At 46.9% G+C, this 56,402-nt stretch carries 56 protein-coding genes (1 of these 56 running past the window's edge); 21 read left to right on the forward strand and 35 right to left on the reverse strand.

What is annotated here, in order from left to right:
- Nucleotides 1-280: 280 nt before the first annotated feature.
- Nucleotides 281-919: a Crp/Fnr family transcriptional regulator gene (locus Q0144_RS02675; RefSeq protein WP_005871915.1), complete on the forward strand. Its 639-nt coding sequence runs from the start codon at nucleotides 281-283 to the stop codon at nucleotides 917-919.
- 283 nt (nucleotides 920-1,202) lie between these two features.
- On the opposite strand, the gene Q0144_RS02680 is transcribed toward Q0144_RS02675, so the two are convergent.
- The 11 genes from Q0144_RS02680 to Q0144_RS02730 are packed head-to-tail and all read right to left on the reverse strand — an operon-like array spanning nucleotide 1,203 to nucleotide 11,604.
- Nucleotides 1,203-2,066 (reverse strand): formate/nitrite transporter family protein, encoded by an 864-nt coding sequence (locus Q0144_RS02680; protein ID WP_298061473.1) that lies wholly within the window; start codon nucleotides 2,064-2,066, stop codon nucleotides 1,203-1,205.
- A complete protein-coding gene (locus Q0144_RS02685; RefSeq protein ID WP_291936428.1) occupies nucleotides 2,067-2,519 on the reverse strand; it encodes a hydrogenase 3 maturation endopeptidase HyCI in 453 nt (150 codons plus the stop codon).
- Entirely contained in the window at nucleotides 2,519-2,863 is a 345-nt protein-coding gene (locus Q0144_RS02690) for a formate hydrogenlyase maturation HycH family protein (protein ID WP_291936431.1), read from the reverse strand. The genes Q0144_RS02685 and Q0144_RS02690 overlap by 1 nt, the downstream gene beginning before the upstream one ends.
- Complete coding sequence (locus Q0144_RS02695) at nucleotides 2,860-3,684, reverse strand: NADH-quinone oxidoreductase subunit B family protein (protein ID WP_177386901.1); 825 nt, start codon at nucleotides 3,682-3,684, stop codon at nucleotides 2,860-2,862. The genes Q0144_RS02690 and Q0144_RS02695 overlap by 4 nt, the downstream gene beginning before the upstream one ends.
- Entirely contained in the window at nucleotides 3,681-4,220 is a 540-nt protein-coding gene (locus tag Q0144_RS02700) for a formate hydrogenlyase complex iron-sulfur subunit (RefSeq protein WP_177386902.1), read from the reverse strand. Before Q0144_RS02700 ends, Q0144_RS02695 begins: the two co-directional genes overlap by 4 nt.
- On the reverse strand, nucleotides 4,217-5,953 hold the full coding sequence (locus Q0144_RS02705; protein ID WP_298061476.1) for an NADH-quinone oxidoreductase subunit C: 1,737 nt from the start codon (nucleotides 5,951-5,953) through the stop codon (nucleotides 4,217-4,219). The genes Q0144_RS02700 and Q0144_RS02705 overlap by 4 nt, the downstream gene beginning before the upstream one ends.
- A gap of 2 nt (nucleotides 5,954-5,955) precedes the next feature.
- Complete coding sequence (locus tag Q0144_RS02710) at nucleotides 5,956-7,437, reverse strand: hydrogenase 4 subunit F (RefSeq protein WP_297948247.1); 1,482 nt, start codon at nucleotides 7,435-7,437, stop codon at nucleotides 5,956-5,958.
- A gap of 2 nt (nucleotides 7,438-7,439) precedes the next feature.
- Nucleotides 7,440-8,084 carry a hydrogenase 4 membrane subunit gene (gene hyfE, locus Q0144_RS02715; RefSeq protein ID WP_291936441.1) on the reverse strand — a complete coding sequence of 215 codons (645 nt, stop codon included), beginning with the start codon at nucleotides 8,082-8,084 and terminating at the stop codon, nucleotides 7,440-7,442.
- A gap of 1 nt (nucleotide 8,085) precedes the next feature.
- Nucleotides 8,086-9,024, reverse strand: coding sequence for an NADH-quinone oxidoreductase subunit H (locus tag Q0144_RS02720; protein ID WP_291936444.1), 939 nt, complete (start codon nucleotides 9,022-9,024; stop codon nucleotides 8,086-8,088).
- A 10-nt stretch (nucleotides 9,025-9,034) separates the two neighbouring features.
- Nucleotides 9,035-11,008, reverse strand: a complete 1,974-nt coding sequence (locus Q0144_RS02725) for a proton-conducting transporter membrane subunit (RefSeq protein ID WP_298061480.1) — start codon at nucleotides 11,006-11,008, stop codon at nucleotides 9,035-9,037.
- On the reverse strand, nucleotides 11,005-11,604 hold the full coding sequence (locus Q0144_RS02730; protein WP_005871891.1) for a 4Fe-4S dicluster domain-containing protein: 600 nt from the start codon (nucleotides 11,602-11,604) through the stop codon (nucleotides 11,005-11,007). The genes Q0144_RS02725 and Q0144_RS02730 overlap by 4 nt, the downstream gene beginning before the upstream one ends.
- Before the next feature lie 394 nt (nucleotides 11,605-11,998).
- Here Q0144_RS02730 and Q0144_RS10570 point away from each other — a divergent pair, with 394 nt between their 5' ends.
- Nucleotides 11,999-14,266 carry a molybdopterin-dependent oxidoreductase gene (locus tag Q0144_RS10570; RefSeq protein ID WP_297960597.1) on the forward strand — a complete coding sequence of 756 codons (2,268 nt, stop codon included), beginning with the start codon at nucleotides 11,999-12,001 and terminating at the stop codon, nucleotides 14,264-14,266.
- Between the two features lie 936 nt (nucleotides 14,267-15,202).
- Here the strand turns inward: Q0144_RS10570 and dctP are convergent.
- From dctP to Q0144_RS02760, 4 genes are all read right to left on the reverse strand, one after another.
- Nucleotides 15,203-16,396: a TRAP transporter substrate-binding protein DctP gene (gene dctP / locus Q0144_RS02745; RefSeq protein WP_298042638.1), complete on the reverse strand. Its 1,194-nt coding sequence runs from the start codon at nucleotides 16,394-16,396 to the stop codon at nucleotides 15,203-15,205.
- 1,070 nt (nucleotides 16,397-17,466) lie between these two features.
- On the reverse strand, nucleotides 17,467-17,709 hold the full coding sequence (locus Q0144_RS02750; RefSeq protein ID WP_298061483.1) for a hypothetical protein: 243 nt from the start codon (nucleotides 17,707-17,709) through the stop codon (nucleotides 17,467-17,469).
- Complete coding sequence (locus tag Q0144_RS02755) at nucleotides 17,699-18,751, reverse strand: DHH family phosphoesterase (protein ID WP_298061485.1); 1,053 nt, start codon at nucleotides 18,749-18,751, stop codon at nucleotides 17,699-17,701. The genes Q0144_RS02750 and Q0144_RS02755 overlap by 11 nt, the downstream gene beginning before the upstream one ends.
- Nucleotides 18,748-19,161, reverse strand: a complete 414-nt coding sequence (locus tag Q0144_RS02760) for an Rrf2 family transcriptional regulator (protein ID WP_297882766.1) — start codon at nucleotides 19,159-19,161, stop codon at nucleotides 18,748-18,750. Before Q0144_RS02760 ends, Q0144_RS02755 begins: the two co-directional genes overlap by 4 nt.
- A gap of 104 nt (nucleotides 19,162-19,265) precedes the next feature.
- Between Q0144_RS02760 and rpsO the strand changes: the two genes are divergently transcribed.
- Nucleotides 19,266-19,538 (forward strand): 30S ribosomal protein S15, encoded by a 273-nt coding sequence (gene rpsO / locus Q0144_RS02765; RefSeq protein ID WP_298061488.1) that lies wholly within the window; start codon nucleotides 19,266-19,268, stop codon nucleotides 19,536-19,538.
- Nucleotides 19,539-19,687: 149 nt separating this feature from the next.
- Here rpsO and Q0144_RS02770 read toward each other — a convergent pair whose 3' ends face one another.
- Entirely contained in the window at nucleotides 19,688-19,948 is a 261-nt protein-coding gene (locus Q0144_RS02770) for a helix-turn-helix transcriptional regulator (RefSeq protein ID WP_298061571.1), read from the reverse strand.
- Between the two features lie 414 nt (nucleotides 19,949-20,362).
- On the opposite strand from Q0144_RS02770, the gene Q0144_RS02775 reads away from it, so the two are divergent.
- Both Q0144_RS02775 and Q0144_RS02780 read left to right on the forward strand, forming a co-directional pair.
- Nucleotides 20,363-20,917 carry a hypothetical protein gene (locus Q0144_RS02775; protein ID WP_297990334.1) on the forward strand — a complete coding sequence of 185 codons (555 nt, stop codon included), beginning with the start codon at nucleotides 20,363-20,365 and terminating at the stop codon, nucleotides 20,915-20,917.
- Between the two features lie 395 nt (nucleotides 20,918-21,312).
- Nucleotides 21,313-21,678 (forward strand): hypothetical protein, encoded by a 366-nt coding sequence (locus Q0144_RS02780; protein WP_298061490.1) that lies wholly within the window; start codon nucleotides 21,313-21,315, stop codon nucleotides 21,676-21,678.
- Nucleotides 21,679-21,745: 67 nt separating this feature from the next.
- On the opposite strand, the gene cmoA is transcribed toward Q0144_RS02780, so the two are convergent.
- The 13 genes from cmoA to nadE all read right to left on the reverse strand — a co-directional run bounded on the left by cmoA (nucleotide 21,746) and on the right by nadE (nucleotide 35,271).
- Nucleotides 21,746-22,450, reverse strand: a complete 705-nt coding sequence (gene cmoA / locus Q0144_RS02785; protein ID WP_298061491.1) for a carboxy-S-adenosyl-L-methionine synthase CmoA — start codon at nucleotides 22,448-22,450, stop codon at nucleotides 21,746-21,748.
- Between the two features lie 878 nt (nucleotides 22,451-23,328).
- On the reverse strand, nucleotides 23,329-24,711 hold the full coding sequence (locus tag Q0144_RS02790; RefSeq protein ID WP_298061494.1) for a riboflavin kinase: 1,383 nt from the start codon (nucleotides 24,709-24,711) through the stop codon (nucleotides 23,329-23,331).
- Nucleotides 24,711-25,223: a lipocalin family protein gene (locus Q0144_RS02795; protein WP_298051758.1), complete on the reverse strand. Its 513-nt coding sequence runs from the start codon at nucleotides 25,221-25,223 to the stop codon at nucleotides 24,711-24,713. Before Q0144_RS02795 ends, Q0144_RS02790 begins: the two co-directional genes overlap by 1 nt.
- Nucleotides 25,213-26,403 carry an SAM-dependent methyltransferase gene (locus Q0144_RS02800; protein WP_298061497.1) on the reverse strand — a complete coding sequence of 397 codons (1,191 nt, stop codon included), beginning with the start codon at nucleotides 26,401-26,403 and terminating at the stop codon, nucleotides 25,213-25,215. The genes Q0144_RS02795 and Q0144_RS02800 overlap by 11 nt, the downstream gene beginning before the upstream one ends.
- Nucleotides 26,400-26,777 (reverse strand): hypothetical protein, encoded by a 378-nt coding sequence (locus tag Q0144_RS02805; protein ID WP_298061499.1) that lies wholly within the window; start codon nucleotides 26,775-26,777, stop codon nucleotides 26,400-26,402. The genes Q0144_RS02800 and Q0144_RS02805 overlap by 4 nt, the downstream gene beginning before the upstream one ends.
- On the reverse strand, nucleotides 26,774-28,780 hold the full coding sequence (gene ligA, locus Q0144_RS02810; RefSeq protein WP_298061501.1) for an NAD-dependent DNA ligase LigA: 2,007 nt from the start codon (nucleotides 28,778-28,780) through the stop codon (nucleotides 26,774-26,776). The genes Q0144_RS02805 and ligA overlap by 4 nt, the downstream gene beginning before the upstream one ends.
- On the reverse strand, nucleotides 28,777-28,965 hold the full coding sequence (locus Q0144_RS02815; protein WP_298061504.1) for a hypothetical protein: 189 nt from the start codon (nucleotides 28,963-28,965) through the stop codon (nucleotides 28,777-28,779). Before Q0144_RS02815 ends, ligA begins: the two co-directional genes overlap by 4 nt.
- On the reverse strand, nucleotides 28,955-29,677 hold the full coding sequence (gene kdsB / locus Q0144_RS02820; RefSeq protein WP_298061507.1) for a 3-deoxy-manno-octulosonate cytidylyltransferase: 723 nt from the start codon (nucleotides 29,675-29,677) through the stop codon (nucleotides 28,955-28,957). The genes Q0144_RS02815 and kdsB overlap by 11 nt, the downstream gene beginning before the upstream one ends.
- Nucleotides 29,674-31,227: a threonine synthase gene (thrC, locus tag Q0144_RS02825; RefSeq protein WP_298061509.1), complete on the reverse strand. Its 1,554-nt coding sequence runs from the start codon at nucleotides 31,225-31,227 to the stop codon at nucleotides 29,674-29,676. Before thrC ends, kdsB begins: the two co-directional genes overlap by 4 nt.
- Nucleotides 31,228-31,348: 121 nt before the next feature.
- On the reverse strand, nucleotides 31,349-32,206 hold the full coding sequence (gene argB / locus Q0144_RS02830) for an acetylglutamate kinase (protein WP_298061512.1): 858 nt from the start codon (nucleotides 32,204-32,206) through the stop codon (nucleotides 31,349-31,351).
- Nucleotides 32,207-32,224: 18 nt separating this feature from the next.
- On the reverse strand, nucleotides 32,225-33,328 hold the full coding sequence (locus Q0144_RS02835; protein ID WP_298061515.1) for a tetraacyldisaccharide 4'-kinase: 1,104 nt from the start codon (nucleotides 33,326-33,328) through the stop codon (nucleotides 32,225-32,227).
- Nucleotides 33,321-34,457, reverse strand: coding sequence for a DegT/DnrJ/EryC1/StrS aminotransferase family protein (locus Q0144_RS02840; RefSeq protein ID WP_177387787.1), 1,137 nt, complete (start codon nucleotides 34,455-34,457; stop codon nucleotides 33,321-33,323). The genes Q0144_RS02835 and Q0144_RS02840 overlap by 8 nt, the downstream gene beginning before the upstream one ends.
- 10 nt (nucleotides 34,458-34,467) lie before the next feature.
- The gene (gene nadE, locus Q0144_RS02845; RefSeq protein ID WP_298061519.1) at nucleotides 34,468-35,271 is read right to left on the reverse strand and encodes an NAD(+) synthase; all 804 of its coding nucleotides are present in this window, start codon (nucleotides 35,269-35,271) and stop codon (nucleotides 34,468-34,470) included.
- 95 nt (nucleotides 35,272-35,366) lie between these two features.
- On the opposite strand from nadE, the gene Q0144_RS02850 reads away from it, so the two are divergent.
- Nucleotides 35,367-35,966: an MBL fold metallo-hydrolase gene (locus Q0144_RS02850; protein ID WP_298061521.1), complete on the forward strand. Its 600-nt coding sequence runs from the start codon at nucleotides 35,367-35,369 to the stop codon at nucleotides 35,964-35,966.
- Between the two features lie 555 nt (nucleotides 35,967-36,521).
- Here Q0144_RS02850 and cmoB read toward each other — a convergent pair.
- Nucleotides 36,522-37,415, reverse strand: a complete 894-nt coding sequence (cmoB, locus tag Q0144_RS02855) for a tRNA 5-methoxyuridine(34)/uridine 5-oxyacetic acid(34) synthase CmoB (RefSeq protein WP_298061523.1) — start codon at nucleotides 37,413-37,415, stop codon at nucleotides 36,522-36,524.
- A gap of 106 nt (nucleotides 37,416-37,521) precedes the next feature.
- Between cmoB and Q0144_RS02860 the strand changes: the two genes are divergently transcribed.
- The 14 genes from Q0144_RS02860 (at nucleotide 37,522) to Q0144_RS02925 (ending at nucleotide 49,363) form a co-directional block, all read left to right on the forward strand.
- Nucleotides 37,522-38,577 (forward strand): transglutaminase-like domain-containing protein, encoded by a 1,056-nt coding sequence (locus Q0144_RS02860; protein WP_298061525.1) that lies wholly within the window; start codon nucleotides 37,522-37,524, stop codon nucleotides 38,575-38,577.
- Between the two features lie 416 nt (nucleotides 38,578-38,993).
- Nucleotides 38,994-40,064, forward strand: a complete 1,071-nt coding sequence (locus tag Q0144_RS02865; RefSeq protein ID WP_298061526.1) for a transglutaminase domain-containing protein — start codon at nucleotides 38,994-38,996, stop codon at nucleotides 40,062-40,064.
- Nucleotides 40,065-40,534: 470 nt separating this feature from the next.
- Nucleotides 40,535-41,245 carry a cytochrome-c oxidase gene (locus Q0144_RS02870; protein WP_298061528.1) on the forward strand — a complete coding sequence of 237 codons (711 nt, stop codon included), beginning with the start codon at nucleotides 40,535-40,537 and terminating at the stop codon, nucleotides 41,243-41,245.
- Between the two features lie 412 nt (nucleotides 41,246-41,657).
- Nucleotides 41,658-42,896 (forward strand): hypothetical protein, encoded by a 1,239-nt coding sequence (locus Q0144_RS02875; protein WP_298061531.1) that lies wholly within the window; start codon nucleotides 41,658-41,660, stop codon nucleotides 42,894-42,896.
- 319 nt (nucleotides 42,897-43,215) lie between these two features.
- The gene (locus Q0144_RS02880; protein ID WP_298061533.1) at nucleotides 43,216-43,635 is read left to right on the forward strand and encodes a hypothetical protein; all 420 of its coding nucleotides are present in this window, start codon (nucleotides 43,216-43,218) and stop codon (nucleotides 43,633-43,635) included.
- A 33-nt stretch (nucleotides 43,636-43,668) separates the two neighbouring features.
- A complete protein-coding gene (locus tag Q0144_RS02885) occupies nucleotides 43,669-45,096 on the forward strand; it encodes a hypothetical protein (protein ID WP_298061535.1) in 1,428 nt (475 codons plus the stop codon).
- A gap of 15 nt (nucleotides 45,097-45,111) precedes the next feature.
- Nucleotides 45,112-45,411 (forward strand): hypothetical protein, encoded by a 300-nt coding sequence (locus Q0144_RS02890; protein WP_298061537.1) that lies wholly within the window; start codon nucleotides 45,112-45,114, stop codon nucleotides 45,409-45,411.
- Complete coding sequence (locus Q0144_RS02895) at nucleotides 45,383-45,652, forward strand: hypothetical protein (protein ID WP_298061539.1); 270 nt, start codon at nucleotides 45,383-45,385, stop codon at nucleotides 45,650-45,652. Before Q0144_RS02890 ends, Q0144_RS02895 begins: the two co-directional genes overlap by 29 nt.
- Nucleotides 45,653-45,819: 167 nt before the next feature.
- Nucleotides 45,820-45,972 carry a hypothetical protein gene (locus tag Q0144_RS02900; RefSeq protein WP_298061541.1) on the forward strand — a complete coding sequence of 51 codons (153 nt, stop codon included), beginning with the start codon at nucleotides 45,820-45,822 and terminating at the stop codon, nucleotides 45,970-45,972.
- 38 nt (nucleotides 45,973-46,010) lie between these two features.
- Nucleotides 46,011-46,166, forward strand: a complete 156-nt coding sequence (locus Q0144_RS02905) for a hypothetical protein (RefSeq protein ID WP_298061544.1) — start codon at nucleotides 46,011-46,013, stop codon at nucleotides 46,164-46,166.
- Between the two features lie 249 nt (nucleotides 46,167-46,415).
- A complete protein-coding gene (locus tag Q0144_RS02910) occupies nucleotides 46,416-47,147 on the forward strand; it encodes a hypothetical protein (RefSeq protein ID WP_298061547.1) in 732 nt (243 codons plus the stop codon).
- Between the two features lie 68 nt (nucleotides 47,148-47,215).
- Nucleotides 47,216-47,641, forward strand: a complete 426-nt coding sequence (locus Q0144_RS02915; RefSeq protein WP_297997845.1) for an ecotin family protein — start codon at nucleotides 47,216-47,218, stop codon at nucleotides 47,639-47,641.
- Between the two features lie 205 nt (nucleotides 47,642-47,846).
- Entirely contained in the window at nucleotides 47,847-48,548 is a 702-nt protein-coding gene (locus Q0144_RS02920; protein WP_298061551.1) for a YbaK/EbsC family protein, read from the forward strand.
- Nucleotides 48,549-48,700: 152 nt separating this feature from the next.
- Nucleotides 48,701-49,363, forward strand: coding sequence for a hypothetical protein (locus Q0144_RS02925; RefSeq protein ID WP_298061553.1), 663 nt, complete (start codon nucleotides 48,701-48,703; stop codon nucleotides 49,361-49,363).
- Nucleotides 49,364-49,816: 453 nt separating this feature from the next.
- On the opposite strand, the gene Q0144_RS02930 is transcribed toward Q0144_RS02925, so the two are convergent.
- Both Q0144_RS02930 and hisD read right to left on the reverse strand, forming a co-directional pair.
- Nucleotides 49,817-50,107, reverse strand: a complete 291-nt coding sequence (locus Q0144_RS02930) for a DUF5339 domain-containing protein (RefSeq protein ID WP_291936556.1) — start codon at nucleotides 50,105-50,107, stop codon at nucleotides 49,817-49,819.
- A 257-nt stretch (nucleotides 50,108-50,364) separates the two neighbouring features.
- On the reverse strand, nucleotides 50,365-51,654 hold the full coding sequence (hisD, locus tag Q0144_RS02935) for a histidinol dehydrogenase (RefSeq protein ID WP_298061555.1): 1,290 nt from the start codon (nucleotides 51,652-51,654) through the stop codon (nucleotides 50,365-50,367).
- A 147-nt stretch (nucleotides 51,655-51,801) separates the two neighbouring features.
- Here hisD and Q0144_RS02940 point away from each other — a divergent pair, with 147 nt between their 5' ends.
- Entirely contained in the window at nucleotides 51,802-52,845 is a 1,044-nt protein-coding gene (locus Q0144_RS02940; protein WP_298061557.1) for an SEL1-like repeat protein, read from the forward strand.
- Nucleotides 52,846-53,165: 320 nt separating this feature from the next.
- On the opposite strand, the gene Q0144_RS02945 is transcribed toward Q0144_RS02940, so the two are convergent.
- The 3 genes in view from Q0144_RS02945 to fbaA are tightly spaced (at most 1 nt apart) and all read right to left on the reverse strand, a layout consistent with a single transcriptional unit that may run on beyond the window.
- Nucleotides 53,166-54,188: an OmpA family protein gene (locus Q0144_RS02945; RefSeq protein ID WP_298061559.1), complete on the reverse strand. Its 1,023-nt coding sequence runs from the start codon at nucleotides 54,186-54,188 to the stop codon at nucleotides 53,166-53,168.
- A complete protein-coding gene (locus Q0144_RS02950; RefSeq protein ID WP_298061561.1) occupies nucleotides 54,175-55,464 on the reverse strand; it encodes a MotA/TolQ/ExbB proton channel family protein in 1,290 nt (429 codons plus the stop codon). Before Q0144_RS02950 ends, Q0144_RS02945 begins: the two co-directional genes overlap by 14 nt.
- A gap of 1 nt (nucleotide 55,465) precedes the next feature.
- Nucleotides 55,466-56,402, reverse strand: partial view of a class II fructose-bisphosphate aldolase gene (gene fbaA / locus Q0144_RS02955; protein WP_298061563.1) — the 3' portion only. Its footprint extends 128 nt past the window's final position; 937 of the gene's 1,065 nt are visible here — the last part of the coding sequence; its start codon lies beyond the right edge, outside the window; the stop codon is at nucleotides 55,466-55,468.

The raw sequence follows: 56,402 nt of genomic DNA on the forward strand, positions 1-56,402 counted from the left end.
AATAAAATTTCAATAAAATGATATGAATTTTTATTTAAAGACAGAATTTTAAATTCGCGCCTCGGGTTTTGACTATAATATTGCCGCGTAAAGCTTCAATAAATTTTTGAAATTTTACGCGATGCAAAGCGCGGGTAAAATTTAGAATTTTAAAAGCTATAAAATTTATTAGCTCCGGCGACCCAGATATGCAGCTATAGCCCGGATGGTAAATTTAGTCCGCGCAGCTTTATCTTTGTCTAAATATTTCATTGTATAATTCTTAGCTTTTGGAGGTTATATGGAAAAATCGCGGCTAGGACTACTACAAACCGAGGCCATTGCCACGCTTAGCGACGAGGAGCTTGCAATGTTCGAGCACCAAGTCATCAAAAAAGGCTATGTTTTTTATAGTGAGGCGCCTAAAGTTTTTATTTTTAAAAGCGGGCAGGCGAAGCTTTCGTTTTTTGAAGACGGCGAAGAATTCATCATCAACTACCTAAACAAGGACAATATCACTATTCTTAATGAAATTTGCGCACTTGAGTTTTTAGAGGACAGCGAGATTTATACGATCGATGCGAGCGGACTAGGGGAGATCTTGGCAAATCGCAGCTTTTGCGAGGCATATATAAAAATTTTAACAGAGATAATTCTGCTGCAGCGCAAAATCACACGCTCTATACTTTTTGAAAATGCAAAAGGGCGCATCGCGAGCTTTTTGATCGAGCTTGCAAACGAGCAAAATTTTCATCAAAACGGCTACAAATACGTCTTTTTGCCATTTTCGCTAAAGGTGCTTTCATCCTTTGTGGGGCTCAAGCGCCAAAGCGCGAGTACCGCGTTTAACGAGCTTGTAAAAGATAACGTAATTCAAAAAATCAGCCAGCACGAGTTTTTGATCCTAGACTACGACAGATTGCTTAGTTACTGTGTTTAGGCGCGGGCTAGAGTTTTTAAAGCATTTATATGGCTTACGCTTACGGCTTAAGCGCGAAATTTTGTCTAAAGTTACGGCGCAGGATTTTACCTAGATTTACAGCGTAAAATTTTTATCAAGAGTTTTGTTTCAGAATTTCATCCCGAATTTCGTTAGGATTTCGTCTAAAATTTTGGATCAAATGAAATTTTACGCATCGGAATTTTTAAAATTTTAGAAATTAAAAATGCGCGGCAAAGTGCCGCGCCCATATTTTGTTTATATCGTACTGAAGCGCGATAGATTAGTCTTTCTTTTTCATATCGTATTTATTTACCATAAATCCGACCAAGCCTACGAAAAATAGACCGCCGCAGATGTTGCCTAGCGTAACTGGGATCATATTTTTAACGATGAAATTTCCCCAGTTTATTGAATCTATTTGAGCCGCCGTTACGCCGTGAAGCGAGCTTGCAAGAGCATTTACATCGCCACCTGCAGCCGCAAGGTAGTGGCCTTTAGCGATGATACCTTCGGTTAGGATAAACATATTTGCCACGCAGTGTTCCATAGAGCAAGCTACGAATGCGCCGATCATCCACATAATTGCAAAGAATTTACCCGATAGATTGCTCTCGCTGGTCGCAGTCCAGATAGACATACATACAAACACGTTACAAAAAATTCCGCGGATGAATAGCTCATGAAAAGGTGCGTTTATTTTGCCTACTGCTGCAGGAATGAAGTGCTGCAAGATGTAGCCGTCATATTTAAGCGGAAGTCCTGAGTAATAATACATATACGCGATTAACGCGCCGCCTACGAAGTTAAAGCACCAAACGATAGCCCAATAGCCGATTGTTTTACCTAGCGGTAATTTGCCATCGGCAGCAGGTACGCCCGTTAAAACCGAGCTAGTAAATAGATGCCCGCCGTAAAAAACCACCATCATCAGACCGCAGCTAAAGGTAATACCACCGATGAAATTCGATAAGCCAATAGATTGCTTTTCAGCCATTCCGACGGTCGAGTGAGCCCAGAAAATATCACCCATAGCGATTGCAGCGCCCGCCATTATAGCTAGAAAAATTATGCTAATTAGCGGGGTATGCGCCTTGTGTTGCATCGAACTAGACACCGCTTGCGCGGTTTCTGCAGGATTTAACATTTACTCCTCCTCATTTAAATTTGAATCAATTTCTAAGATACGCTCATAAGCTTTTTGCGCACTTTTTTTTGCGCTCTCGCTCAGTCCTTCTTTAAAATCAAGGACGTTATCGAGCAACACGCTAATGCCCAAAAACAACGTCTTTGGGCAAATTTTGCGCAGATAGCTTAGAAGCACCGGCGTAGGCAGGTTATGCGTCGAGTAGATATAGTCGCGATCGTTGCTGAGGTCGAAAAATTCTATCTTATCCTCATCAAAGCCGCTCATCGCATCTACTACGATTAGAATTTCAGGGGCGAATTCCCTAAGTGCTGCAAATTCGTTTTCGGGCACATCCTGCCCATAAAAAACGCGCCAGTCTTTTAGATTCGCCTCGACTATTCGCCCTGTTTCATTGCCCACGTCATCGTCGCCGCGAAGGGGATTGCCGATACAAAGCAACGCCTTTCGCATCAAAAATCCTTCCTTAGCACGAAGTATCCTTCGCGCATATTTTTTAGCAGATCTTTAAGCTCACATTCGCAAAGCTGAGGGATTAGCTTGGCTGCGTGCTCGGCAAAAATTTCAATCTCGAAATACTTGCTTAGGTTACCGATCTTAAATTTAACGTAGTCGCCCGAGTTCTCGACGATGCGTTTAAATTCTTCATCGTCTATCTCAAGCACCTTTTCGCTAAAATCTATCGTACCCACGCCGTGACCGACGCAGGTGGAAAAAACCTTGATATCCTTTAGCTCTTTAGGTAAATTTTCGTTTTCGTCCATATGCCGCTTTGTAAGCTTAAAAACCTCAATCATCGTTTGCTCCAGACCTCTTTTTGCGGATCGATCTTAAATTCTTCCGTAGCGCGGGCGTATTTTAGATATACGTCATTGTGCAATAGTGCCATGCACTCCGCGTATCTAGGATCCTCTTCGGTATGGATGGCGTTAAGTAGAGCCTCGCGAGAAGCTTTTGGATCGTGAACGTCAGATGAGGTTTTGATCGCATCCATATATTTTGCGAATAAAACTCTTCCGAAAATATAGCTCATCAGCCTCTTAGCTTCAGCTTGCAGATCGCGCTCGAATAAAATATCGCCGATAACTGAACTCTTAACCGGTGGCGGAAGAGTGCTATCTTGCTCATAGCTCTTCTTTTGAAGCTTTTGATCGATGATGCCAAGCGCCATGCCAAGACCATAGATGATGCTAGCAGGATGCGGAGGGCAGCCGGGGATATATACATCTACCGGTACAATCTTATCGATACCACTCCATACGCTATATGCGTCATGGAAAATTCCACCAGTGCTTCCGCAGGCCCCAAGAGCTACTACGATCTTTGGATCAGGTGCAGCCTCATAAGCGCGGAGCAGCGGATAATACATCTGTCGAGTAACCGGACCGGTGCAGACTAAGATATCTGCGTGGCGAGGGTTAGCTACAAGTTTAAATCCGAAGCGCTCCGGATCCCACATCGGCGTGATAGAAGCAAAAATTTCGATTTCACAGCCATTGCAACTTCCGCAGTCGATACGATAAACGCTGAAGCTTCGTTTGATATTTTTCAAAAGCTCCAATTTTGCGGTTAGATCGTTTGCGTTTTTAATATTTTCGGGGACTTGATACAAACTCATTTTATTGCCTCCTCTATACCTTTGGTCACTCTTTCGACCGCTTGAGCTTTTTTGCATTCAGGACAGATATAGAGATATTTTTTAGCTTCTTCTAATCTGCCTGGGAGCAAATTTGCCGTACTTAGCTTTTCTAGCGTGTAGTTGATGAGCCTTTTTGGGGTCATCGGCTTGCCGCAGCAGCTGCATTTCTCCATCTCAAGCTCGCCGTGTTGGATAAGCGCGCTTTTATCAAATTTTACCGCTAGCTCAAAGCTATTGCCTAGCCTTACCGCTCCCGTAGGGCATACCTCGTCGCAGCGACCGCAAAATATGCAGCGTCCGCAATCAAATTCCCAAATAAGCTTGGTTTGAGCTTCATTCATCTTAAGCTCGATCGCATTGGATGGGCAGGCGATACCGCACGCGGCACAGCCTATGCAAAGCTCATAGGTGTATTCAGGTTGCCCGCGAAAATTCTCGGGCACGATGTATGGCTCGAACGGATAAGCATAGGTCGCCTTACCATATTTTTCGGTAATGTCGAATAATTTCATCATCTTAAATCCTTTTTGCTAACCTTGCCGTCTTGGCAAAATTTCTTAAGGTCTTTTTCGGTTAGAATTTTACTCTTTCCGCTATTAATATCGACTAAAGTTACGCGCTCGGTGCATGAGTAGCACGGATCCATCGAGCATACGATTAGCGCCGCATCGGAGATGTTATTTCCGCGGAATTGAAATCGCAAGCTCGGCCAGTTGTTATACGTAGCGGCACGACATCTCCAGCGGTAAACCTTCTGTGCGTTTCCTTGCATGATCCAGTGGACATTTTCGCCGCGTGGTGCTTCGTCGTGACCTAAAGCGTAGTTTTCTGGTCTGATCATAGTCTGTGGATCGATCATTATCGGAGTTTGCGGCATTTGATGCAAGCACTGCCTGATGATGTGGATCGATTGTTTAAGCTCTTTATATCTTACGACTTCGCGGCTGAATACATCGCCACCGTGCTCTACGGCTACTTCGAATTCTATCTTGTTGAAGAAATCATAAGGGTGATCGTAGCGGTTGTCGCGTTTAAAACCGGAAGCTCTCATATTCGGACCTACCGGGCTGAAATCGCGCGCCACTTTGCGATCTAATACGCCCACACCTTTCCAGCGACCGATTTGGCGTTTATCCTCCATAACGGCATCCCAAATTTCAGAAATTTGAACATCAAGTTTATTGATGATCTCGATACTCTTGCGAATTTCATTGTCGGTCATATCGCGGCGAAGTCCGCCCATAATGACATTGCCGTAGGTCTTGCGGCCGCCGGTTACGAGCTGAGCTAACTCCATGGAGTATTCGCGCACCCTAAAGATATGCATGAAGGCGTTGTAGTTACCCGTTACCTCGCAGGCTAGACCGATATTTAAAAGATGGCTGTGAAGGCGTTCGATCTCAAGGCAGATGACGCGGATGGCTTGCGCACGAAGCGGAATTTCAAGCTTGATAGCTTTTTCCGCCGCTTCAATACACGCAATCGCGTGAGCGTAGCCGCAAATTCCGCAGACGCGCTCTGCTAAATAGCCCATCTGATCGTAGTTCATTCTATTTTCGGCTAGCTTTTCCATACCGCGGTGCTGATAAAACAAGCGGTAGTCTGCATCGATAATCTCATCGCCGTCGCAAAATAGTCTAAAGTGTCCCGGCTCATCGCTCGTTACGTGAAGAGGTCCAAGCGGAACATCTACTACGCCATCACCGCTAGGAAATAAAAACTCTGCATTAGGTTCGTCTTTATGATCTACAGGATCGGGTCTATAGCGATAGTCCATCGCGTCTTTGCGAAGCGGATGAAGCCCCTCCGGCCAATCGTCGCTTAACACCAAACGGCGTTTATCAGGCAAATCCTCAGCGATTAAACCGAACATATCGAAGGCTTCTCTTTCGTACCATACGCAAGCAGGCACTAAAGGAGTAACTGACGGGAATGTAGGATCCGATCCGGGAATTAGCGTCCTAACGGTGATGAAGCATTTATCCTCTGCGGCGAAATCCTCCGCTTCGGTCATTTTGCCACCTTCCATAGATATCGCATAGTAAAGCGCGAAATTTCCGTTTAGCTCGCGCTCATCGTTAGGGATCATCGTGCTGATAAAACCGCCGATGTCATAATATAGCGTCTTAACCGCAAGCGGCAGATCATTTCTATCCACTAAAACGGTGATTTGATCCTCGGCTTGGCGGGTAACTTCTAAGACCTTGACTTTGGTCTTTAAAATTTCTATAAATTTATCGCCTCTCATTTTTAACCTCTCATCATTATTCTAACGCCGTTTTCGACGAGCATCCAAAAATCGCCTACGTGCCATACGCCGAAAATTATCACTAAAGCGCAAAGCAAGATTAGCGGTAAATTTTCAAACAAGCTCATCTCTTTAGCATAAACCACTTCACCTTTAGGCGTACCGAAGCTCGCTAGATTAAAGTGTGCGAAGTCCGCAATGAAAATAATTACGAGCGCGATCGCAAATAACGCTACGGCTATGTATTGACCGCTGGCTATTGCGCCTTTGAAAACGTTAAATTCGCTTACGAATATCGCAAACGCAGGAACACCTACGAGCGAGCAAACCGCAGCACCAAACATTATCGTAGTAAGCGGAGCGATTTTTACCATACCGCCCATTCTAGTCATATCTTTGTGACCATAAATTCTAGCGATATTACCGGTAGAGCAGAATGCAAGAGCCTTGGTAAAGCTGTGAGCTAAGCAGTGAAAGATCGCGGCAAGCAAGCCAAAATATCCGCCGATGCCTAGCGCAAATGCAATAACACCCATATGAACGACCGAGTGGTAAGCAAACATCCTTTTTACATCGTGCTGACGAACTAGGAAAATTCCTGCTATAAATAGCGTGATCGTGCCCGAAATCAGCATCACGTGCTTAACGAAGTCTGGCCCTACCGCTTCGGCGGTTACCGCGTAATATCTAAATATCGCTAGCATCGCACATTTTAAAAGCACACCCGAAAGTAGTGCCGAAATCGGAGCCGGACCTTCTGCGTGAACGTCAGGAAGCCAAGTGTGAGTAGGAGCAAGTCCTGCTTTGGTTCCAAAGCCTATTAGAGCGAATATAAAGATAAGCTTAGCAGCATCGCCGTTTAAATTTTTGGCATTATCCATAATGCTCGTCCAAAGCATCGAAGCCTCGCCATCGCCCGTGATTTTGAATGTAGCCGCATATAGTAAAACGGTCGCATAAAGCGCAAACGCTAAGCCGATCGAGCAGATAACGATATATTTGTAACCGCTCTCGGTGGATTTTTTATCTTTATGAATAGCGACCAAAAATACCGATGCTAACGTAGTAGCCTCTACCGCAGCCCACATAAACGCAACGTTGTTACAGATCACGCTAAGCGTCATCGTAAAAACGAAAACGTGGCAGAGCGCGTAGTATTTTCTAAGATCGCTAAGATCCAGATGGCCGCCCTGTATCTCCCATTTCATATAGGTGGTGGAGTATAAATTTACCAAAAAGCCCGTTACGGCGATTAGCACTAAAAATACGCAACCTAGGCTATCTAGGAATAGGAATTTATCGTATGCGTAAAACGCCTCGAAGTTGCCGCTGATAAGCTTGCCTACGTTACAGAGTAGTCCTGCGGATGTAACTGCAGAAATCAAAACGTGTAGCGAGCTTAGGAGCTTGAAATTCTTAGGGCATAAGAATAATATCAGCGCTCCGAGCAACGGAAAAATTAATATAAAAGCTAAACTATTCATCATTAACCCCTTAAATTCGAAGCTTTAGACGTATCAAGCCCGTCATAAGCTTTGTAAAATCTAACCGCCAAAATGCTCATAATAATAACCGCAAAGATTGCATCGGTTAAAATTCCAAGCTCGACTAGCTCGTGAGAGTTGTAAGCCATAAGTGCAAGGCTTAGGTGTATGCCGTTTTCAAAGAGGCAGTAGGCTAGAATTTGCTTGATGAAAGAATTTCTTAGCATGAAGCCGAAAATTCCCATCATAAATACGGTTACCGCCGCTATTAGAACGATTCTTTCTTGAATAAGAGAGAATTTAAGCAAGATCGGATTGATTGTCATCGCAATCGCTAGCGAAAATCCCATCGCAATAACGGGGCTTACGAAAAAGCCGCCTACCGGCTCATCCTCGCTGATCACATCCAGCTTTTTAACTAGCCAAAATAAAATTCCTGGCACGAAAATAACCTTCGTAAAAAACGCCACTATCGCCCAAATTCTAAGCTGCGGCGCATTGAAGTTAGAATACAGCATAAAAAATATGCTTACCAAAAATAGCGTCTGAATCGCGTAAATTCCGATCGAAAGTTTTAAATTTCTAAGTCCGAATACCGCGAGTGACGTTACGATCATACAAATTGCTAAAATATCGATACTATTCATCTTAAAATCCTACTACGTAAAGCGTTAATGCCGCAAAAGCAATGGCAAGAGCGCCGCATGAAATTTTGCGCATGCTCGAAGTCATTCTGAAGCGTGGTCCAAAGTTGTCGATGAAAACGGCTGCTACGTAAAATACGCCGGTTTTTAGTACAAAGATTATGATCGCCAAAAACGGATTGCTAAAATTCCACGGCTCAAATATCGTTAGGAATAATCCGATCATCGCAAATTGCTTCAAAATAAGCGCCGCTTGCACTAAGCCGAGATCGCTGCCTGCATATTCGCCAAGTAGACCTTCTTGAAGCTCTTGCTCGGCTTCGGCAAGATCAAATGGCTTTCTGCCGGTCTCGACATACATGCACCATAAAAATGCAATCGAAGCGACAGCAAAGCTTGGAATTTGATAGCCGATCTGACCGCTGCGCACCATCCCCTGAATCTCAACTAAATTTGAAGTTCCCGCAGCCATCATTACTACGATTAGGCACATCATCATCACAGGTTCGACAAAAACGGCAAGCATCTGCTCGCGTCCGCCGCCGGTTGCGGCAAACGGGTTACCGCTATCTATCGAAGCCGCACCGAATACGAAGCGCAAAAGCGCGCCTAGATATAGGATAACGAAAATATCCGAATATGCTCCGAAAATTTTATCGGTGGTTGGATCGCTGTATGTAATAGGAATAGCCGCCAAAATCGCTGCCGAAGTAGCGAAAAGGAAAAACGGCGCCCACCTAAATACCCAGTGGCTGCACGCAGGAACGGTTCTGCCGCGCTTAAAAAGCTTAATAATATCGCGGTAAGTCTGGAAAAAATCGCTTCCTTGTTTCGACTGAAGCTTGGCTCGAAGTTTTCTCGCCATACCGTCGAAAAGTGGAGCGACTAGGACGATAACCGCGACTTGAAATATCATTAAAAATATAGTTTGTATAGTCTGCATCTTAAACCTCCTAGATCAAGAAATATCCGACGCCCAGTATCGCGCAAAGATAGATTAGGATGTAAAGCGTATATAAATTTGCATAGCCGCTTTGAATAATTCCTATCTTATCGGCGATCTTCTTACTCCAATCGATTACCGGTTGATAAATCATCGTCCACCAAATGTCTTGTGGGTGGTTGTGATACTCGATCGGTCCGAAGTAGCCGTTTTGCTCTATTCTGCGTTTATGACCTCTAAATAACCAGTCCATAATCTTTCTTAAATCGCCGGTAAAAGGACCGCCGGTCATCTGCATGCGAGGGCTATATTTAAAGCCGCATGCCCAAGGATCGGTCTCACGAGGTTTGTCGCGATTTGCTTTCATAACCGCTAGGATGATAAACGGAAGCAGCATTGTAGAACACAAAATCACTGCAATAAGAGGAGTTGAAACGATACTTCCCAAAGGCGAAGTGATTGACGAAGCGCCTAGGCTTGCAACATACCCGCTATTGGAAGTGATAGAATTTACCGCCTGCATGATGTAATCGACTATGAAGTGTGCGCCTACACCAAATCCCACGCAGCCTATCATCAGTATGATCATTCCTAAAACCATTCCTAGTGGGCTTTCTTTTGCATTTTCCCAAATTTTTTCATCTCTTGGGGTTCCTGCAAAGATTACCGCATAAAGCTTAAGGTGCATACCGACTAAAACGCCCGTAAGCGCAAGTGCGACTACTGCTAGCGAGAAAGCGTATCTGATGAAAATTCCGCTTTCCTTAGCGCCTTGAAGCATTCCTTGATAGGTAAACCACTCTGAGACGAAGCCGTTTACCGGAGGGAGTGCTGCGATACCCATGATGCCGATAAACATACCGACGGCAGTTAGAGGCATTTTTTTAGCTAGCCCTCCTAGCACGTCCATATTTTGCGTATGAGTAGCGTGGATTACAGAGCCTGCACATAAGAATAGCAAGCCTTTGAATATTGCGTGATTTACTACGTGGTAGCAGCCTGCTAAAAATCCGACTGCGGCTAGCGTTACATTGCCTGCTGCGACGCCGTAAATTCCGGTGCCAAGACCTAGCAAGATAATGCCGATATTTTCGACCGAGTGATACGCAAGAAGCGCTTTAAAGTCGTGCTGGCACAACGCGTATAAAACGCCAAAAAGCGAGCTAGCTGCTCCTAGGATCAAAACTGCAAGCCCAAAATAGATGCTTAGCGGCAAAAATAGCGTAAATTTAACAAGTGTAAAGAGCGCTACTTTAATCATAACGCCGCTCATTAGCGCGGAGACGTTTGATGGAGCCGCAGGGTGAGCTTGCGGTAGCCAAACGTGGAAAGGCCACATTCCCGCTTTTGAGCCGAAGCCGACCAAAAATAGCACGAAAGCAGCCACAGAAGCACCCATCGGCATATTTACTTTTCCCCACTCCGCAAATTCGAAGCTGCCTGCGTAGTTTGCAATGATAAGTAATCCACAGGTGATACAAAATGCACCGATCTGCGCTATACCTAAATATACCATAACGGCTTTGAGCGTGCCTTTGCCATCGTTTACTATGATTAGAAATGACGAAATTAACGTCATAAGCTCCCATAAAACAGCGAAGCAAAATACATTATCCGCACTGATGACTAAAAGCATAGATAAGATGAAGGTATTAAATAAACATGCAAAAACGCCAATATTTGCCTTTCCGATATATTCCTCAGCATAGCTCATACCGTAAACGCTGCTTGCAAAGCCTATAAAAACGACTACGAAGCTGAAGAAATTTCCAAGCGGACTTAAAGCAAATTTTGGCGCATATAAGAAAGTACCGCCCAAAACGAAGCTATCGCTTACGCCCATATTGGCTACGAAATGACACATCGCGTAAAAACAGCTGATAGCACCTAATCCAAATCCCACCTTAACGGCAGTTTTTGGAGCGCAGTATAAAAGAATACTAATTACTGCACTGACGATAAATAAAGTATAGACGCTTATCATTTTGCGCCTCCTTCTTTTTTGGCGACGCAACTGATTTCGCCGTTTAATACGTCTTTTGCAAAAGCATTAGCCGCATCGTAGTCTATCGCAAAGCCCAATTTATGCTTACCCTCTTTAGGATCTATCATAATGATAGCGCTAGTTGGGCAAACCTCGACGCATGCAGGACCGTTTTCGCGTCCATTGCATAGATCGCATTTGATGGCGGTGCTTTTGGCGCCCGCTTGGCTTTCAATCTCGAGATAATACTTCGGCTCGACCGCATAATTTACTGACGGCATAAGCTCGGCATTCGAGCTGATCGCGCCATAAGGACAGGCGAGCGTACACATCTTGCATCCGATGCAAATTTCTTCGTGTAATTCGATATAGTTATTATCGAAGCGAAGCGCACCGGTAGGGCAGACGTTTGCGCATGGTCCGTCATCGCACTGCCTGCACTGCGTAGGCATAACGCCGTAAGCCTGTCTAAGCACGGTAAGTCGCGATTTAGCAAGCTTACCGCGCTCGTAGGCACTTGAGTAACAGGCTGCCATGCACGTCGTGCAACCGATACATCGTTTGTAATCGCAGATTACAAATTTATGTTGTTTCATACCTTTCTCCTTGACTTAAGGAATTTTAAAAATTTTTTACTAAAAATTTTGGTGTAATTATATTTAAGTCCGTAAAAAAATTCCGTCATTTATCTGACGATATTTGGAATTTATTTGATAAATTTACTTTAAAAGCTTAAATTTAAAAACTAATTTCTTTTTTAAACCGGTTCGTTGATTATTTGCTTTAAAAGTCTAGTATATCACTATTAAAGTATATTTTAAAATTTAAATTGCTACTGAAATTACCCCAACTTACTCCTAATTATAATTGAAAAAATTCTTTTAGCTTAAGACAAAATTTCAATTTTATTTTAGGTAAGAATTTATATAATTGTGCCGAAATTGCATATATGGTAATTTTGCATGTTTAGTATTTTCGAAAGGAGAAAATATGGCGAATAAAGGCAAGGTCATATGCCCTTATTGTGGCACAGGCTGTCAAATTGAGCTGACTGCGGAAGACAATTATATCAAATCCGCAACCGGCGTAAGCGACAACCCCGTAAATCAGGGTTGTTTATGTTTGAAAGGTTATTACGGATGGAATTACGTAGGCTCTAGAGATAGGCTTACTACTCCGCTAATTCGTAAAAAGAATGGCAAATTTAGTAAAGACGGCGATTTAGTCGAGGCTAGCTGGGACGAAGCGCTTGATTTGGTTGCTAAAAAGATGCTCGAAGTTAAAGAAAAATACGGCGCCGACGCGATAGCGGGAAACTATTCCGCACGCTGTACGCATGAGGATAATTACGTAGCACAAAAACTACTTAGAATTTTAGGCACGAATAATATCGATCACTGCGCGCGTATTTGACACGCTCCGACAGTAGCAGGACTTGCTAAAACAATCGGAAACGGAGCGGCTACAAATAGCTTCACGGAGATCGGAACTCACAGCAACTGCATTATGATGATCGGCTCAAACCCGGAAAATGGTCATCCGATCGTAGCTATGCACGTTCAAAGAGCGTTAAACAGAGGCGCCAAACTCATCGTCATCGACCCGGTTAAGACGGAATTTGCAAATCGCGCAGATATCCACCTTCAGCTCGAGCCGGAGCACAATATCCCAGTCATCAATGCTCTAATCCATGCTATTATCGACGAGGATTTGGTAAATCATGAATTCGTTAATAAATACACCAAGGGTTTTGAATATGTAAAAGAGGCGGTTAAGGATTATTCGCCTGAAGCCGTAGCCAAATACACTAGGCTAAACGCCGAGGATATTAGAAAAGCAGCTAGAATTTACGCCACTACGCGACCTGCGGTTATCACGCACGGAATGGGTGTAACTCACTTCAACCACGGCGTGGGCGCAGTCTGCGACATTTCAAATTTAATGCTCGTAACGGGCAATGTGGGCGAGCTCGGAAGCGGCGATCTACCGATCCGTGGACAAGAAAACGTTCAAGGCTGCTGCGATATGGGAATGCTTCCTAACGTATTTACCGGCTATAAAGCCGTAACCGACGAAAGTGCCCGTGATTGGTTTGAGCGCCAGTGGAATTTGCCGAAAGGTCATCTAAATGGCAAGATCGGTATTCATAAAACTGAAGTTCCTGACGCAATTCTTGACGGCAGGGTAAAATTTTTCTGGACGATGGGCGAAAACCCGGTTATGACCGATCCGAACGCAAACCACTTCTTGCGCGCGATTTCGCAGGTAGAGATGTATGTGATCCAAGATATTTTCTTAACCGAGACGAGCCGCAAAGCAGATGTTGTGCTTCCTGGAGCTTGCAGCGGCGAGAAGGAGGGTACTTATGCTAACGCCGAGCGCCGCGTACAGCATAGCGAAATTGTAGTTGCCCCTCCGGGACAAGCTAGACAAGACTGGGCTATCATCTGCGAGCTTGCCAGACGTTTAGGTCTAGGAGATTATTTCACATTCCAATCTCCAGAGCAGATTTGGGAAGAGGTGCGCAGGGTAGCTCCACACAACTACGGCGGAATGAGCTATTACCGCATCAAAAAATACCACGGACTTCACTGGCCGTGCCCTGATGAGAATTCTATGGGCGGACCTGCATTGTACCTTGATAAAAAATTCTTTACCCCGGACGGTAAAGGAAATTTCGTCCCAGTTCTATTCGTGGATGATAAGAGCAAGATCGAAAGCGCCAAAGAGGAGTTCGCAAAGCGTATGAATATGCCGAAAGATTATCCTGTAATGGCGGGCTCGGTCGATGAGAAGACCGACGAGGAGTTCCCGATCCAGCTTCTAACTACGCGTAAGGTTTACGAGTATGCAGGAGGCGCGATGACTAGGCGCTCTAAGACCGTCGAGCAGGGCGGCGATGCAATAGGACCGATTGCGGAAATGAATCCGAAGCTTGCCGAGCGATACGGAATTTCGCAGGGCGATTTTATCGTCGCGTGGAGCCGCTACGGTTATATCGCGATTAAGGCGGACATCACCGAGTGTATAATGGATGGTATCATTCAGATGTCTTATCACTACTGGGAGAGCTGTTGCAACGAGCTAACCAGCGGCGGCTGGGATCTAATCGCCAAAACGCCTACGTTTAAGGCAGCGATTCAGATTAAAAAGATCGATGAAGAGGAATTTTTGCGTATCCGCGAGCTTAAGCGCATTAAGTTTCAAACCAATAAAGTCGTTTACGACGACTTCCACCACCATCCGATTAAATTCTAAGAATTTAATCTTATCCGTAGATTCGGGGGCTATGCTTCCGAATCTATTTTTTAACAATCAATTCAAATAATATGAAATTTTGGCGATCTAGCCGTCTTGCGATATTTTAAAGATCAAAAATTTAAAAAATTCAATAAATTTCGCGGTATTAATACGCTTTTTTGCGTAGTTGCACTATCGATAAAAGGGCATAGAAATTTATCTGCTATTGCGTTAATAGATGTAGCGGCAGAGACTGGGCATTCATGTTTTATCAAATCCTAATAAATTTAGTCTCAATAAGAGTGGCGCAATGGAGTAAATTTTAAAGATAAGCATGATAATAAGGCTATTTTATCGCGACAAATCTTGTCAAATTACATTATTGATTAAATTTTAACGCGCGCAGGCTGATTTTATGTATCAAGTAGCGCTGTAATTTTAATAACGCAAATGCAATTTTTGTGATTTTAATATATAAATGCAAAAGGCTCATAGGCTTTTAAAGCGCTAGACGCGGCTTTTAGTCTTAATAGTTGCAAATACCGGTTTCTAGCATAACCGGAGTAGTTTCGCGCTCCGTCTGAAATCCATAAATTTTGATTTTAAAATTTTAGATTTAAAATTCCGAATTCCACCGTGCTTGGAGCTCGGAATTTTTAGAATTTTATTTTATCGTGTGTTTTTGGCATTCTATTTTCACGCGGGAGCCCTTTGCTGCGCCAGATCACGCCGCTTGCGATGTTAAAGCTATTGCGCCAAAGCTTCTGCCTGCTTGCGGACGAGATTTATGAAGCTAGGCTCTGATATTGAAGCTATTGCGCCAAAGCTGCTGCGGCAGAATTCCATCTACTTTATGCAAAAATAGTTAGAATTTCTGCCGCTTGTCGCACTTGAGCTACTTATTGTGCCGGTCTGTTCGTCTCGCTTTAATTTTTATCGCTAGCAGCACCCACTTTACTTTGTCGCTCCTAAATTTTTGCTGTCAGTCGCGTTAGAATCGCTCGCAGCGCCGTGATTTTCGCTGCTTGCAGAATCTGAGCTTGTCGTACCGCTAGGACTTGCGGAGATTGGATTTGCTATGCTTTCGCCCGCGATGCCACTTACGTTATTTATGTAGGCTACGGTGCTTATTTTGTTCCATTCTCTACCGATTTTCAAAAACGCGCGCTGGCTGTCTAGGATCTCTTTAAACATCGGATCTTTCGCCGCTTCTTCGTCTAAGATTTCATTCGTTGCTTTTTTAAGTGCAGCTATCACGTCCGCAGGAAAGTCGCGCACCTGCACATCCGGAAACTGCGCTTTTAGCTCCGCCCAAATGCGAGCGTTTTCGTAAAAGCCCTTATTTTGGAAGTTTTCGCCAGCAAGTCTTGCTGCAGCCTCTAAGATCGCTTGAAGATCCGCAGGCAGCTTCTCTAGCGCCTTTTGATTTACCAGCAGTTGGCAGTCTCCCATAGGCTCTTGCCAGCCTGTGTAGTAGTATTTAGCCACTTTGTGAAATCCAAGTGGCATATCATAGACAGGGCTTACCCACTCGACCGCGTCGATCGTACCCATCTCTAACGCCATAAATAGCTCGCCCGTAGGCACCGTGTTTATAGTGGCACCCAGCTTGCTCATCACCTCTCCGCCTAGCCCCGGTATGCGGAATTTAAGCCCTTGCAAATCTGCGACTGAGTTGATCTCTTTTTTAAACCAACCGCCCATTTGCATGCCGGTAGATCCCATCAAAAAGGTCTTTATGCCGTATTGCGCGAACATCTTATCATTAAGCTCTCGCCCACCACCATAATAATACCACGCGTGCTGCTCATCGGTAGTCATACCGAAAGGCACTGCCGTCCAGAGCATAGTTTTGGCGTCTTTGCCTTTATAATAATAAAGCGAAGTATATCCTAGATCGTATTGACCGCTTTTGACGAAGTCGAATATGCCAAAGCTTGCCTTGTGCTTGCTCGGCGTATCGATGCGGATCTGAAGCCTACCGCCACTAAGGCTTTCGGCATAGTTTTTAAAATCCTCAGCAGCAGCGCCCAAAACGGGCGTAGTAGCCTCCCACGTACTAGCAAGTCTTAGGCGATAGACCTTATCGTCGCCGAAAAGCTGCGAGCCCAAAAGCATGAGACATGCAAACAAAAAAATCTTTTTCATTTCTATCCTTTCATAAAGTTTTAAATTCATAAAATTTCAAAATTTAGCGCGCCGCCGGCTTAAAATTTAATCGCGTCCTGCGTTACTGCTACGAAATTCTGCTTCACGGTGTCTATTTTATCGACACGTTGCTTTCTATTCTATTTTACGACGCTTCATCTTATAGGCACCTTGCTCTACAAATATCTTATTTTGCGACATTTTACTTCTTAGCGCCCCGCCCAAGCTTTTTATTTTACTATGCCTGGCTTTGCGACGATAGAGCGCCGTGTTCGTTTAATTTCGCCATGTTTGGATGTTACCGCACCTGCGCCATATCTAGCGATAATATTTTATCAAGCGCGCTTTCTTAAAAGCTTCCAACGCGGATCTTTTTCGCTTAGAAATAACAAAAATATCTTAAAATGCCATCTCTGCGCTTTTGCAGATAAAATTCTCCCTTCCTTTCAAAGCGAGCTTTGTCATTATTGGCAAGCTTAGACGCTACGCCATTTTTTGATCTTAGACGGCAGAATCGTGCTTTTAAATTTAAAATTCCACAATCTGCGTGATCTTCGCGCCACACTGGCAAGCAAAGATTTAGCCTTTATATTTGAATTTTGCGCCTTAGTTGAGCGTAAAATTCCGCGCGGAGTTTTTGAAATTCCGCGCGAAGTCTAGATTAGAATTTTACGCAGAGCTGCCCCGCGTTGTCTAAAATTTTTTGCAAAATTCCGTGCCGCAAAATGCACTTAAAATTTTGAATTTGCTATTGCGCGGAATTTCTTAGCGTAAATTCTAAGCCTTGAAATTTTGCTCTTGTTTGACAGCATAAAATTTTAAAATTAAATTCTGCAACTGCCATGCCTTAAAATTTTATTTGCAAAGCCTGTCTGCTAAATTTTAAAATTTTAAGCCTAAGTCCGCAAAATTCCGTATTTCGCATTCCGCATTTTAGAAATTCTATTTCGCAAAATTTTATCTCGCGGATTTATCGCTCCATAAATTTCTGCGCTAAATGAAATTTTACTCCGCATAGTTTGCGCTTCGTAAAATTCTAGCTCGCAAAATTTCGCTTAAAATTTCGCGAGCTAGCCCTTATTTTCGAATATTTCCGCGTGTTTGCCGCGTAAAAACTCGACCACGGCGATCACCTCGTCCGCGCCGCTAGCGTCAGAGTTCGCAAGCACCGTGTCGATATTTTCGATATATAGCTGCGCCGCATCAGCGAGCCGCTCGCGCCTCACGCCCGCATAAAGCAGCATCGCGTCAAGCAGGATATTAATCTCGTAGATGAGGTCCTGCTCGGCGATTTTTTCGTCATTATTTTTCATATTCTTCCTTTAAAATTTGAGTTTTTTTCTCGATTAGATCCACGATTTGCGCCTTTACGGCTTCGTACGAGCTCGCGTCTTTAAAGCCTGCAAACATCCCGCCGCTCGCGTTTACGTGTCCGCCGCCGCCGAGGAGCAGCTTTGCCATTTCGCTAACGTCGGTTTTGCCGTCGGCGCGGAAGCTGAGCGTTTTTTTGCTCGTTACGTCGATGAAAAAATCGACATCGGGGTTTTGCGTCAAAAAGTCGTTGCCGATGACGCTTACGTTGCCGATATTGTAGGTCAAAATGCCCTTTTTATCAAGATAGCTGATCTCGAAGCGCTGCTTTTGCACGCTTAGGCGATCGACTACGAAGTGCGAAACGAGATTGCTTAGCGTATCGTCGCGCTCGCTTTTAAAAAATTCTTTCTTTATGCCGTGCAGTGCGCTATCTAGCGCGATGTGTGCGCTCGGCTCGTCTTGAAATTTAAAAATTTTTTCTAACAAGAAAAAGATATAATCCCTGCTCTCCCGCTCGAACATGATCTTATTGATCTCTTTCGCGCCCGAGACCATGCCGAGGCAGACCTTGCCGAGCTCAAACTCGCTTTCGTCTTTCAGCCAGATATCCACGGCGTTTACGACGCGCACGAGCTTATCCAGCCGCGGCGAGCCGCCGAACATCGCACTGAAAAAATCATAGGTGATCTTCGTGGCGCAGCGCGATGAGTCCAAAAAATACCACGGGAATTTTTTCGCGCACTCAAGCCCACTTTGATGGTGATCCAGAAGGATCACGCGGGCGTTGCGACGTGCCAGCTCGCCGCTAAATTTCTCGCACTGCGCGGGCAGTAAATTTAGATCGGTGATTAAAACCAGGCTTTTTTCGTCTGCGTCCGTAGCGAGCCGCTCGTCGATACGAGCGAGGATGAGATCAAATTTTTCGTTTATCTCTTTGCCGTAGTTGGCATTGAAAAATTCCACGTCTGTCAAGTAGTGCGCCGCGACGAACTGCGCGCCGTAGCCGTCCAGATCGGTGTGGCTGAGGTGATATATTTTCATTTTCGCTCTTTGCCGATGATGTTCGCTAGAGTGATCGTATCCATATACTCATCGACCTTCTCCTGAAGCTCGCCGAACATTAGATTGACGCGGCACAGCGTGCGACCGTTCGGGCAGGCGTCGATCCCCTCGGCGGTGCAATCAAACACCGTCGCCTTGCGTCTTTCGGCGCTTTTGATGATCTCGCTTAGCGTGATCTCGTCCGCATTGCGTGCGAGCACAAAACCGCCCTTGGCGCCTTTGAAGGAATTTAGAAGTCCCGCGCGAGCTAAATTTTGTAAAATTTTAGCCAAAAAGCTGCGTGAAATTCCAAGCTCGCTAGAGATCGAATCGACATCCATCGACTCTTCCTTGCCCGCGATGCAGATCATTGAAAGCAGGGCGTATTCGCTTGCTTTTGTAAAAAGCATTTATTCTCTCCTTTGGTCTGAAAGCGTGCATTTTACACAAAGAAAGCAAAAATTTAGGTTAATTAAGTATAATCGCTTCCTATTTTACCGATCAGGAGGTCATCATGGCTTTAGACACGGCTCAAAAGGCACAGATAGTTGCGAAATTCGCTAGAAGAGAGAAGGATACGGGCTCTGCGGAGGTGCAAATCGCGCTTCTTACCGAGAGGATCACGCTTTTGACCTCTCATTTGCAAGCAAATCCGAAAGATTTTTCATCTCGCTTAGGACTACTAAAGCTAGTAGGTCAGCGCAAAAGGATGATGAAATATCTTAAAGACAAAGACTACGCAGTTTACTCCAAGCTTGTTAGCGAGTTAAATTTAAGAGATAAATAAGCTCCTTTGCTCGCGGTGATTGAAATTCCATCGCTATGAATGGGCTAAAAATTTGTCATCGGTAGCATTTAAATTTATTGCTGCAACAGTGCCTGCTTTGGGATTTTAAACCCAAAGCAGGCGTTTTTATTTGTGAGTCATACTTTTTGTTATTTTATATCTTTAAAAAATTCATCCATATTGCACCTGAAAAGCTTCGAGAGCTTGTATAGATGAAGCAAATTGAATCGTTTTTGATCTGTGAAATTTTCCATGTTTGCGTAAAATCCGTTTGAAGCTTGACCTATGCTTAGGGCAGTTTCTAGCTGGCTTAAACCACATTCTTGGCGTATTCTCTTAACATTGCTTGCTACGATTTTTAAAAATTCTTCATCTTCTTCTTTTGTAGTTATTTGCGGCAAAGAAAGCATAGAAATAATTCCTATATAAAAGTTTTCTATAAGTTTAGTTCTTATATAATGCTTTTTCAATTTCCATCAGCGATTATTTCTATAGAGATTAAATTGTAAATGATGTAATTTTGAAATTTTTTTAATTTTAAATGAAAATCATGGATGGATTTGTAATTTTGTTTTATAAAAAAGCAATAAATTCAAAAGAGGTAAATATGAAAAAATTGTAGCCTTTATTTTGGCTTGCATTTTAGGATTCATTACTTTCTTTATAGTAGTTGGATCTCTAAATTTTTTGCTTTTATTTAATAACCTAAAAATGGGACCAATACTCATATTGGCGTTGTTTTCATTTTTTATTTGGATCACCAAACGACTTTATTTTTTCTTTTACAGAAAGATTGACCGCGAGCATACGGAAGAAGAGCAAAAATGAAAGCTATTATTTCCATGATTGCTCTTTTTATGAGTGCATTTTCATTGGACGGATATACCTATTATTCCACTCAAAATAATCCTAAGGCGAAAGGTCTTGATTTGAAAATAGGAATTCCTAATTCCTTTATATTGAAGGATGGTTATAGACCAAATGTGGTTTTAAAATTTATAGATACAAATTTAAATATGATTATGGTCCTAATATATAAATCACCGGATTTTATGGGAGTAGAATTGAATCAAACTAATTACAAAGAATTTTGTGAGTCCAATATAGTGGATATGTCTAAAAATAATATGCTATCGCGGTTAATTTCTTGTGATATGCTAGTTATTGAAAATTTACCAGCTGTTGGTATGGTAAGTGAGATTTTAGGAAAGAGATTAAATCTAGAAATTACAAGCTATAATAATACATATTTTGTATTCTATAGAGACTATCTTATAGAAATAAATTTTGTTTCTGTTGATATGCAGAAATTATTGACCCTAGAAGATACAATATATCAGGTTTTAAATTCAATAGTAATCAATGATATGTACAGATAAGGAGCATAGATGTCACTTTTGATCTCAATTATATTTTTCCTATTATACTGTATGAGTTTTAGACCATCGTTCAATCCGTATAACCCATATAGAGATCATATATTTTTATTAAATAGGCTTTTTAAGTGGCTTTCTATCATCTCGGCAATCATTTTTATTGTGAGAATTTTTTCATAAGGAAGGTAGTCATGAAAATATTATTGATTTCTATATGTTTTATAATAACAGCCAAATCTTATATGATAAATGGCATGTACGCAACTATGGAAAGTTGTAGATATGAACAATTTGGTTATGAATTTGGATATGTGGGTTATTATCGTGGCAACGATAATAATCTGTATATTATATTTTTTGGAAAAAATTATTGTGAATTTTAATAAGAGGAATTAAAAATGAAAAAAGTACTAGCCTTTTTGGTTGTATGTTCTTGTTGTTTTTCTGCAAATAAACAAAGTTGCAATATAGCGTTGCAACAAATTTTAAGTTATGAAAAATATCCTATAAATCAGCAAAACATGATTATTATAAATGAACCTTTTTGTGATGAATATGGGAATCTGAACAGAGTAGTGATTTTGACAAATCTATTTCTAAATAATAGCAATATGAGTATTGAAGAATTAGAAAATCACATGGCTAATAATGCGAGTCCGCAGTTTTGTAGGTTTTTAAATATGGGTGGATTTTTTGACTATATTAACAAGCACACTTCATTTTATAAAACCGAAGATGGAAAAATCTATTTGAATTATCTGTAAGCAAGGAAGGTTGTGCCAAATATAGATAAATTTTAGAGTAAAAGTATCTTTAGAGGGTATAGAGAGGTCATTTAAACGCCGCGAAGCTCATAAAATTCGCCCATTTAAAGATACTCTCGACGCGCTTAAAGCCCGCGCTTAGCGCCAAGGCTCGGTTTTCTGCCTCGGTGTAGGGCACGAGCACGTTTTCAAGCGCCTCGCGTTTTTGCGCGATCTCGTAGCGCGAGTAGCCCTGCGCGCGCTTGTAATCCTCGTAAATTTCGATCATCTGACGCGCGAGTACCCGGTCTTCGTAGATGATCTTTTCGCTAAAGATCAAAACCCCGTCCTCGCGTAATCCGTCGTAAATTTTGCTCACGAGCGCGGCGCGGCGCGGCGGCCTGATAAATTGTAGCGTGTAGTTTAAAATCACGGCGTCGCAGTCCGCGAGGCTCGCATCCAGCACGTCCGATACGCTAAGATCGAGCTTCGCGCCGAACGCCGCCGCCTTGGCGCGGGCGTTTTGTATCATCGCCTCCGAGCTGTCGATGCCGCACAGCCGCAGATCGGGGCGTAGCGCAAACAGCGCCAGCAGCGCGGTCGCAGTCGAGCAGCCAAGATCGATCACGCGGGCCTTTTGTGGCAGTGTCCTCGCCAAAAGCTCGCTGCTAAGCCGCGTGCTAGCCTCATAAAACGGCACGCTGCGCCCGATCATATCATCAAAAACCGACGCGACGCTGGCGTCAAACTCAAACTGTTTTTTGATAGGCTCTTTAAAAATTTCGTCTCTCATCTGTTTCCTTTTAGTTTTGCTATTCGCGCAGTACTTAATTTATATTTTCTGCGCATGATAAGCGCAGAATTCTCACGCCGTGCTTTCTGCGCTTACGCGACACTCGATTTGCGACCGCTACGCATGGAATTTTTGCGCTTAGTTTGCCCCGCGCGAAGCATACCTAAATTTTAAACGCAGCATGGGCGCTTTTGATGCAAGCGAGCTGCATCCCAGTTTGCGCCCAACTTCTAGCCCGGATATGCTCGATGCATGATTAAATTTCACGTCTTGCTTGACACGCCTTAAAATTTCACGCCGTGCAAATACGTCCTTAAAATTCTACGCCGTATTTTCGCAGCATTAATTTTATGTCGCCAAATCTCACGCTACCAAAACAGCTCCTTGAAATTCTTTAATTACGAACTTAAACTAAAAGCATAGTCGAAGCTCCATTGGTAGAATTTCGCGCCCATTTTGCGATTTTACGCACCGCAAAAATAGAGGCGCTTGGCTCTTGCTTGGCAGCTTAGCCCTGCTAAATTTTAAAGCTTCGCAGCACAACTAAGATTTTTTATCGCCCTTGATTCTCGGTGCAGCTCACACTTACCTCGCCTTACATAAGCCTAAGCCCAAAGTACGTTAAAGTCCTGCAGGCGGTACGTCGTTAAAATTTAACGACTTTTTAGCAGCTTGCGCGCCGCTTTTGTGTACACTTCCCATATGGCATCGCAGACGCAGGCGGCGCACCAAGTATTCTCAGTGACAACGGGCGCATGACTTTTATACGGGACGACGCAGACGGCTCATTTAATGCGTCGTAGATGCAAAACGCGGGCAGACGCATCAAATCAAGCGCACAGCCCGCAAATTTCATTTTTAAGCTTACAAGCCGTAGATTAAAATTTACGGCTTCGTAGTACCGCCTCCGCCTCTGAAGCGTCTTTTAAAATCTGCTCTTTAAGCTGCGCTAGATCACTAAATTTACGATTTTCGCGTAGGAACTTTATAAATTTCACGCAAGCAAATTTCGCGCCGCTGTTTTTGTCCGCAGCCTCTAAATTTTTATTTTCGGCGTCCAAGCTCTCGCTCGCCGCAAAATTTTGTGTAGAAATTTCTACTGAATTACGAGCCGAAATTTCATCTGAATTTCGCGCAGAATGTGCGACTTGCCCCCCGCAGCACGGCGCGCGATCTTGGGCGGAATTTAAACCCGCTTCAAAGCCTGCAAAGTCCCCTAAAATGTGCGTTTCAAGCGCAAAAGCCCCGTCGGTGCTGAGCCTGTGCCCCAAGAAGCTCACGCTTGCAAATTCCTTGCTTCCAGCGCGCGCCAGGGTCGCATACACGCCGCTTTTTGGCATAAAATAGCCGCTCGTATCAAGATTTAGCGTCGCTACGAACTCCCGCGCCCCGCGCCCCTGACCGCGCACTACGCGTCCGCAGATCTCGTAATTTCGCCCTAAAAGCTCCGCCGCCTCTTCGCACCGACCACGCGATAAAAGTTCCTTGATCCTGCTTGAATGCACGCCGCCGCCGCTTAAGCAAAACTCCCCTAAGACGCAGGTTTGCCCGCTAAATTCGCGCTGCAAAAACTCCGCGCCCCATGCTCTGTCACGCCCAAATCTAAAGTCCTCGCCTACGACAATTTTTTGTAAATTTATGAAATTCTGCCTTAAAAGTGCGATAAATTCGCCTCCGCTAAGGCTTTTGATAGCGCGTAGATCGCAATAAAAAATCTTTTTGTTCGTAAATGCCTGCCGTGACGCAAAAGGGGTTAGCTTCGTGCCACCACCTGCTAGGATTACGATTATTGCGCCTTGCTCGCCTAGGCGCTCAAATAATTTTTGATGTCCAAGGTGCATGCCGTCGAAGTTACCGATCGCTACGGCGTGCACATTATCGCGGTTTGCGCCTTGTAGCGTTGCGAAAATCTCGCCACGTGTGAACTGCTCGCTTAGGCGCGCGTGTAGCACTTCCGCACAAGCAGGAAGCATGCCCTGGGCTTGCGCGTCTACGCCATCGCCGCAAGTGCCGCCATAAGTCGTTTCATTTCTGCAAGAGGTGTCGGTGTCTGCTTCATCTGCGCGGTGCGCATTGCTGGTTTTATTTTCACTGAACTCTTGCTTTGTACGTTTGATATTTTGAGATGAATTTTCTCCATTGCTTGTGGAATTCTGTTCCGTAAAATTTTTCAAGTTGGAATTCTGCGATACGAAATTTTGCTCTTTAAAATTCCGTAGCGAAGCCTCTGTATGGTCTTTACATGATTTTTGATTAGCCATTACTTTTGCTTCGTCCAGATAATTTTTTTGGTGTCGTAACCGCTATGCTTCGCCTTTTTGAGATATAGGATGCGGATCGGCTCGGGCAGGGTTTTGGTGCGCGAGAGGATGTAAAGCTCGCTCGTATCGGCGCCGAAGATCAGGGCGTAGCGATAGTCGCCGTCCACCTGCGCCACGCGGTAGAGGGAGTCGGAAATTAGGCCTTTTTGATAGAGCAGGCCTACGTTTTTATCGCCCGCAAACTCCAGCACATGCTGCTCGTTTTCGATTTTGCCCGAGCTTGTTTTGGCGGTTTTTAGAAGATTGATCGTGGAGTTTTTATCGATGAAGCACTCGTACGCGGTGTTTTGCAGATCGCCGCCGCCCTTCATACGAGCGATCTCATACCAGCCGCCGCTAAATTTAGCGATGTCGAAGTTTTTTACCAGCGGCGCTTTTGGGCTTAGGCTTTTGGCGCATGAGCCCAAAAATAGCGCGCAAAACGCCAAGATAATTAAGTTTTTAAATTTCATCGTTCATCCTTTTTAGAAGATAGAAAAATTCCCTATTTCCCTCTTTGCCCGCGATTTTGCAGGCGCTGGCATATAGCACGGCAAGCCCCAGCTCGGCGCATAGCTGCTCAAATTTCGCCCGTGCGGCGCGCACCGCTTTTTCGTCCTTGAGCACGCCTTTTTTATTTCGCTTGATCTCCGCGCCGACCTCAAATTGCGGCTTAAATAGCACGATGAGAGCGCTTTTTGCAAGGCGCACGAGGCTTTCTAGGATTAAATTTAGCGAGATGAAGCTCACGTCGCAGGTGATGAGATCAAATTTTTTCTTGCTCGCAAACTCCCTGATGTCGGTGTTTTCGCGCACTATCACGCGAGGGTCGCGCCGCAAAATTTCGCTTAGCTGCGAGCTGCCGACGTCAAGCGCGGTCACGCTCTTCGCGCCGTGCTGAAGTAAAATCTGCACGAACCCGCCGGTGCTACTGCCCACGTCCAAAACATCGACTCCCGCTAAATTTAAAACCTCTTTTTGAGAAGGCTTTGTTTGTAGCGGCTCCGCGCCGCCTTCGCTGCGGCACGCGCCCGCCTTGCCGCCAGATTTGGAGGCTGCCGTATTTGAAATCTCTGCCGTTTCGGCGTCTACGTCCGTTTGCAAATGCCCTGCCGTATCGGCGCCTGTGCTCATCTGTAAAAATTCCACCGTTTGCTTGCCTCCACCGGTTTGTAAAAGCTCCGCCGTATCGGCAGTTTTTGCGGTACGGATCGCCTCGGTAGTGGCTTTTGCGCTCTTTGTCGTCGCGGCAGCCGCGCTTGGAATTTTATCAGCTTCGTTCGCGCCTAAAATTTTATCCGTAGTCGCAAAATCTACACTTGAAATTTGCGTCGCTGTCGCTTTGCTATCCGCGCTTTTTGTGGCACTGCACGGCTCTGAAATTTCTGCCGCCACGCTAGGCGAATTTGCGCCGCAGCTTGCTAAAAGCCCGTTTTCGGCAAGCTCGTCCAAAAAACCCGCAAGCTTGAGCGCGCCTCTGCTTACATAAATTTGATCAATCGCGCTGATTTCGCCGCTCTGCTCGGGCGCGATCTGCGCAGAGGGCCTATTTTGCACGGCGCCTCGCAGCAAAATTTTATCCCGCTTTATCAGTGCGGCGGCCTGATTTCTGCTGATTTTAAGCGTATTTGCGACGAGCAGATCAAATCTCATTTTGCTTTTTCTCCGCGCCGCGATGAAATTTTAAAGCTCACGCAGTTTTTGCGCGGCCTTGAGCTTAAAATTTTATCGCGCAAAGCAAAGTCGCGCGTAGCAGTGCCGCAAGGCTCAAATTTCAGCCAGCTGCACGCCGTAAATTTAACCATACCGCGCATTGTAAATTTTAGCTCGCCGTGCGTTGTAAATTTGATCTCATCGCTAGCGAAAATTTTAAAATTTTTCCTATCGGCGCAGTGTTCGCGCGCCGCAAAATTTTTAAAATTCTCGCGCTTCGTAAAACACGCAAGCGCCGCAGGACGGAGGTTGCTTTTAAAATTTAACCCCGCACCGTTTATGTACGGCTCCAACATCAAGCAAAAAACCTTCACTTGCCGCTCCCCGCAAGCGTTTGGGGCTCGTTCTTGCCGGGTGAATTCGTGTCGGTCGTCGCCAGGCTCGCGAGCGCTTCAAACTCGCTCTCGTCGATCACCCGCACGCCAAGCGAGTGAGCTTTTTGCAGCTTGGAGCCGGCGTCCTCTCCCGCAAGCACGAAGTCGGTCTTGGCAGATACCGAGCCCTGCACCTTCGCGCCCATCGCCAAAAGTCTGGCCTTAAACTCGTCACGCGGACGGCTGAGCGTGCCCGTGATGACGACGCTGCGGCCCGTGAAGGCACTTTTGACGGTCTGCGTCTCGGGCGGGCGCGGCGTGATGATTTCGCTTAAATTTAGAATTTTTTCGCGATTTATCTTGCAAAACTCCACTAGGCTCCTTGCCATCGCCTCTCCAAAGCCCTCTAGCCGCAGAATTTCATCCTCGCTCGCATTCAGCCAATCCTGCCCGAATGCCGCGGCTATCTTGCGCGCGGCCACCTCGCCGATGTGCTCGATCCCTAAAGAAGCGATGAAGCGCTCAAGCGGCGCGTTTTTGCTCGCATTTATCGCGCTTAAAAGGTTTGAAATTTTTTTATCCGCAAAGCCCTCAAGATCCGCCAAATCCTGCGCGCCGAGGGCGTAAATGTCGCCGATCTTTGAAATTTTGCCGCTTTCAAAAAGCTGCGTGATCGTCGCGTCGCTTAGCCCTTCGATATTCATGCATTTTTTGGAGCAGAAATAGATCAGCGAGCCTATCACACGCGCCTTGCAATCGAGATTTTGACACTTTATGAGCGCGCCTTCGTCAAGCAATTTCTCGCCGCAAACCGGGCAGCGATTCGGGCGCGAAATTTCACTCTGCGTGCCGTCTCTGCGCTGTTTGTAAACGCTCGTGATCTTCGGGATCACGTCACCGCTGCGGATGATGCCCACGAAATCGTTTTTCATTAGCCCCAGCCGCGCGATCTCGTCGAAATTATGAAGCGTCGCGTTTGAAACATTCGCGCCGTCGATGTTTACGCTATCTACGACGGCTACGGGGGTTACCGCGCCGGTGCGGCCGACCTGCAGATTGATCTCGCGTAGCCGCGTTACCTTTTCGACTGCGGGGAATTTGTACGCGACCATAAAGCGCGGAAATTTCACCGTATAGCCCATCTGCGCACACTTTGAAAGCTCGTTTACGCGGATTACCATGCCGTCAAGCATCAGATCTTTGCTCGCGCGCATGCTATGCAGCGCCTCGTACGCAGCCCTGATCTCGCTCGCGCTCTTGCAGATGCGGCAAAACTCGTCGCGCAAAAAGCCGAGACTGCGCACGAACTCCATTATCTGCGAGTGCAGTGCAAAGCTTAAGGAATGCTCACCGACCCCCCACGGGATAAATTTTAACTTCCGCTTCGCTACGATCGCGCTATCCAGCTGCCTCAGGCTGCCTGCGGCGGCGTTGCGCGGGTTTGAAAACAAGCTCTCGCCGTTTGCGGCGCGCTCGTCGTTTAGCGCGTCAAAATCGCTCTTTGCGATCAGCGTCTCGCCGCGGATCTCGATCCTTCCCTCGTATGGGATCTGAAGCGGCACCGATTTGATCGCTCTTGCGTTTTGCGTTACGTCCTCGCCTATAAGCCCGTCGCCGCGCGTCGCCGCGCTTATCAGCACGCCGCCTTCGTAGGTCAAATTTAAGCTCGCTCCGTCAAATTTCGGCTCGACGTAAAACTGCGCGCCGCTCTTCTCGCCGCGAGCTAGCCACGCCAAAAGACCCGCGTCGTCGAAAATATCCTCCATCGACCACATCTGCGCGCCGTGAGCGAGCTTGGAAAAGCCCTCGCTGATCGCGCCTCCGATGCGCCTTGTGGGCGAGTAGGGCAGCGCGAGTGCGGGATTTTGCTCCTCAAATTTCTCCGCTTGCGAATAAAGCTCGTCATACTCCTCGTCGCTTGCGATCGGCCGATCGTCGGTGTAATATGCCCGCGCCCACGCATTTAGTGTATCTACTGCAGATCTGTATTCATCGTAATTCATCTTGCGCTCGCATCTTTAAATTTTAAAATTCCGCGCTCCGCTAAAATTTTACGTCGCGTTAGAATTTTACGCTCCGCGGCAGGCCCCTGCATCCCAAACACTGCGCCGCACAGCCTATTATCGTTAAATTTTGTGGGTTCGCTCGCTTTAAATTTCGTGTTTAAAAAGGCGCGATCAAATTCCATTGCCGAACTCCTTTAGTGCGCGCTCGTAATCAGCCGGCGTGTCGATGCCGATGCTTTCGGTTTCGATCCCAAGCATCGCGATCTTTTCGCCCGCGCTTATGGCGCGAAGCTGCTCTAGTTTTTCGGTATCTTCCAGCGCTGAGGCGGGCAGGGCGCAAAACCGCTTTAAATTTCGCACGCTGTATGCGTAGATACCGATGTGTCCGAGGTAGCACTCGCATGCCGCACGCGGATAAGGGATGGGCGAGCGCGAAAAATAGATCGCAAAGCCAGCGTTGTCGAGCACGAGCTTGACTAAATTCGGATCCGCCGCCGCCTCCTGGCTTATGTATTTGTAGCAGCTCGCCATAAATGCGCCCTTTTGCGCGATCATGGCGTTGGCGAAATCTTTAAATTTAATCAAATTTTCGCTCTCAAAAAAGGGCTCGTCGGCTTGGATATTGATGATGATCTCGTTCTCCGCAAGAGCCGCGTTTGCGACCGCTTCATTGATCCGATCGGTGCCGCTTTGATGCTCGCGCGCGGTGAGAACGGCGTCAAAGCCGTAATCCTGCGCGATCTTTAAAATTTGCGGCTCATCCACGGCGATTAGCACGCGGTCTGCTTTGGCGGCATTTTGAGCCGTTTTGATAAACATCGGCACGCCGCCAAACTCACATAAAATTTTATTTTTAAAGCGCGTCGAAGCAAGGCGCGCAGGGATTACTATCATTTTTTGATCCACTCCATTATGGCGTTTTTGATCTCGCTTTGCTCCACGACGCTAGAGTGTACCTGCGGCGCGCTAAAAAGGCGTGAGATCTGCGGCGGAATGTCGCTGCGAAATTCCTTCGAAAGCGCGATCATATCGGCTCGCTCGTCTTTGCAAGCCCTGCCTTTGATCGCGCCGATCATCGACGGCGTAAATTTGATCCACTTCGCCGTCGAGATGACGAGATTTAGGCGGCTTTCGTCAAGTAGCTTAAAGCAGGTCGCCGTGTGCGGGTCGATCAGCACGCCGCGGCTGCTCTCTTGCTTGATAAATTTAGCGCACTGCGCATCGTCGCAAAAATCCGCCTCAAAAATCTCGCGCAGCTTCGCAAGCTCGCTCGCGCTAAGTTTATAAAATTTATCTCGCGCCAGGCTTTGCATCAGCTCGCTCGTGCGCGTATCGCCGAATAGATCGCTAAGTAGCCGCTCGACGTTGGAGCTAACTAAAATATCCATCGCAGGGCTGATCGTGCGGATGAGCTCGCGCCCGCGCAGATCGTAGATGCCGCTCGTAAAAAGCTCGGTTAGGATATTGTTCGCGTTTGAAGCGATCTTGATTTTGCCGATCTTTGCGCCCATTTTTTTGGCGAAATACGCTCCCAGCGCGTTGCCGAAATTTCCGCTAGGCACTATGACGTCGAAGCTGCAAAATTTGGCATTCGGTTTTGCGCTCTGCGCGCTGTTTGCGCTCGCTGCGGCGTCAAAATTTTTGCCGCACGCCGCGCACTGATCGCTTTGCTTTAAATTTTGCTCATAGCTCAATACGCCGTGCTTTGAGAAATAGATACTAGCATAGAGGTAGTAGATGATCTGAAATAAAATCCTGCCGAAATTTACGGAGTTTGCGGCGCTTAGATTTAAATTCGCCCGCGCGAGCTCATTTTTAAAATCCTCGTCAGCCAGCAGCGATTTTAGCGCGCGTTGCGTATCGTCGAAGTTGCCGCGCACGCCTAAAATTTTAAGATTTGCCGCGCTTTGTTTGATCATCTGCTGGCGCTGTATCTCGCTCGTGCCGCCCTGCGGGTAGAGGCAGACCGCTTTGATGTTTTCGTCGTCCGCAAAAGCCTCCAGCGTAGCAGGCCCCGTGTCGCCGCTCGTAGCGCACATTATTAAAAATTTTTCATTCCTGGATTTTGCGATGCTTTTTAAAAGCGCGCCGAAAGGTTGCAGCGCCATATCCTTAAACGCGAGCGTCGGACCGTGGTAAAGCTCCAAAATATAGGCGTTTTTGCTTAATTTTTTGATCTGGACGGGGCAGGCGGGGTTTTCAAATTTATCGTAGCGCTTTAGCGCGTCTTCAAAGACCTCGCTGCTTACGTCAAAATCGAAGCTCTCGATGATTTTAAGCGCGATCTGTTTGTAGCTCAGATCCTCGCACTGCTTAAAAAAATCCTCGCTCAAAAGCGGCAGCCGCTCGGGGCTGAAAAGCCCGCCGCCGCTTGCGCTCGGATTTAGCAGCGCGTAGCTAAGATCCGCTTTTTGCGAAAAATCTCTCGTTGAAACCAGTTTCATCTTTTTCCTTTTTAAAATTTTAAAATTTACGCCCGCCTAGGCGCTTTAAATTTGATCGCTTAGACCGCTTGCACGGACTTGCGGCATTGCCGCTTTAAGCCTGTCGCCTCCGCGCTCGCGTCTAAATTTCTTCCTTTATCAAACTTCCTATGCCGCCGTCCGTGAAAAGCTCAAGCAGGATCGAGTGCGGAATTTTGCCGTTGATGATATGCGCGGCACTTGCGCCGTTTCGCACGCATTGCAGGCACGCATCGACCTTTGGGATCATGCCGCCTGCGATCGTGCCGTCCTTTTTAAGCTTCGAAATTAGCGCGGCATCAAGCTTGCTGATTAAATTTCCCTCTTTATCGAGCACTCCGTCAATGTCGCTTAAAAATATCGCCTTGCTCGCTTTTAGCGCGGCTGCGATCCTGCTGGCGCAGAGATCGGCGTTGATATTAAAGCTCACGTTTTCGTCCGTCTCGCCGCCCGCAAGCGGGGCGATCACCGGCAGATAGTCCTTTTGCAGCAGGTCGTTTATCAGCTTGGTGTTTACCTCGGTGATCTCGCCTACGAAGCCGTATTTTTTCTCATCGAGAAATTTTGCCCTTAAAAGCCCGCCGTCCTTGCCGCTGATGCCGATCGCAGGCGCGCCGTTTTGGTTCAAAAGCGCCGTGATCTCTTTATTTACCGCGCCGCTTAGCACCATCTCGGTAATTTCGATCGCGTCTTTATTCGTTATGCGAAGCCCGTCCCTGAACTCGCTCTGCACGCCGATCTTATCCAGGGTCTGATTGATCTTTTTGCCGCCGCCGTGCACGACGATGATCTTGATGCCGACCATATGCAAAAGCACGATGTCGCGGGCAAAATCAAGCTTGAGCGTATCATCGGTTTGCGCCGCGCCGCCGTATTTGACGACGAAAATTTTATCTCTAAATTTACGGATATAGGGCAGCGCAGAGATGATGACTTCGGCGGTTTTGCTCTTTTTTATCATAAAATTCCTTTAAAAACCTTATTTTATCATAGCTTGGTTTATGTAGTTTTGAATTTTGCGGATAAAGTTTTCGCTTAGCTTTAAATTTAGCAAAATCACCGAAATTTCCGCGCCCAAATCCCTTAATTTCACGTAATCTTTTGCCGTGCAAAGGATATGCTCCGCATCCTCGCGCCTTAGCAGCTCTAAAATCTGCTCTTTTTTGAAATCATAATGATCGAGGAAAAACGCGTGCGCTTTTGCGAGCGGCAAAAACTCTTGCAAGCGCCAAGGTTTGGCGATAGCGCTGATTAAGATCGTGCGGGATTTTTCAAAACCAGCCTCTTTGGAGTTTGAAATTTTATCCTCGGTAGGGTTTAAATTTGAAATTTTATCTGCGGCGGTTTTTAAATTTAAATCCGAAATTTTATCCGCGGTGGAATTTGAAATTTCATCTGCGTCGGAATTTGAAATTTCATCCGTGCCGTTTAGCCCCTCTTGCAGATCCGCCGCCGAAACGATTTTAAGCTCCTGCGAGATGTCGCTCGAAGAGGGTATGAAATCCGCAAATTTATAAAAAAACGGCGGGTAGCGATACGCGGCGAGGGGCAGGCAAAAGGGCAGCTTCGGCGCGCTTTGTGGGCGCAGCAAGATATCAAATTTAGAGATATTAAATTTAGAAAATCCGTCGTCCAAGATCACGAGCTCAAAGCCGAGAGTTTGTGCGCGCAAAATCCCTGCGGCGCGATCTTCGCTAACGATTACGTTTGCGCCGCGCAAAAACAGCGCGTATTCCATCGCCTCATCTCCGCTTTGCTCTACGTCGCAAAGTATCCGTCCGCTGAGCGCCACTTCGAGCAAGCCTCTGCTTTTGCGCCCGTATCCGCGAAGGATGATACATGTTTTGAGCTCCTCGCTAAATTCTTTAAAAAGCGCCCGCACTAGCGGGGTTTTGCCGCTTCCGCCGAGGGTTAAATTTCCGACGCTGATTATTGGAATTTTAAATTTTTGCGGCTTAGCAAAGAGCCTTTTTAGGCAGACGATCAGTGTATAAAGCAGCGATAACGGCGCCAAAATCACTCCGAGCGCAAGCCACGCGGGGCTCGGGTCGTATAGGTTTCGCTCGATTAGGAGTTTAAACACGATTTTGCGCTATCTCTTTGATCTGCTCGCAGATGTAGCTTACATCGTCGTCGCTAAGCGCCGTGTAGATCGGCAAGGATAAAATTTGCTGATAGTTTTTAAGCGCATTCGGGAAATCATTGACCTTGTAATTATATTTGCTTTTGTAATAGCTTAGCAGATGCACCGGCACATAGTGCAGCGAAACGCTCACTCCGCGCGAGATCAGCGCCTTGGCGAAATCGTCGCGGTTTTTGTCGATCTTTACGATGAATTGAGTATAGATATGCTCCTCGCTGTCGCTTGGAAGCGTTACGTGCGGGCAGTTTGCAAGCTGCTCGCGGTAGGCTGCGGCGATCTGCTTGCGGCGCTTTATAAAAGCGTCGGTTTTCTCAAACTGGGCGATGGCGTAAGCGGAATTTATGGCGTTAAGATCGTATTTTTGACCGATGCGATCGACGTCGTAGGTAAAAGACATATTGCCGTCTTTGTAAAAGGCGTCCCCTACGATGCCGCCGTTTCTTAAAATTTGCGCGGCGCTTGCGATCTCATCGTCGTTCGTAACGAAAAAGCCCGCCGTAGAGATTGCGTCTTGCGCTTGAGGATTGATCTGAAAGCACGATATGAGCGAGCTTTTAAGCGCTCCGATTTTTGCGCCCTTATAGGTAGCGCCCATAGCGCGGCACGCATCGTCTATAAGGATGATATTTTCGCTTTTGGCGACCTCGCTGATGGCGTCTATATCCGCAGCAAGCCCCGCGATGTGCGAGATGAAAGCGCATTTTAGCTTCTTGTGGCGGTTCTGATCTATCGTGCGAGCAAGGCTTTCGCTCGTGATGTTAAAGCTTATCGGATCGATATCTACGAAAACTGGCTCTGCGTCGAAGTGGCGGATCACTTCGGCGACGTTAGGGAAGGAATTTACGGAGCATAAAATTTTATCTCCGCGCTTAATATCCATCGCACAAAGCGCCAGATGCAGTGCCGTCGTGCCGCTAGTAGTCGATACGGCATGCTTTACGCCGAAGTATTTACAAATATCCTCTTCAAAAATTTCGCTATATCTTATATCGCTGTTGTAGAGGGCGCTTTTAATTAAGTCTTCCTCTTTTTTATCGATTTGAGCCTTATAAAACGGTATCTCTTTCATAAATCTCTCCTTAGTGTGCGGGCTCTATGCGAGCGACCGCGGGCGCGCGAAGCTTAAAATTATTTTTAAGAATTCTACGGACGATAAATTTTACCAGCTCTTGATTGTGGTGCGAGTTTTGCAGATATTTTAGATCGTTTACGGTTATTTGCTCGCCTGAGCGAAATTTCGTCCGCAGCGCTTCGTGCGAAAAAATATCTCTTAGCACGCTATCTAAGATCTCGTAGCTGTATCCAAGCTCACGTTCGTCGCTTTGATTTTCCCATAGATCGGCGCTGGGAGCTTTTTTTATGATCGCATCGTCTATGCATAAAATTTTTGCAAATTTAAACAGATCGCTTTTAAAAATTTCGCCGATCGGATTAAACGCGCAGGCCAGATCGCCGTAGATCGTGCCGTAGCCGAGCATTCGCTCGCTAAGATTGCTCGTGCCTACGACTACGCCGCGTTTAGCCGCGCTGTAATCATAAAGCAAGCTCATTCTTATGCGCGCGGCGAAATTTCCGATGCGAAGAGCGCTTGCGCCGGGATTTAAAGCGGTAAAATTTTCTACAAATGGCGCGATCTCTTGGATTTCGTAGGGGATATTAAAGGATTCGCAGTGAAAGATGCCGTCTGCCATATTTTCTAAATTTGAACCCGCACTAGGTAGGATAAGCCCGTAAGTGGGGATCTCGGTAAGTGCACAAAGCGCAGAAACCACGGCGCTGTCAAGCCCACCGCTGATGCCTACTACAAAGGCGTCCGCGCCCGTTTCATCGAGTCTCTCCGATAAAAAATCAGTCAGTTGCGGCAGCAAATCGTCCAAAAACATAATATTTAGCCTTAAAATTTTACGTTAAATTGTGCGAATTTTAACTATTTTTGGCTAAATTACGGCTTTAATTTAAGCTTAAAAGGAGGATTTAAATGCAAATTTTAAAAAAAGCTTTCGGCGAATATGTGACGAATTGCTACATTCTAAAGGGTGAGCAGGGCGATCTGGTGATCGATCCGGGGCAGGGCAGCTTTGATTGGGTGATGCAAAATACGGGAAAAATCGCCGCGGTTTTGAATACGCACGGGCATTTCGATCATGTTTACGACGACGCCAAGCTGCAAAGGGCGGGCGCTAAAATTTATATCCACGAAAGCGACGCCTTTATGCTGCGGGCGGATCCTTTTGAGACGATGCCAGAATCCATAGAGGCGGACGTGCTCGTAAAAGGGCAGGAGCAAAGCTTTGAAATAGCGGGCTTTAACGTTAAATTTAGCCTCTTTGCCGGACACACGCCGGGCAGCTGTATGATCGAAGTGGACGGCGTGATCTTTAGCGGCGACGTCATATTTAAAGGCTCTATCGGCAGGTGGGATTTTCCCTTTTCAAGCGGCGAGCAGATGAGAGAGTCTCTGCATAAAATTTTGCAGATAGAGGGCGATTTTACGCTCTATCCGGGACACGGAGCAAATACTAGCCTAGCGGCCGAGAGGCAAAATTTAAAATATTTTTTGCAATTTTTTGAGCGCTGATCGTTTAAATTTAACTGCGTTTCGCCGCACAATAAGCGGTGAAGCGGTGTGAAGCGGTGTGAAGCGGTGTGAAGCTGCTCGGCGCCGGAAAATTTATACCGCTTTGCTTGCAGGCACCGGAATTGATGCTGCTTTACTTGCATTGCAGGCATTAAAATTTGCAACTTTATTTGTCGCCGCGAGCGTTGAATTCTGCGCTACGTTCGCACGATGCGCGCATTGGCGTGCTCTGCGTAGATAAAATTTTAAAATCTACCGCCGCTTGATTAAATTTAGAAAAATTCCGTGCCGTGTGCGCATGCAAGACGCAAAGCGTAACGCAAAAGGCGAAATTTAAAATTTGCGCCGCTGCGCTGATCCTGGCCGCTACAATGCGATCTAATCCAATTCGAGCCCGCTAAATTTAGCTAAATTTCACATCCCACCGAATGCAAAATTTTCCCTGCAAGCCGATTAAATTCGGTAAATTTTACGCGTTTTTAAAGATGCAGATCACATCCGAAGTTCATTTCATATCGGTGCACGGGTGCACGACAAATGTTTCAAAGGCGCGAATCACGCCCTAAGCCGCACATAGATACGCCGCGGGGCAGGATAGCCCTCGATCGTGCGCGAGCCGTCGAGCGGGTCTAGGAAATTCTCCAGGCTCTGCCCGTCGATCCACTCCGTTTTGCGCTGCTCGCTAGCATTCGTGGGCTTTTGAGCCAAAATTTCAAAATCTTTAAATTTCGCCCTCTCACACCAATTCTGCAGCGCGCCGACGGTCGGGACGAAGTAGATATTTGAAATTTTTGAGTAGCTGTTTTTCGGGCACAGCGCGAAATCGCCCACTCCTTCGATATACATCGTGTCCAAAAACACCTCGCCGCCCGCATTTAGCGAGGCTCGCAGATCTTTTAGCATCTTTACGGGATCGCTGCGATGGTAGATGACGCCGAGACAGAAGATCGTGTCGAATTTATGCTCGTAAAAGGGCAGATGCTCCACGCCCAAAAGCTCGAATTTCGCGCCGCTACGGAGGAATTTCTCGATGAAACGAAACTGCAAATAAAATAGCGCGCTCGGGTCAAACCCCACGAGCCGCGCAGGAGCAAGCTCGCTTGCGCGAAACATATAGTAGCCGTTGTTGCAGCCCACGTCGGCGACGGTTTTGCCGCGCAGATCTAAAAACGGCCGCAGCAGGTTAAATTTCACGAAGCTTCGCCACTCGGCGTCGATAAAAAGATCATTCAGCGCGAAAGGCCCCTTGCGCCACGGCTTTAGCGCTCGCGCGATACGCAAAATTTCATTCTCTTGCTCCGCGCTAGCGCTAAAGCTTGCACGCACGACGTCGTCGCACTCGCATTCGCACTCGCCTATTTTTAGCGCCTCGATCGCGCTTAAAATTTCGCGGTTTTGCCCACTTTGCAGCTTTTTAAAGTTTTCGTCTCTGATTTTTTGCAGATCCATTTTTAATCCTAAAATTTCAAATTTAGCACCATTTTAACATAAAATTTTATCCATTTTAAGGCGCAAAGAGATAAAATCGACTTGCAATTCAAGCAAAGGAGCAAAAATGCAAGAAGCAAAAACGAGAAAATTTAGTCTCAGATTTAATCACGAAATTTCAAGTAGTGGCGCAGAGGTGCGGCTTTGGCTGCCGTTAGTGCTGCAAGAGCCTTATCAAAGGTTGCTGGGTGAATATCATGCCCGCTCAAATGCACAAGAGTCGGCTATCTGCGGAGATCATATAAGCACGTACTACGCGCGCTTCGCACCCGATAAAGAGGCAAGAGCAGGCGTCGGCAAATACGGCGAGCAAGGTGTCGTAGGCGAAGAGGATGATTATTTTGAGCTTAGCTTCGATATCGAAATTTCGGAGCGAAACACTGATTTTAGCAAGGTAAGCTTTAATGAAAATGAGCGCTTGAGCCCCGAGATCGAGGAGTTTTTAAAGCCTTCAAAGCTAATTCCGGTAGAAGGCGCCGCAAAACAAAAATCAGACGAGATCACCGGCTCGCTTAAAGGTGATCTAGAAAAGGCGCGCGCGATCTACGAGTGGGTCGCTAAAAATATGAGCCGCGATAATAGCGTGATCGCATGCGGCAGCGGCGATGCAGCAGCGATTTTAAGCAGCGGCAAGCTAAGCGGCAAATGCGCCGATATTAATAGCGTGTTCGTAGCGCTCTGCAGGGCAGCGGGCATTCCTGCTCGCGCTATTTACGGCATCCGCACGGGCGCAGCGCAGAAATTTTCTCCTGAAATGGGTGTCATGGGCGCCTTAAGCGGCGGTGCGCTTGAAATTTCGGGCGCGCAGCACTGCAGAGCGGAATTTTATCTAAAAGGCTATGGCTGGATCCCTGTCGATCCTGCGGACGTTACGAAGGTGCGACTCGGCGAAGGCTTAAGCGAGGATGATTCTAAGCTGGCGCAGGTGCGCGAGTATCTTTTCGGTAACTGGGAGCCGTGCTGGCTGGGCTTTAACTACGCTCGCGAAATCGTGCTAAATCCGCGTCCGGCGCACGTTCCGATCGAAATTTTTTCGCATCCATATTGCGAAGTGGGCGGCACGCCGAAAGATCCGTACTCTCCTAAAAATTTTATCTACGAGTATTTTTCGCGCGAAATTTAGCCTTCTGACGGCTTGCATTTTGCTGCCTCGATTTGCTTAAGCTAAGCTATCGCGCTTCGTCGAAGCTCAACCGTTTCATCGAAGCGCACGCTTGGCTTTGCGACAGCGGCGCTTTTGCGTGGTTTTGCCTACGCCGCCATATACTGCCTACGCGCCTAGTTTGCGGGCTATTGTCATGCCCGCTTTGGCGAAATTTTGCGCCGTGTCTTTGGGCGAAATTTTAAAATTTTAAAATTCCGCGGCGAGCAAAATTTTAAAATTTTAAAGCGAGCAAAATTTTGAAATTTCAAATATGGATAGAATTTTAAAATTTACGGCTTGCGGAATTTTAAATTTAGCGATTTTAAAGCCGCAAAAGGTTAAAATCCACGCGTAATTAGGGCTAAGGCTTAGCCATTTTATTTTGAAGGCATTTCATGCAAAGACGCGATTTTTTAAGAAACACTGCGATTTTAGGCGCCGTTATGGCTGCTCCAAGTACCATTTTGGGCAGGGAAAAAGTCATTGGCAAAAAGAGAGCTTTCGGGCTATCGCTAAATCACGAAATTTTGGAGAAGGGTAAGCAGACGCGGCTTTGGATACCGCTTCCTCTCATCACGGAGTATCAAAAGGTAAGCGACATAAAATTTGACGGCAATTTCAACGATCCGTCCGTAGACTATGGCGAAATTCCGACGCTCTATGCCGGCTACGTCGGGGTGGCAAAGCCTACGCTAAATATTAAATTTAGCGTCGAGACCTTTGAGCGAAACACCGACTTTAGCAAGGTAAAATTTAATCCGAACGAAAAGCTTGACCCCGAGGTAGCGAAGTTTTTAGAGCCTAGTGCGCAGATTCAAATCGACGGCGTCGTTAAGCAAAAATCAGACGAGATCGCAGGCGGCATAAAGGGCGATTTGGAAAAGGCGCGCGCGATTTATACGTGGGTGGCAAACACTATGCAGCGCGATAACAGCGTGCTAGGCTGCGGGTTAGGGGACGTGAAGCAAATTTTAAGTAGCGGCAAGCTAAGCGGCAAATGCACCGACATAAATAGTGTTTTCGTCGCACTTTGCCGCGCGCAGGGCATAGCCGCAAGAGAGATGTTTGGTATCCGCGTAGGCGCGTCGAGATTTAGCGCTCAAATGGGCGCCGCGCCTAAAGACGGCGTCAGCCATATCTCGGGTGCGCAGCACTGCAGGACGGAATTTTATCTCAAAGGCCACGGCTGGATCCCCGTCGATCCTGCGGACGTTACAAAAGTGCGATTGGGCGAGAAGCTAAGCAATGACGACAGCAAGCTCGTTAAAATCCGCGAGTATTTATTTGGTAACTGGGAGATGTGCTGGATCGGCTTTAACTACGGCAGAGACTTCACGCTAAGCCCGCGCCCAGCGCAGTTTCCGATCAATAATTTTGGCTATCCTTACGGCGAAGTGGACGGCAACACGCTTAATTACTACTCGCCGAAAGATTTCAGCTACGATTACAGATCGAAGGAGCTGTAGCGGCGCGCGTTTTGCTATGCGGCACGTCGAACTACTTGAGCTTTTTGAGTAGGTATACAAGAAAGGCTTCCCGCTAGACGACTTTGGGCGGATGTGTAAAAGCGCGCCTAATCTACGTGCTGCCGCGTCTGCATTGGAAAAAAATTCCGCGCTTTATTTGGCGTGGAATTTTAAAATTTCAAGATGAACGGAATCTTAAAATTTTGATGCGCAAGATTCTAAAATTTTGATAGCGCTTCGAGCGATTTTGTGCGCTCTAAGCGATCTAAATTATGAGCTAAATTTTACGACTAGTGGCATTAAATTTAGCCGCGTAAAGCGTAGCGCTGAAGCCGAATCAAAAGAAAATAGAGCCGCCGCAAAAATTAAAATTCCGCAAAAATATATTCGTTAAAAATCAAGCTCGCGCTCTTAAATTTCAAGGTATAATTACGAGGGAAATTTATAAAAATTTAGCCAAAGGAGAGACCATGAAAAAATTTCGCTCACTACTGCTCTGTGCGGCTGCGGCTGCGACTTTGAGCGCCCAAGGCGAGAGTAGTGAGGACAAGGTGGAAAAAATCACTTCGATCGACATCTATGTTTCGCCGTTTTATTCGGCTAAGGATGGTAAGCCCGAATACGTGCACGTTTACGAGCCGATTGACGACCTGCTGATGAAAAACGACGTGCCGAGCCTAAAAAAAGCGATCAAAATCATCGAGGACGCCCCGGAGATGGTCGCTCCGACCACGCTGATGACCGTCGCGGCGCGCGCTTATGATCTGGGGCTTAAGGACGACGCGGTGTTTTGGTTCTACGCGGGCAAAAATCGATTCCTAACCTTCGCTCGCGTCATCGACATCAAGGACGAGATGTTTCGTGAGACCGAGTCCGCGAATGCGGCGTTTTTACAGCTCGTCGGCAACGTGGTAAATCCATACGCATTCTGCGATCTCGCTAAACAGCGCGATGCGGCGGCACGCGCTAGGGACTGGGTCAAGGCGCACTCGTATAAAGCGATATTTGATGAGAAATTTCCATCGCACTTCGCAGATCGCGCCACCGCGCTCAAGGCAGCCGAGGACAAAATGGACGCCGCGCTACTTAGGCAGGACGAGTTTTTCGCAGACCCCGCTAAAAAGGCGGACTTTCTAGCCAAGCGCAAAGCAAATAACGCAGATGAGCGCTTCTGCGATTAGTGCCGCTTAACCAGCGGCACTTTTGAAAAATCGGCATTATTTGAAATTTTTAGCTACCAAAAATTTAGTGTTGCATTTTTATCTCCTCAAACGGATCTGCGCGTGAATTTAAAATTTTATGACGTAGAATTTTATCGCTAACGGCACGCAGTGAAGCTTTGATATAAATCAGCTCTAGATCTGTTTAAAATTTAGCAGAAGCTCGCACGCAATTCTATTTCGCATAAATTCTATCGACAACTAACACAAAATCAGATCAAATATTACTAAAATTCCAGCCGTTTGGCGACGTAAAATTCCACGACTACCGCCTAAAAATCGAAGTTTTTTAAATTTAGCCGCACGCCGAAATTTTATCCGTTTTTATATACGAACATTATATAATTATCAAAATTTTTTCCAAGGAGAGAGGATGAAAAAGCTCGCTACTACGATACTTGCGCTACTCTGTGCGGCGGCGTTTGCCAAGGAGTATGAGTATATGGTGCAAAGCATGAGCTACGGCTCACTTGGGGAGCGCAAGGAGAGCACGCACCTAAGCTACGACGCGGCGGCGCGCAAGCTGGAGCAGATAAGAGATACGAACTCCTCGGACGGCCTAGGCTCTAGCTACAAAGAGATCAGCTACTTTGACGAAAAGGGGAATATGGTTAAATTTGAAGTATTTAACCTCGATCTTAAAAGCGGCAAGTGGAAAAAAATAGAAGACTACACGGAAAGCATAAAGGGTAATGTCACGACGCGCGAGAGCAATTCGATAGCAGATGACGGCACGCGCAATGCGAGCAAAACCGTCTCCAGCTACGACGGCAACGCGACGCAGGACGTGCGATATAAGTTTGTAAAGGGCAAATGGCAGAAAGATAGCATGAACAGATCCGTAAAAAACGCGTGGGATAAGGAGGAGCTTACGATAAGCTTCAAATGGGACGGCAAGAGCTGGCAGCCCAAAGATAAGACCGAAATTTTCTACGACGCCGTAGGAGAGATGAGCGGATACGTGAGCTACGAGTTTGTAAACGGCGCGTGGCAAAACAGCGAGCGAGAGATGCTTAACGGCGATCGAAACGGCAGCTACGAGCAGATCCGCAGCACCTTTAAGGACGGCGCGTGGCAAAACGCGACGATGAGTAAGCACGAGCTTGATGCCGCGAAGGGCGAGGGGATCGTTACAAGCTTCATCTGGAACGACGAGAAGGGCGCGTGGGATAATATGAGCAAACAGACCGTTATCAAGAAGGGAGCGGATCTTAATATGACCTCGTATCTGTGGGACGAGCGGCTTAAAGATTGGGTCCAAAGCTACTCAAACGGCGAAATTTACAATAAATCGGGCGAGCGACTACTAGAGCAAAGCTACGAATCAAATTCCAGCAGCAACAAATACGTCTATAGCTACGACGAGCACGGCAGCAATACAGCGATGGATATCTACAAGCTTGATGCGAGCGGCAAATGGGTGCAAACCGGGCGCTCAGAGGCTACTTACGATACCCAAATCCCGGCTGATAGCGTGGGGCACGGAGCCGCGCTGATGATGTTTGAGATGCCTAGCGCCTACGCGATAACGAGCTTTAAGGAATTTAAGCTTAAAGACGGCAAATCCGAGCTCATAACGGAAAAGACGTGGAAATATAAAAAGATAAAGTAGCGTTTGAAGATGCGTCGGTAAAATTTCGCGGCTAAATTTTATCTGCGCGGCGCTTGCGCGAACGTCGCGGTTAAATTTAGCAGGCACGACGCTATTTATGCGGACGCGGCGTTGTGCGAGCTTTGCGTTTAAATTTAGCGGACGTAGCAATATTCGTGCGAGTGCCGCGGTTAAAATTTAGCGGCATAGCGGTATTTATGCGAGAGTCGCGATTAAATTTAGCTAGCGCGGAAATATTTGTGCGCCACGTAAATTTTAACATTTAAATCCTACGCTGCGGCAGGTCCGAATGCAGCGGTGGCAAAAGGAGAGGATAAAAATGGTTTTACCCAAAGCGGCTATTTCGGCTTTAATTTCGGCGAGTATCTGTTTCGGCGCCGTAGAGGCGCAAGATCACGGCGCGGCGAGCGAGCAAAAACAAACGATGCAAGGCGGCGGGAGAGATGACCAGACACCCGCAGGCAAGCAAAGTAGCGAAACAAACGCAACAAAGCGCGCAGATGAGCAAGGCGACGAGGCGCAAAATTTTAAAATCAAAAGGCGCTATTTTCGTAGCTGTTCGTGCCTGCACAAACAAAAATCAAAGGGGTCCGCCCGCCTCTACGATGAAATTTCGCAAGAGCAGGCCGAAAGATCGGCGGCCTATTTCATCGGCTATTTCAGAGAGGGCAAGCTAAGTCGCTATGAGAAAATTTACGAAGGCGAAAGAATTTTTTCGAGCGAGGATATAAAGCGGTAGACGCGATTTAAAATTCAGATAAAAGGAGCGGTCATGAGAGGTATTTTTAAAATTTCGCCCAAGGGCGCGGTAGATTTTGCGGCGCTAAATTTAAAGGCGCGGGCGATTATTTCAGCGGGCGCTTTTGGGGCGCAGACTGCGGTTTCGGCAGACAAGCTTCGAGTTCGAGCGGCAGTTTTGGCAGGCTCTATTTTAGCGGCGACATTAACGCTTGCGATGCCTGCGGGCGCGACCGAGGCGGCGGCGAAACATGCGGCGGCGAATAAAATTTGCTTGCAAAAGACGAGTTATAAAACAGAGGGCGGCGCCGTGCCGCGCTACGAATATGAAGTGAGCCAAAACTACGACGCCAAAACCCGCCGCCTAGAAAAAATCTACAAAAAGAGCAGCGAAGAGGAAACCTCCGTATCGAAAAGCTTTAGCAAATTTGACGAAAGCGGCGAGCGCGAGATCGAAAATATCGAATACGACTGGGACGCGAATACAAACAAATTTCGCGAAACGGCTATGAGCAAGCAGGAGATCGCAAAGGACGGCTCGAAAATTTATTTCAGCCTGCAAAAGGACAGCAAGCCATACGAGGGTGAAAAAGCCGTCGAAAAGCGCGAGGGTAAAACGGAAATTTTGCAAAATTTCACGCTAAAAAAGGGCAGATGGACGCCGACGCACCTTACAAAAAGGATTGTCGATGAAAACGACAGAAACAATTTCGTAGCGACCTATGAATGGAGCGCCAAAGCGAAAAAATGGATGCCGTACGAAAAATCGATATATCACTACAACGGCGATGTTTACGCGGGCTCAGAAGGCTACGCGTGGCGCGGCAAATGGGTGCCGCTTACAAAACATACCGTCTTTACGGCGGCGGACGGGACGCGTAGCGAGATAAATTTTGTGTGGCGCGACGGCGCCTGGGGGCGCGATGAAAAGATCTTGCACAAGATCGAGCCTAAGTATAGGCGCTTTAGCGAGCTAAGATCGCGCTGGGACGCCGCAAAAAACGAGTGGAGAGAGTACTACAAAAACGTGCACGAGGAGACCGAGGAGAGCAGGCCTCTACGCGAGCGAACCGAGCTTTGGCGCGAGGAGTCGCAGCGCTGGGAGGTCGTGTTTGAAAACGAGTTTAGCTACGACGCGTGCGGCAATGTGATAAAAAATCGCACGGCCTCCGACGGCAAGCAGTACGAGTATATCTACGACTACGACGAAGCGGGCAACAACATCTCGATCATCCTGCGCGAGCCTGATGAAAGCGGCAAATGGCACGAAACGCAAAAGACGCAAAACGTCTTTGAGCCTGAAATTTTAGCGCACGACGTCCTGGATCGCGGCTTCATCGGCGACTACATAGCCACGGGCAAAAACGCGATCAAAAGCAGCAAGCAGTATTTTCTAAAGGACGGCGAGTTTAAGCTAAACGAAACTCGCGAGTGGGTTTACGGAAAGTGCGAGCCGCAATAAAATTCGAAAAGCCTCATGAACGAGCCTTATATCGTTGAAATTTCAGATAGCGACGCGATGATGTTCGGCTGCGAAGCGGACGAGCGGGTGCGCGAATTTGTCGCTAAATTTGACGGCTGGGAGTACGAAAGCGAGTTTGAGCGGACCAGCTATCTGCTCGGCACGGACGTTTTTATCGAGGTCGCGAGTGAGAGCTTAAATGAAGGCGCTTTACGCGCTCAAATTCCAGACGAAAAGGCTTTGGACGCTGACGGCGGCGCGACGTTTTTAAGCCTGCGAGAGTGGGATGGCAAGGGGCATTCGCGCGAGCAGTGAAATTTTACGCGCCATCAGCGAGGATGAGGACGGCGGCGTGGCGTATCTGCTCCTTAGCCCGCGACATATCGCCGCAGAGGAGCTGCGAGGCGCCTTTGCGGACAAGCCGCCGCAGGAATTTGCGCGCATTATCGAAAGCCTCGAAGCCAAATACGATTGCAAAGATCGAATGCTCTGCTACGTCGTTTGTTATTTTACGCCAAAAGGCAAAGAGGGGATGCGGACGGACTTCGGCGTCTGAATTTAAAACGCGGCGGATAAATTTAAAATTTGACCGCGCAGCGCGCTCGCGCCAAATGGCGAAGGTTTTATCTTGCGCGTAAGACCTGCGCCGTATGGGCGCAAGTGAAATTTATAAATTTCTAGCGACGAAATTTAAACCGCCGCGACGAGCGAAATGGGGGCAGAATGATAAAATCCATAAAATTTGGGGGCGAAAGCATCGAGGAGCTGGAGGTTTGGTACTATGCCCCAAAGCACGAATATAGCGCGGCGGAGTTCGCACAGCAGTGCGGCAAGCTCGTGCGCGCAGACTTTAGACCACCTCCCTTTACGAGATAAAATTTGAAAAATTCAAGTCCTGCGAGCCCGATGATTTTATGAAAGAGCGGATAACGGCTGCTTTGAGCGCGGCGGCTCTATCAGGCGAGCCTCAAAATTTTGCAATGGGCGGCGAGAACGACTGGGATTGGCAGGAGTGCTCGTTTGAGGCGAGCGGACAGCGATTTTTACGCATCTGGGCGACGTCGGCTTGATAAATTTAGCCGCAATACGGGCTTTACGCGCCCGAGGTTTCGGGCGGATTTGCCGCAAAGCGCTTGCAAAAGGCGCTGAGCGACGTTAAAATGCCGCGTTACCGCCTATATCGCGCGATTTATGTGTTTTTAGATGCGGTAGCGCAATCAAGCCCGCGGAGTGAGCTAGCGCGCCTATTTTGCGCAAATTTACGCACCGAGGCGCAGGCGGCGCCCTGCTTTGAGCCAAAATTTATTTGAAGGGAAAATATGAAAAACCTATTTCTAGCCGCGCTTGCGGCATTAGCGCTTAGCGGCTGCGCGGGCTTAAAATGCGGCGCAAAAGACGGGCGAGACGTCGCCGAGATCGACGTGCCCGAAGATGGCTGGACGAGATACCTAGGCACCGACGGCGAGATCAAGGAGGTCGCATTTTTCACGGCGTTTTTCTCGGGGCAGTTCCGCCCGCACCCAAAAGATGGCGAAAAGATCGGCTTCGTGCTTACCAAAAAGAGCGGCGAACGCATACCGATAAGGCTCGGCAATATGTATAAGGCGGCAGACGGCGCATTTGCGCTCGCGGATCTCGACGCGCAGAGCGACGTATGGGGCGGAACCGAAGAGCTGCGCAGAGCAAAACGGGTAAAATTTTATAAATTTCATGAGGGCAGCGTCAAAGTAACGGATTATGAGGCGCGAGACGGGCTTTGCGAGGCGTTTTACGCAGGGGGAAAGATAAGCGTCAAAAGCGTGCTAAGCCGCCGCACGAGTAAGGCTAGCGGGGCTAGCGGCGAAATTTCCACCGCGCAGACGCAGGGCGAAATTTCGCGCGACGCTGTCAAGGCTTTAAACTCGCGGGAAAAACCCTCGCCGCAAGGCTATAGTAAAAATTTAGCAAACAAAAAGGGCACCGCGCAAAAAACCGATAGCGAGGCGTTAAAACCAGAGACGGAGGCGCTAAAAAATATCATCTGTATTGTAGACAAAAACGAAGTCGATTGAAATTTCAGACTAATGAGTAAAAATTTCGCTAAAATTTTGAATAAAAATATCTTTTCAAGGAGCAAAAAATGAGAAAAAGCGTATTTTTCTTTTTGGTGCCGCTGTTTTTGTTCGGCGGCGAGGCGCAAAAGCAGCTAAACGTCTTTCAGCTAACGCCGTCAAAGATGCCGCCGCAGCAATTTAAAGTCGAAGCGATCTTTTCGAAAGAGATCAAAGCCGACTGCAACGACGCATATCTGATCGGCGGCAAAATAGAGCAAAAAGAGGGCGCGGATGGGCTTTATTACGAGTTTAGCGGCGGCGATGAGCTTGCTCAGACGCTGATGCTGTGCAAAACCGAGAAGCAAAAAAAACGGGTCTATTACGAGCTCACGCATCCATTCGCCTACGGCGGCGGCGAAATTAGAATTTTAGCGCCCAAAGACGTCAAGGTCGAGCTTAGAATTTACGAGCTCGTAGAGAGCAAAGAGCCTAAAATCCGCAAGATGAAATAATTTCGCAAGAAGCAGGGCGGACCGAGCTTATGCGTGGCGGAATTTCCGCCGCGCAATAGATTTTTCATCGCGCAATAGGTTTGTGCGCAGGCGAGATAAATTCTACGGCGCAAGACAAATTTTCTACGGCGAAGAATGGAATTTCGGCATCGATGGGTCGTTTGGTTAAAATTTCAGTATAATTTCGCAAAAACAAGGAGAGAGCATGTCAGAGAGAATTTTTGAAAGCCTAAAAGAGCTTTTGACGCAGCAGGGCGCGCACTTCCGCGTCGTAGCTCACGAAAGCGCGGGCACCTCCGCCGAGGTCGCCAAAGCCCGAGGCACGCAGCTAGGGCAAGGCGCAAAGGCGCTGGTTTGCACGATCAAAGGCTTTAAAGACGGGCAAATTTCTTTCGCGCAAAATTTAAATTTAGCAAGCGCCGGTGACGCACAAAATCTCGACGCTTCCGCCCTTGCGAGCGCTCAAGGCTGCGAAAACGGCGCCTGCGCGGGAAATTTAACTTTAACCGCCGATCAAATTTGCGCAAACGTGCCGCAGCTGCTGAAGCTTCCTAGCGACAAACCCGCGGGCAGAAACGGCAGAATCTACGTCCTAGCGGTCTTCGCAGCCGATCACAAAACCGATCTAAAGCGCCTGGCGCAGGGGCTCGGCGGCACAAAAGCATCGCTCGTAAGCCCCGATGAAGTGGGCGATCTCACGGACTGCGTCATCGGCTCGGTGCCGCCTTTTAGCTTCCACGACAAGCTGCTGCTAATCGCCGATCCGTCGCTATTCGGACGCTTTGAAGAGATCGCTTTCAACGCGGGCTTGCTCGATCACTCGATCATCCTAAACGCGCAGGATTACGCGCGCATCGCGGCTCCGCGCATCGTTAGCTTCACTGAAAAGGCTACGGAAGACGAATAGCCGCGCATCGTCCGTTTCACACAAGAACAAGAGGACTCGGATTAAATTAACCCAAAAGCAATGGTAGAAAAAGACAGTGCGAGAGTGGTTGTAAAAAGGGCGCTTTGATTTTTGATCTTTTTTCTTCATATTAAGGCTTTAAAATTTGCAGTATGATCAGGAGCAAAGAGATTGCGATCGAAACAAGGGGGAATGCTATGAAGAAGGTGTGGATATTTTTGCTGTGTCTACTTGCGCTATGCGGCATGGAAAATGCCGCGGCTAAGGGAGACGATGCGCCGCGGCCAGAGATTTATCAGAGTATGAAAGATATTTACGACAATCTGCCGATCGCGCAACTACCGATGCGCTATCCGGGAGGAATTTCGCCCTTAGCGGCTATCGATAAAAATTTACTTGATAAAAATAAGCTGTTTTCGTTCGCAAAGGAGAACTTTTTAATCGACAATCTAAGCACGTATTGGGAGAGGATCAAAGACATAAGGGCTTGTCGTTTGCCAGAAAAGAGCGTCAAAACAATTCTGCTGAGGCTTTATCTGAGTGATTTTCAAGATAGCAGGCACGGGCACGAATATGTTTTTATGTGCCTTTTAAACGACGCATTTCGTATAAGTGATTGTCGCGAAATTTACGCCGATTACGTGCACTGCGGTAAAAGCAAGCCGCCGATGCGCGCCAAGCAGGAGTTCGTCATCGACGCCGATTTACGCTGCACAGTAACAACGCACTACTATACTTTAGATGCCGGCAAAGAGCTGCACAGAAATGTCTGCGTGCTCGAAATAAAAAACGGCGCAATCGTTACCGAGGATTAAAATCCGAGGCGATTTTGCGAGATGATTTTAGCTGCAAATTTCATAAGCAGAGCCGTAAACTGAGATGCGAATTCGCTCTATCTATGAGCCCCGGCTATTTCAAATCGCGATAAAATAACGCTTAAACCGAGCCTCGAATTCATCATATTGATGAGGCGCTGTTTCGAGCCGCGCCAAAACAGCTCGTAAATCTTTGGTGCACCGCAGCGTCCCACTAAGATGCATCGCCTTACGGAGCATTTTAACGACGTGAGCGCTTTATTTGTTTTGGCTTCCTGCGACAAGCTGAATATCAAATCTGAAATTCTTGGCAAGCCCCAAAAGCAGCGAGGATAAAACATCCAAATTTTAAAATTTAAAAATTTTTAAAAAAATGTGAGTTTAAAAAGAATTAATCGCGACGATATCGCATCGCCGCGACTGAAGAAGGCATCATCATGCCCGCGAAGGTATTTATTTCATAGCGCCTTGTTGTTTCATCTGATCCATCATCTGCTTAAATATCTCTTTAGCTTGTTTGCAAGTGGCCTCTTGCTGCTCCTTAGGAAGTGCGCTGATCTGATCCATGGATTGCTTTTTTTGATCCTCATACATCTTGACCTGCTGCTCTTGACCCGCTTGTTTGTAGGTATCAACCATCTTATCAAGATCTGCGAAGTACTCTTTGCAGCTATCTGAAAGATCTGCGGCGCTAAGACTTAGCGCAAAGCCAAAACTAGCCAAAACTAAAAGTGATTTTTTCATTTTTCTCTCCTTGTAAAAAATCAGCGAAAGTATATCATTTCGCTTAGTAAATTTGCCTTAAATTTTAATCAAATACGGCCGTTTTTTTAAATTTATAGCGCTTTTGAAATTTTAAAATTTCACTCTCGTCACGACGCTTACATTTTTTAAAATTTAACTCGTCTTTAAATTTTAAAATTTCGGCTCGCGATTTCGCAACTGCAGCCGGTGCTCTTTAAAATTCCGCCCTCGCCGCCTCTTGGGGATGCAGCGCAAAATCACTTCTCTTCAAATCTAATCTGTACCGATTTTTTGTGCGCGCCTAGCCCCTCGGCATCCGCTAGCGCCATGCACGCGCGTCCGAGCTCGTCTATGGCGCGTTTATTTAGCGCTATGATCGAGCTTCGTTTGATGAAGTTATAAACCCCCAGAGGCGAGAAAAATCGCGCGCTTCCGCCGGTCGGCAGCGTGTGGTTGGGGCCTGCGAGGTAATCGCCCATCGCCTCTGGCGTGTAGTGGCCCAAAAATATCGCGCCTGCGTGGCGTATGCGCGGAAGCAGCTCGTAGGCGTTCTCGGTCGCGATCTCGAGGTGCTCGACCGCAAGCTCGTTCATCAGCTCCACGCACTCGTTCATATCGCGTGCGATGATAATCGCGCCTTTGTTTTCGACGCTGGCGCGAGCGATGGGCTCGCGAGCAAGCGTAGGCAGCTCCTGATTGATATGTTCTGCGACCGCGAGGGCAAATTTTTCATCATCGCTTATCAAAAAGCTACTCGCGATCTCGTCGTGCTCGGCTTGGCTGAGCAGATCCACGGCGATGTTGCGCGGATTTGCCGAGGCGTTTGCGATGATGCCCACTTCGCTAGGGCCCGCGATCATATCGATATTTACGTCGCCGAACACGAGCTTTTTAGCAGTCGCAACGAAGATATTCCCAGGGCCCGTGATGACGTCTACCTTGTCGATCGTGCGCGTGCCGTATGCCATCGCCGCGATCGCGCTTGCGCCGCCCACCTTGTAGGCCTTTTTGATCCCTAGCACATGCATCGCCGCGAGCAGTAGCTCGTTTACGACGCCGCCCACGGCGGGAGTGCAGACGCTGATATCCTCCACGCCCGCGACGATTGCAGGGATCGCGTTCATCAGAAGCGAGCTCGGATACGCCGCCTTGCCGCCCGGGATATATAGCCCCGCGCGATCTACCGGCGTGATCTTTTGCCCAAGCATCGCGCCGCTTGGATCGAAGCTAAACCAGCTTCTCTCAAGCTGCTTTTCATGATAAACGTAGATGCGCTCGTATGCGATCTGAAGCGCATTCTTAAGCTCTGCGGTTAAGCCTTCATACGCGCGGCTCATCTGCTCTTGTGTGATAGCCAGATCGCCCTGCACGCGCCATCTGTCAAACTTCTCGATCTGTTCGGCTAGCGCCTCATCGCCGCGCGCTCTGATCTCCTCGATGATGCCGCTAACGACGGGCATTACCGATCTCATATCCGTCTCGCCGCGGCGCACCAACCTCGCAAATTCCTCTTTGAAATTTGCGTCCGTGCTTCTTAAAATTTTCATTTTTGCTCCTTGTAATGCTTGGAATTTTAACGCTTTTTGCTAAATTTCGCCTTTAAGCTCGCGGCGATGTAAATTTACAGCTCGCCGATTTTCAAAAGATTAAGCGAAAATGAAATAAAATAGCCGAAATTTCAGACGGAGCGATGTATGAAAAAGATATTTTTAGCGCTGATCGCCACGGCGGCTTTATCGCTAGCAGAAGCCACAGCTTTGTCATCGACGGAACAAGAGGATCCCGGTATAAGCAAGTTGCAAAGCGAATGCGATAGCAACAACACCTTAGCATGCGTAAATCTCGCCATGGCATACTATTCAGGGGATGGCGTGAAGCAGGATTATGAAAAAGCAAGGGAGCTAAATTTTAAAGCCTGTAGTTTGGGCGACGGCTGGGGTTGCACCACCTTGGGGGCGTCATACGAATACGGCAAGGGCGTAGAACAAGATTATAAAAAAGCGGCCGAACTGTATTCTAGGGCCTGCGACTTAAAAAATGGCATAGCTTGCGGCAATCTGGGTGTTTTATACCACTCAGGCAAGGGAGTAAAGAAAGATTACAAAAAAGCGATCGAAATGCTTTCCAAAGCTTGCGATTTGCAAGAAGGCCGCGGATGCTACAATCTCGGGCTTTTATATGCCTCGGGCGAAGGCGTAAAACAGGATTATAAAAAAGCAAGCGAGCTATATTCTAAAGCTTGCGATTTAAAACATGGCGAAAGCTGCCATAATCTTGGAGTTTTATACGAAAAAGGAGATGGCAGCGTAAAGCAAGACTACCAAAAAGCAAATCAATTCTATTCTAAGGCCTGCGATTTGGAGATTGCCGAAGGGTGTTATAATCTTGGAGCTTCATATGAAGATGACAGTGGCGTAAAACAAAATTACAAGAAAGCGTTCGAATTATATTCTAAAGCTTGCAATTTAGGAATGGCCAAAGGATGCTACAATATGGGTGTTTTATATAATTTAGGTAAGGGTGTGAATCAAGATTATAAAAAAGCAAACGAATTATATTCTGAGGCTTGCGACTTGGGATTTGGCGACAGCTGTTATAATCTCGGAGTTTTATATTTCTATGGCAAAGGCGTGGGGCAGGACGCGAATACTGCAAAAAAATATTTAAATAAGGCTTGCGCTTTGGGATCCAAAGCCGGTTGTGACGGATATAGAAAGCTAAACGAACAAGGCTTTTAATCCATTTAAATTTTAAACCGCTCGCGAAATCCGCTTAAATTTAAAGATCTAAATTTAGACTATATCATCCGCAGGGCAACACTAAAAGCGCGCAAAATGCGCGGACTTAAAATTTAAATCCATTCCGCCGCGACAGATGCTGCGTAAACGCTGCGTAAAATTTAGTGAGCCGCCCCGTTCATAATATTCGCGCCAAATAAAGGGATGCGTTCCGCCGCCGTTGAAATTTCAGATGAGACGTTAATTCTTTAAGAATTTTAAAATTTTAAGCCCTCTTTTTTGGGGATTAAAATTTCGAGCGAGCCATTAAGAGCGAGTCGCTAATTCGTAGCATTCGCGTCGAACTGTAAAAATTTCCTGATCTCCTCCATCGCCTCTTTGTTTGAGAGCGTAAATTTTATCTCGATGCGGCGGCTAGCGTCCTTGTCCTCGATGCCTCTGCGCATCACGGGCTGCGTGTAGCTGCGACCGCTGGCGATGAGATATTTTTGCAGTCGCTCATCTTTATTCCACGAGTTGATGAAATCCATCACCGCAAACGCCCTATTTTGCGACAGCTCAAGGTTGTACAAATACCCGCCGTCGCTGTCCGTGTGTCCCTCAATGATGATCTGATCTAAATTTTCGCGAATTTCATCGTTATTCAAAAGCGCGGCGAAATAGCTCTGCAGCGTCGAGCGGAGCGTCTCTTTGGCGCCCTCTTTCAACTCGCTTGAGCCCTTGTCAAAAAGGATCGACGAGCTTAGCGTCATTGCGCCACTTTCGTTGTCGATGCGGATCTTGCCGCCCAGCTTCTCCTTCAGATCGGCGATGATCTTGACCTTCATTCCGGTGAGGTTGCGGATGCGGTTTTTCGTGACGTTGAGGTCTTGTAAAATTTTATTAAAATCGCTCTCCTTCTTCGTGAGCTGATCGAGCAAAAATGCAATTTTAAGCTCGTTTTGGCTGATCGTAGCGTTGGCGTCGTCGCGTGCTTTTTGCAGAAGAGAGTTGATGTCTAAATTCTCTTTTTTCAGCTTCTGGGCCATCTCGGTTAGATCTTCGATCTGTATGAAGTAGATGGAATTTTGCTTGCGAAGATCGGTATTTTCGATGTTTAGCTTCTCGAGCTGGTCGCTAAAAATTTTATTCAGCGCTTCAAGCTCGGCGCTTTTTTTCTCCTGGCTTTGAAGGCTTGCTAGGGCGCTTGAAATTTGGCTTTCTTTCTCCTGCAGGTTGCTTTGCGTGAGGAAGTATTTGACGATGATGCCGCCTACTAAAAGCACGAAAACAAAAAGCAGTCCCGCCATCAAATCGGCGTACGCAATCCAAAAGGTCTCTTTTTCTTCGTTATTCGTTTTCATCTAAAAGTGCTTTTTCATCGATGCTCGCAAGCGTTTTTCGAAGCTCTTCGATGATGCTTTCGTTGCTCGTCCGCGCAGTGTCCTCTCCAGCTAAAAGTGCCTTCAAATCCGCGCTTAACCCCTTAAAGCTAGCGTCAATTTTAGCGGCATAAGCATTCTGTGAACTTGAAATTTCGCCCGCAAACCCGCCCAAGGAGGCATTTAGGCTCTTGATTTGAGCGCTTAATGCACTCGTAACGTTAGCCAGCTCGCCTTGCCCATCCGTTAAAGCCTTAGACTGGCTTAGATACTGCGCGGAAATTCCGTTTTGAATTTCGATTAGGCTTGCAGACACGGACTTAAGCGCAGATAAAATTTGAGCGAAGCTCTTATCTAGCTCACCGTGAGCGAGATTTGTCCTTTGGATCATCTCTCCTGCTTTTTCAAGTTCTTCTTGTGTAATCGCCATACTTCGCTTCTCGGCTTCCATCACGCTTTCAAAAGCGCCGATTTTTTCATCGATTAGGCGGTTTAACCTTTCAGTAAAATTCGTAGAGCTCATCATCGCAAATGAGCGCGAAATTTCAGAATTAGCGTTTAAAATTTCACTCAGATAGCCCTGCGTGATCTCGTCTTTGTTCCAGAAAAAATTTTTAGTGGAATTTTTGTATTTGATGAGTAAGCGCTCATATTTGCTAATGCCTTTTTTCTCAAAATATATCCACCAAAGCGCTAAGAAAATTCCATAGATCGAGACGTAAAATGCCGTACCTACGCCGCCTAGAAGTTGCGCGATCTCGGTTTCTAGCCCGTCAATGTTACTTGAGGAAAAGTGTGGCATCGAAATCGCAATCGAGATGAAAGTCCCTAAAATTCCAAGCATCGGAAAGACTGCCGATGCGACGGAAGCGTAGTTTTGATTACGCAGTGAGTAGCCGTATTCGTCCACAAAAAGATCAAAGCTGGCATCTGATTTTTTCTTGCCGCCGATACTTAAGAGATTGGCGACGATGTAATTTTTCAGCTCGCGCTTGAAGTCATCGATATTATTTTGAAAATTTAAGCAGCCATATTCTGCATTATGACGAGCTAAAATTAGTGCAATAATGAGTAAAACTGCAAGCATCAGGATCGAGTGCGTCTCTACCTTCAGCCCGATAAGCCCCAAATAGCCCAGCAAAAACACCACAAAAACCGCGATCGGCAGAGCTGCGATCTTAAAAAAAACGCCCGCTAGCGAGCGCTCCTTCGCCTCAGGTAGCGTGATATCGAGCACTTCGTTATTCGGGCGATCCATATTAGTTCCTATTTAGGCAATTTAGATTGTCAAATGCGACCTGCAAGCGCGCCACCATACTCTGCTCGCCTGCTCTCAGCCATTTGCGAGGATCGTAGAATTTTTTATTCGGTTTATCCTCGCCTTCCGGATTGCCGATTTGAGTTTGCAAATAGCCGCGATTTTTGCCCTCATAAGCGCGCACGCCGTCCCAAAACGCCCACTGCGTGTCAGTGTCGATATTCATCTTAACTACGCCGTAGCTAACGGCTGCCTTGATGTCGGAGGTCTCGCTGCCACTGCCGCCATGAAAGACGAAATTTACGGGCTTTTCAGATTGCAGATTAAATTTTTCTCGGACGAATTTTTGCGAATTTTTCAAAATTTCAGGTCTCAGCACAACATTGCCCGGCTTATACACGCCGTGGACGTTGCCGAAGCTCGCTGCAATGCTGAATCTATCGCTGATTTTGCCAAGTCGCTCGTAGGCAAGCGCGACATCTGCGGGCTGGGTGTAAAGCCGCGCGTTATCGACGCCGGTATTATCGACGCCGTCCTCTTCGCCGCCTGTGACGCCAAGCTCGATCTCAAGCGAAATTCCAAGATCGCTTAAAATTTCCAAATACTTCTCGCAGGTCGCTAAATTTAGCTCCAAATCATCCTCGCTAAGATCGAGCATATGCGAGCTAAATAGCGGCACGCCGTGAGCTTTTTTATGAGCGGCATTAGCTTCGATGAGCTCGTCGATCCACGGAAGCAGCTTCCTCGCGGCATGATCGGTATGCAAAATCACCGCAACGCCGTAATGGGCTGCCAGAGCATGCACCTGGCGCGCGCCTGCAATAGCGCCTAAAACTGCGGCATTAGGGCAAGTAGCGCCCGCATAAAACGCTGCGCCGCCGTTGCTAAACTGAATAATAACGGGCGAATTTGCGATTTTAGCGCTTTCCAAGACGGCG

The sequence above is a fragment of the uncultured Campylobacter sp. genome (assembly GCF_938045345.1).
GTDB lineage: Bacteria > Campylobacterota > Campylobacteria > Campylobacterales > Campylobacteraceae > Campylobacter_B.

Excerpts from the sequence above, each read along its gene's own strand:
- Q0144_RS02675 (WP_005871915.1), top strand. The coding sequence starts at position 281 with ATGGAAAAATCGCGGCTAGGACTACTACAAACCGAGGCCATTGCCACG.
- Q0144_RS02680 (WP_298061473.1), bottom strand. The coding sequence starts at position 2,066 with ATGTTAAATCCTGCAGAAACCGCGCAAGCGGTGTCTAGTTCGATGCAA.
- Q0144_RS02685 (WP_291936428.1), bottom strand. The coding sequence starts at position 2,519 with ATGCGAAAGGCGTTGCTTTGTATCGGCAATCCCCTTCGCGGCGACGAT.
- Q0144_RS02690 (WP_291936431.1), bottom strand. The coding sequence starts at position 2,863 with ATGATTGAGGTTTTTAAGCTTACAAAGCGGCATATGGACGAAAACGAA.
- Q0144_RS02695 (WP_177386901.1), bottom strand. The coding sequence starts at position 3,684 with ATGAGTTTGTATCAAGTCCCCGAAAATATTAAAAACGCAAACGATCTA.
- Q0144_RS02700 (WP_177386902.1), bottom strand. The coding sequence starts at position 4,220 with ATGATGAAATTATTCGACATTACCGAAAAATATGGTAAGGCGACCTAT.
- Q0144_RS02705 (WP_298061476.1), bottom strand. The coding sequence starts at position 5,953 with ATGAGAGGCGATAAATTTATAGAAATTTTAAAGACCAAAGTCAAGGTC.
- Q0144_RS02710 (WP_297948247.1), bottom strand. The coding sequence starts at position 7,437 with ATGAATAGTTTAGCTTTTATATTAATTTTTCCGTTGCTCGGAGCGCTG.
- hyfE (WP_291936441.1), bottom strand. The coding sequence starts at position 8,084 with ATGAATAGTATCGATATTTTAGCAATTTGTATGATCGTAACGTCACTC.
- Q0144_RS02720 (WP_291936444.1), bottom strand. The coding sequence starts at position 9,024 with ATGCAGACTATACAAACTATATTTTTAATGATATTTCAAGTCGCGGTT.
- Q0144_RS02725 (WP_298061480.1), bottom strand. The coding sequence starts at position 11,008 with ATGATAAGCGTCTATACTTTATTTATCGTCAGTGCAGTAATTAGTATT.
- Q0144_RS02730 (WP_005871891.1), bottom strand. The coding sequence starts at position 11,604 with ATGAAACAACATAAATTTGTAATCTGCGATTACAAACGATGTATCGGT.
- dctP (WP_298042638.1), bottom strand. The coding sequence starts at position 16,396 with ATGAAAAAGATTTTTTTGTTTGCATGTCTCATGCTTTTGGGCTCGCAG.
- Q0144_RS02750 (WP_298061483.1), bottom strand. The coding sequence starts at position 17,709 with ATGAAAAATAATGACGAAAAAATCGCCGAGCAGGACCTCATCTACGAG.
- Q0144_RS02755 (WP_298061485.1), bottom strand. The coding sequence starts at position 18,751 with ATGAAAATATATCACCTCAGCCACACCGATCTGGACGGCTACGGCGCG.
- Q0144_RS02760 (WP_297882766.1), bottom strand. The coding sequence starts at position 19,161 with ATGCTTTTTACAAAAGCAAGCGAATACGCCCTGCTTTCAATGATCTGC.
- rpsO (WP_298061488.1), top strand. The coding sequence starts at position 19,266 with ATGGCTTTAGACACGGCTCAAAAGGCACAGATAGTTGCGAAATTCGCT.
- Q0144_RS02770 (WP_298061571.1), bottom strand. The coding sequence starts at position 19,948 with ATGCTTTCTTTGCCGCAAATAACTACAAAAGAAGAAGATGAAGAATTT.
- Q0144_RS02775 (WP_297990334.1), top strand. The coding sequence starts at position 20,363 with ATGAAAGCTATTATTTCCATGATTGCTCTTTTTATGAGTGCATTTTCA.
- Q0144_RS02780 (WP_298061490.1), top strand. The coding sequence starts at position 21,313 with ATGAAAAAAGTACTAGCCTTTTTGGTTGTATGTTCTTGTTGTTTTTCT.
- cmoA (WP_298061491.1), bottom strand. The coding sequence starts at position 22,450 with ATGAGAGACGAAATTTTTAAAGAGCCTATCAAAAAACAGTTTGAGTTT.
- Q0144_RS02790 (WP_298061494.1), bottom strand. The coding sequence starts at position 24,711 with ATGGCTAATCAAAAATCATGTAAAGACCATACAGAGGCTTCGCTACGG.
- Q0144_RS02795 (WP_298051758.1), bottom strand. The coding sequence starts at position 25,223 with ATGAAATTTAAAAACTTAATTATCTTGGCGTTTTGCGCGCTATTTTTG.
- Q0144_RS02800 (WP_298061497.1), bottom strand. The coding sequence starts at position 26,403 with ATGAGATTTGATCTGCTCGTCGCAAATACGCTTAAAATCAGCAGAAAT.
- ligA (WP_298061501.1), bottom strand. The coding sequence starts at position 28,780 with ATGAATTACGATGAATACAGATCTGCAGTAGATACACTAAATGCGTGG.
- Q0144_RS02815 (WP_298061504.1), bottom strand. The coding sequence starts at position 28,965 with ATGGAATTTGATCGCGCCTTTTTAAACACGAAATTTAAAGCGAGCGAA.
- kdsB (WP_298061507.1), bottom strand. The coding sequence starts at position 29,677 with ATGATAGTAATCCCTGCGCGCCTTGCTTCGACGCGCTTTAAAAATAAA.
- thrC (WP_298061509.1), bottom strand. The coding sequence starts at position 31,227 with ATGAAACTGGTTTCAACGAGAGATTTTTCGCAAAAAGCGGATCTTAGC.
- argB (WP_298061512.1), bottom strand. The coding sequence starts at position 32,206 with ATGATAAAAAAGAGCAAAACCGCCGAAGTCATCATCTCTGCGCTGCCC.
- Q0144_RS02840 (WP_177387787.1), bottom strand. The coding sequence starts at position 34,457 with ATGAAAGAGATACCGTTTTATAAGGCTCAAATCGATAAAAAAGAGGAA.
- nadE (WP_298061519.1), bottom strand. The coding sequence starts at position 35,271 with ATGTTTTTGGACGATTTGCTGCCGCAACTGACTGATTTTTTATCGGAG.
- Q0144_RS02850 (WP_298061521.1), top strand. The coding sequence starts at position 35,367 with ATGCAAATTTTAAAAAAAGCTTTCGGCGAATATGTGACGAATTGCTAC.
- cmoB (WP_298061523.1), bottom strand. The coding sequence starts at position 37,415 with ATGGATCTGCAAAAAATCAGAGACGAAAACTTTAAAAAGCTGCAAAGT.
- Q0144_RS02860 (WP_298061525.1), top strand. The coding sequence starts at position 37,522 with ATGCAAGAAGCAAAAACGAGAAAATTTAGTCTCAGATTTAATCACGAA.
- Q0144_RS02865 (WP_298061526.1), top strand. The coding sequence starts at position 38,994 with ATGCAAAGACGCGATTTTTTAAGAAACACTGCGATTTTAGGCGCCGTT.
- Q0144_RS02870 (WP_298061528.1), top strand. The coding sequence starts at position 40,535 with ATGAAAAAATTTCGCTCACTACTGCTCTGTGCGGCTGCGGCTGCGACT.
- Q0144_RS02875 (WP_298061531.1), top strand. The coding sequence starts at position 41,658 with ATGAAAAAGCTCGCTACTACGATACTTGCGCTACTCTGTGCGGCGGCG.
- Q0144_RS02880 (WP_298061533.1), top strand. The coding sequence starts at position 43,216 with ATGGTTTTACCCAAAGCGGCTATTTCGGCTTTAATTTCGGCGAGTATC.
- Q0144_RS02885 (WP_298061535.1), top strand. The coding sequence starts at position 43,669 with ATGAGAGGTATTTTTAAAATTTCGCCCAAGGGCGCGGTAGATTTTGCG.
- Q0144_RS02890 (WP_298061537.1), top strand. The coding sequence starts at position 45,112 with ATGAACGAGCCTTATATCGTTGAAATTTCAGATAGCGACGCGATGATG.
- Q0144_RS02895 (WP_298061539.1), top strand. The coding sequence starts at position 45,383 with ATGGCAAGGGGCATTCGCGCGAGCAGTGAAATTTTACGCGCCATCAGC.
- Q0144_RS02900 (WP_298061541.1), top strand. The coding sequence starts at position 45,820 with ATGATAAAATCCATAAAATTTGGGGGCGAAAGCATCGAGGAGCTGGAG.
- Q0144_RS02905 (WP_298061544.1), top strand. The coding sequence starts at position 46,011 with ATGAAAGAGCGGATAACGGCTGCTTTGAGCGCGGCGGCTCTATCAGGC.
- Q0144_RS02910 (WP_298061547.1), top strand. The coding sequence starts at position 46,416 with ATGAAAAACCTATTTCTAGCCGCGCTTGCGGCATTAGCGCTTAGCGGC.
- Q0144_RS02915 (WP_297997845.1), top strand. The coding sequence starts at position 47,216 with ATGAGAAAAAGCGTATTTTTCTTTTTGGTGCCGCTGTTTTTGTTCGGC.
- Q0144_RS02920 (WP_298061551.1), top strand. The coding sequence starts at position 47,847 with ATGTCAGAGAGAATTTTTGAAAGCCTAAAAGAGCTTTTGACGCAGCAG.
- Q0144_RS02925 (WP_298061553.1), top strand. The coding sequence starts at position 48,701 with ATGATCAGGAGCAAAGAGATTGCGATCGAAACAAGGGGGAATGCTATG.
- Q0144_RS02930 (WP_291936556.1), bottom strand. The coding sequence starts at position 50,107 with ATGAAAAAATCACTTTTAGTTTTGGCTAGTTTTGGCTTTGCGCTAAGT.
- hisD (WP_298061555.1), bottom strand. The coding sequence starts at position 51,654 with ATGAAAATTTTAAGAAGCACGGACGCAAATTTCAAAGAGGAATTTGCG.
- Q0144_RS02940 (WP_298061557.1), top strand. The coding sequence starts at position 51,802 with ATGAAAAAGATATTTTTAGCGCTGATCGCCACGGCGGCTTTATCGCTA.
- Q0144_RS02945 (WP_298061559.1), bottom strand. The coding sequence starts at position 54,188 with ATGAAAACGAATAACGAAGAAAAAGAGACCTTTTGGATTGCGTACGCC.
- Q0144_RS02950 (WP_298061561.1), bottom strand. The coding sequence starts at position 55,464 with ATGGATCGCCCGAATAACGAAGTGCTCGATATCACGCTACCTGAGGCG.